This window comes from Haloferula sp. BvORR071 (genome assembly GCF_000739615.1).
GTDB lineage: Bacteria > Verrucomicrobiota > Verrucomicrobiia > Verrucomicrobiales > Akkermansiaceae > Haloferula.
In genome coordinates this window covers 173,014-229,825 of sequence record NZ_BATP01000057.1, presented here as the reverse complement: position 1 = coordinate 229,825, position 56,812 = coordinate 173,014, and the positions used below count along the sequence as shown (strand labels likewise).

The 56,812-nt window shown below is 62.3% G+C and carries 53 protein-coding genes (2 of these 53 running past the window's edge); 20 read left to right on the top strand and 33 right to left on the bottom strand.

The annotated features are described in order from the left end of the window. From BV071_RS28375 to BV071_RS28355, 5 genes are all read left to right on the top strand, one after another. Positions 1-1,158, top strand: partial view of an NPCBM/NEW2 domain-containing protein gene (locus BV071_RS28375; RefSeq protein WP_265595006.1) — the 3' portion only. It extends 663 nt beyond the left edge of the window; 1,158 of the gene's 1,821 nt are visible here — the last part of the coding sequence; the start codon falls outside the window, past its left edge; it ends in the stop codon at positions 1,156-1,158. Positions 1,159-1,236: 78 nt separating this feature from the next. After that, complete coding sequence (locus BV071_RS28370; protein ID WP_035614622.1) at positions 1,237-1,662, top strand: MarR family transcriptional regulator; 426 nt, start codon at positions 1,237-1,239, stop codon at positions 1,660-1,662. Between the two features lie 386 nt (positions 1,663-2,048). Beyond that, positions 2,049-4,400 (top strand): glycoside hydrolase family 2, encoded by a 2,352-nt coding sequence (locus tag BV071_RS28365; protein WP_035614620.1) that lies wholly within the window; start codon positions 2,049-2,051, stop codon positions 4,398-4,400. A 123-nt stretch (positions 4,401-4,523) separates the two neighbouring features. Next, positions 4,524-4,733, top strand: coding sequence for a hypothetical protein (locus tag BV071_RS28360; protein WP_035614618.1), 210 nt, complete (start codon positions 4,524-4,526; stop codon positions 4,731-4,733). Positions 4,734-4,736: 3 nt separating this feature from the next. Beyond that, entirely contained in the window at positions 4,737-5,033 is a 297-nt protein-coding gene (locus BV071_RS28355) for a type II toxin-antitoxin system RelE/ParE family toxin (protein WP_035614616.1), read from the top strand. A gap of 191 nt (positions 5,034-5,224) precedes the next feature. On the opposite strand, the gene BV071_RS28350 is transcribed toward BV071_RS28355, so the two are convergent. Genes BV071_RS28350 through purD form a run of 4 tightly spaced genes read right to left on the bottom strand, consistent with a single transcriptional unit; the run spans position 5,225 to position 8,822 of the window. Continuing rightward, positions 5,225-6,151, bottom strand: coding sequence for an aspartate carbamoyltransferase catalytic subunit (locus BV071_RS28350; RefSeq protein WP_035614612.1), 927 nt, complete (start codon positions 6,149-6,151; stop codon positions 5,225-5,227). Next, complete coding sequence (locus tag BV071_RS28345) at positions 6,141-7,010, bottom strand: hypothetical protein (RefSeq protein ID WP_035614610.1); 870 nt, start codon at positions 7,008-7,010, stop codon at positions 6,141-6,143. The genes BV071_RS28350 and BV071_RS28345 overlap by 11 nt, the downstream gene beginning before the upstream one ends. A gap of 10 nt (positions 7,011-7,020) precedes the next feature. Further along, complete coding sequence (gene pyrR, locus BV071_RS28340) at positions 7,021-7,551, bottom strand: bifunctional pyr operon transcriptional regulator/uracil phosphoribosyltransferase PyrR (RefSeq protein ID WP_035614608.1); 531 nt, start codon at positions 7,549-7,551, stop codon at positions 7,021-7,023. A gap of 14 nt (positions 7,552-7,565) precedes the next feature. Further along, positions 7,566-8,822, bottom strand: a complete 1,257-nt coding sequence (gene purD, locus BV071_RS28335; RefSeq protein WP_035614606.1) for a phosphoribosylamine--glycine ligase — start codon at positions 8,820-8,822, stop codon at positions 7,566-7,568. Between the two features lie 149 nt (positions 8,823-8,971). Between purD and BV071_RS28330 the strand changes: the two genes are divergently transcribed. The 3 genes from BV071_RS28330 to BV071_RS28320 all read left to right on the top strand — a co-directional run bounded on the left by BV071_RS28330 (position 8,972) and on the right by BV071_RS28320 (position 15,651). Continuing rightward, positions 8,972-9,154 carry a hypothetical protein gene (locus tag BV071_RS28330; RefSeq protein ID WP_035614604.1) on the top strand — a complete coding sequence of 61 codons (183 nt, stop codon included), beginning with the start codon at positions 8,972-8,974 and terminating at the stop codon, positions 9,152-9,154. Positions 9,155-9,270: 116 nt separating this feature from the next. Next, positions 9,271-9,693, top strand: a complete 423-nt coding sequence (locus BV071_RS28325) for a hypothetical protein (protein WP_035614602.1) — start codon at positions 9,271-9,273, stop codon at positions 9,691-9,693. 24 nt (positions 9,694-9,717) lie between these two features. After that, positions 9,718-15,651 (top strand): Ig-like domain-containing protein, encoded by a 5,934-nt coding sequence (locus BV071_RS28320; protein ID WP_035614599.1) that lies wholly within the window; start codon positions 9,718-9,720, stop codon positions 15,649-15,651. Positions 15,652-15,749: 98 nt separating this feature from the next. On the opposite strand, the gene BV071_RS28315 is transcribed toward BV071_RS28320, so the two are convergent. Genes BV071_RS28315 through BV071_RS28285 form a run of 7 tightly spaced genes read right to left on the bottom strand, consistent with a single transcriptional unit; the run spans position 15,750 to position 23,385 of the window. Continuing rightward, on the bottom strand, positions 15,750-16,145 hold the full coding sequence (locus tag BV071_RS28315; RefSeq protein ID WP_035614596.1) for a type II toxin-antitoxin system VapC family toxin: 396 nt from the start codon (positions 16,143-16,145) through the stop codon (positions 15,750-15,752). 3 nt (positions 16,146-16,148) lie between these two features. Then, positions 16,149-16,442, bottom strand: a complete 294-nt coding sequence (locus BV071_RS28310) for an Arc family DNA-binding protein (protein ID WP_035614594.1) — start codon at positions 16,440-16,442, stop codon at positions 16,149-16,151. A 27-nt stretch (positions 16,443-16,469) separates the two neighbouring features. Then, positions 16,470-17,480, bottom strand: coding sequence for an oligopeptide/dipeptide ABC transporter ATP-binding protein (locus tag BV071_RS28305; RefSeq protein ID WP_035614592.1), 1,011 nt, complete (start codon positions 17,478-17,480; stop codon positions 16,470-16,472). Continuing rightward, positions 17,477-18,466: an ABC transporter ATP-binding protein gene (locus tag BV071_RS28300; protein ID WP_035614590.1), complete on the bottom strand. Its 990-nt coding sequence runs from the start codon at positions 18,464-18,466 to the stop codon at positions 17,477-17,479. The genes BV071_RS28305 and BV071_RS28300 overlap by 4 nt, the downstream gene beginning before the upstream one ends. Beyond that, the gene (locus tag BV071_RS28295; RefSeq protein ID WP_052573984.1) at positions 18,463-20,532 is read right to left on the bottom strand and encodes an ABC transporter substrate-binding protein; all 2,070 of its coding nucleotides are present in this window, start codon (positions 20,530-20,532) and stop codon (positions 18,463-18,465) included. Before BV071_RS28295 ends, BV071_RS28300 begins: the two co-directional genes overlap by 4 nt. Next, positions 20,529-22,088 (bottom strand): ABC transporter permease subunit, encoded by a 1,560-nt coding sequence (locus tag BV071_RS33875; protein WP_052573983.1) that lies wholly within the window; start codon positions 22,086-22,088, stop codon positions 20,529-20,531. The genes BV071_RS28295 and BV071_RS33875 overlap by 4 nt, the downstream gene beginning before the upstream one ends. A 1-nt stretch (position 22,089) precedes the next feature. After that, positions 22,090-23,385, bottom strand: coding sequence for an ABC transporter permease (locus tag BV071_RS28285; protein ID WP_035614587.1), 1,296 nt, complete (start codon positions 23,383-23,385; stop codon positions 22,090-22,092). A gap of 189 nt (positions 23,386-23,574) precedes the next feature. Here BV071_RS28285 and BV071_RS33870 point away from each other — a divergent pair, with 189 nt between their 5' ends. The 4 genes from BV071_RS33870 to radC all read left to right on the top strand — a co-directional run bounded on the left by BV071_RS33870 (position 23,575) and on the right by radC (position 27,896). Beyond that, positions 23,575-25,173 (top strand): peptide ABC transporter substrate-binding protein, encoded by a 1,599-nt coding sequence (locus tag BV071_RS33870; RefSeq protein ID WP_052573982.1) that lies wholly within the window; start codon positions 23,575-23,577, stop codon positions 25,171-25,173. A gap of 20 nt (positions 25,174-25,193) precedes the next feature. Then, positions 25,194-26,120 (top strand): ABC transporter permease, encoded by a 927-nt coding sequence (locus BV071_RS28280; protein ID WP_035614583.1) that lies wholly within the window; start codon positions 25,194-25,196, stop codon positions 26,118-26,120. Between the two features lie 46 nt (positions 26,121-26,166). After that, complete coding sequence (locus BV071_RS28275; RefSeq protein WP_035614580.1) at positions 26,167-27,138, top strand: ABC transporter permease; 972 nt, start codon at positions 26,167-26,169, stop codon at positions 27,136-27,138. 62 nt (positions 27,139-27,200) lie between these two features. Continuing rightward, a complete protein-coding gene (gene radC, locus BV071_RS28270; protein WP_035614578.1) occupies positions 27,201-27,896 on the top strand; it encodes a DNA repair protein RadC in 696 nt (231 codons plus the stop codon). 66 nt (positions 27,897-27,962) lie between these two features. Here the strand turns inward: radC and ykgO are convergent, their stop codons facing one another. After that, a complete protein-coding gene (ykgO, locus tag BV071_RS34535) occupies positions 27,963-28,127 on the bottom strand; it encodes a type B 50S ribosomal protein L36 (RefSeq protein WP_075091026.1) in 165 nt (54 codons plus the stop codon). A 131-nt stretch (positions 28,128-28,258) separates the two neighbouring features. On the opposite strand from ykgO, the gene ruvB reads away from it, so the two are divergent. From ruvB to BV071_RS28240, 6 genes are all read left to right on the top strand, one after another. After that, positions 28,259-29,284 (top strand): Holliday junction branch migration DNA helicase RuvB, encoded by a 1,026-nt coding sequence (gene ruvB, locus BV071_RS28265; protein ID WP_035614577.1) that lies wholly within the window; start codon positions 28,259-28,261, stop codon positions 29,282-29,284. 90 nt (positions 29,285-29,374) lie between these two features. Continuing rightward, on the top strand, positions 29,375-29,800 hold the full coding sequence (locus tag BV071_RS28260; RefSeq protein WP_035614574.1) for a transcriptional repressor: 426 nt from the start codon (positions 29,375-29,377) through the stop codon (positions 29,798-29,800). 1 nt (position 29,801) lies between these two features. Then, positions 29,802-30,080, top strand: a complete 279-nt coding sequence (locus tag BV071_RS28255; RefSeq protein ID WP_035614573.1) for a hypothetical protein — start codon at positions 29,802-29,804, stop codon at positions 30,078-30,080. Next, the gene (locus BV071_RS28250; RefSeq protein ID WP_035614570.1) at positions 30,073-30,966 is read left to right on the top strand and encodes a tyrosine recombinase XerC; all 894 of its coding nucleotides are present in this window, start codon (positions 30,073-30,075) and stop codon (positions 30,964-30,966) included. The genes BV071_RS28255 and BV071_RS28250 overlap by 8 nt, the downstream gene beginning before the upstream one ends. 67 nt (positions 30,967-31,033) lie before the next feature. Further along, on the top strand, positions 31,034-31,633 hold the full coding sequence (gene rlmB / locus BV071_RS28245; RefSeq protein ID WP_052573981.1) for a 23S rRNA (guanosine(2251)-2'-O)-methyltransferase RlmB: 600 nt from the start codon (positions 31,034-31,036) through the stop codon (positions 31,631-31,633). After that, entirely contained in the window at positions 31,630-32,427 is a 798-nt protein-coding gene (locus BV071_RS28240) for a metallophosphoesterase (protein ID WP_035614568.1), read from the top strand. The genes rlmB and BV071_RS28240 overlap by 4 nt, the downstream gene beginning before the upstream one ends. 48 nt (positions 32,428-32,475) lie before the next feature. On the opposite strand, the gene BV071_RS28235 is transcribed toward BV071_RS28240, so the two are convergent. The 7 genes from BV071_RS28235 to BV071_RS28205 form a co-directional block, all read right to left on the bottom strand. Next, positions 32,476-33,621 carry a homoserine O-acetyltransferase gene (locus BV071_RS28235; RefSeq protein ID WP_035614566.1) on the bottom strand — a complete coding sequence of 382 codons (1,146 nt, stop codon included), beginning with the start codon at positions 33,619-33,621 and terminating at the stop codon, positions 32,476-32,478. An 84-nt stretch (positions 33,622-33,705) separates the two neighbouring features. After that, positions 33,706-34,260 carry a YqgE/AlgH family protein gene (locus BV071_RS33865; RefSeq protein WP_052573980.1) on the bottom strand — a complete coding sequence of 185 codons (555 nt, stop codon included), beginning with the start codon at positions 34,258-34,260 and terminating at the stop codon, positions 33,706-33,708. 133 nt (positions 34,261-34,393) lie between these two features. Next, positions 34,394-35,365, bottom strand: coding sequence for a PDZ domain-containing protein (locus BV071_RS28225; RefSeq protein ID WP_035614563.1), 972 nt, complete (start codon positions 35,363-35,365; stop codon positions 34,394-34,396). A 37-nt stretch (positions 35,366-35,402) separates the two neighbouring features. Further along, entirely contained in the window at positions 35,403-36,395 is a 993-nt protein-coding gene (locus BV071_RS28220) for a trypsin-like peptidase domain-containing protein (RefSeq protein ID WP_265595005.1), read from the bottom strand. A 208-nt stretch (positions 36,396-36,603) separates the two neighbouring features. Then, positions 36,604-37,200, bottom strand: coding sequence for a methyltransferase domain-containing protein (locus BV071_RS28215; protein WP_035614558.1), 597 nt, complete (start codon positions 37,198-37,200; stop codon positions 36,604-36,606). Continuing rightward, positions 37,197-38,171, bottom strand: coding sequence for a hypothetical protein (locus BV071_RS35930; protein ID WP_265595004.1), 975 nt, complete (start codon positions 38,169-38,171; stop codon positions 37,197-37,199). Before BV071_RS35930 ends, BV071_RS28215 begins: the two co-directional genes overlap by 4 nt. A 29-nt stretch (positions 38,172-38,200) precedes the next feature. After that, positions 38,201-38,881, bottom strand: coding sequence for a hypothetical protein (locus tag BV071_RS28205; protein ID WP_035614553.1), 681 nt, complete (start codon positions 38,879-38,881; stop codon positions 38,201-38,203). 338 nt (positions 38,882-39,219) lie between these two features. On the opposite strand from BV071_RS28205, the gene BV071_RS35925 reads away from it, so the two are divergent. After that, positions 39,220-39,426 (top strand): hypothetical protein, encoded by a 207-nt coding sequence (locus BV071_RS35925; RefSeq protein ID WP_265595003.1) that lies wholly within the window; start codon positions 39,220-39,222, stop codon positions 39,424-39,426. Between the two features lie 18 nt (positions 39,427-39,444). Here BV071_RS35925 and BV071_RS28195 read toward each other — a convergent pair whose 3' ends face one another. From BV071_RS28195 to BV071_RS28185, 3 genes are all read right to left on the bottom strand, one after another. After that, positions 39,445-40,746: a hypothetical protein gene (locus BV071_RS28195; RefSeq protein ID WP_035614550.1), complete on the bottom strand. Its 1,302-nt coding sequence runs from the start codon at positions 40,744-40,746 to the stop codon at positions 39,445-39,447. Between the two features lie 171 nt (positions 40,747-40,917). After that, positions 40,918-41,520, bottom strand: coding sequence for a hypothetical protein (locus BV071_RS28190; RefSeq protein ID WP_035614549.1), 603 nt, complete (start codon positions 41,518-41,520; stop codon positions 40,918-40,920). 49 nt (positions 41,521-41,569) lie between these two features. Further along, the gene (locus tag BV071_RS28185; RefSeq protein ID WP_035614547.1) at positions 41,570-42,886 is read right to left on the bottom strand and encodes an NAD(P)/FAD-dependent oxidoreductase; all 1,317 of its coding nucleotides are present in this window, start codon (positions 42,884-42,886) and stop codon (positions 41,570-41,572) included. A 157-nt stretch (positions 42,887-43,043) separates the two neighbouring features. Here BV071_RS28185 and BV071_RS28180 point away from each other — a divergent pair, with 157 nt between their 5' ends. After that, on the top strand, positions 43,044-43,748 hold the full coding sequence (locus BV071_RS28180) for a TetR/AcrR family transcriptional regulator (RefSeq protein WP_035614545.1): 705 nt from the start codon (positions 43,044-43,046) through the stop codon (positions 43,746-43,748). A 56-nt stretch (positions 43,749-43,804) separates the two neighbouring features. Here BV071_RS28180 and atzF read toward each other — a convergent pair whose 3' ends face one another. From atzF to BV071_RS28125, 11 genes are all read right to left on the bottom strand, one after another. Further along, on the bottom strand, positions 43,805-45,523 hold the full coding sequence (gene atzF, locus BV071_RS28175) for an allophanate hydrolase (protein WP_035614543.1): 1,719 nt from the start codon (positions 45,521-45,523) through the stop codon (positions 43,805-43,807). A gap of 13 nt (positions 45,524-45,536) precedes the next feature. Then, on the bottom strand, positions 45,537-49,136 hold the full coding sequence (gene uca, locus BV071_RS28170; RefSeq protein ID WP_035614541.1) for an urea carboxylase: 3,600 nt from the start codon (positions 49,134-49,136) through the stop codon (positions 45,537-45,539). Between the two features lie 322 nt (positions 49,137-49,458). Then, positions 49,459-50,097: an urea amidolyase associated protein UAAP2 gene (locus BV071_RS28165; RefSeq protein WP_035614539.1), complete on the bottom strand. Its 639-nt coding sequence runs from the start codon at positions 50,095-50,097 to the stop codon at positions 49,459-49,461. Beyond that, the gene (locus BV071_RS28160; protein ID WP_035614536.1) at positions 50,094-50,813 is read right to left on the bottom strand and encodes an urea amidolyase associated protein UAAP1; all 720 of its coding nucleotides are present in this window, start codon (positions 50,811-50,813) and stop codon (positions 50,094-50,096) included. Before BV071_RS28160 ends, BV071_RS28165 begins: the two co-directional genes overlap by 4 nt. Then, positions 50,810-51,274 (bottom strand): ribbon-helix-helix protein, CopG family, encoded by a 465-nt coding sequence (locus BV071_RS28155; RefSeq protein WP_035614534.1) that lies wholly within the window; start codon positions 51,272-51,274, stop codon positions 50,810-50,812. The genes BV071_RS28160 and BV071_RS28155 overlap by 4 nt, the downstream gene beginning before the upstream one ends. 123 nt (positions 51,275-51,397) lie before the next feature. Continuing rightward, entirely contained in the window at positions 51,398-51,787 is a 390-nt protein-coding gene (locus BV071_RS28150; protein WP_035614532.1) for a GFA family protein, read from the bottom strand. Between the two features lie 6 nt (positions 51,788-51,793). Further along, positions 51,794-52,690 (bottom strand): ABC transporter ATP-binding protein, encoded by an 897-nt coding sequence (locus BV071_RS28145; protein WP_035614531.1) that lies wholly within the window; start codon positions 52,688-52,690, stop codon positions 51,794-51,796. Further along, a complete protein-coding gene (locus BV071_RS28140; protein WP_075091025.1) occupies positions 52,687-54,093 on the bottom strand; it encodes an ABC transporter permease in 1,407 nt (468 codons plus the stop codon). The genes BV071_RS28145 and BV071_RS28140 overlap by 4 nt, the downstream gene beginning before the upstream one ends. A gap of 41 nt (positions 54,094-54,134) precedes the next feature. After that, positions 54,135-55,115 carry an ABC transporter substrate-binding protein gene (locus BV071_RS28135; protein WP_035614727.1) on the bottom strand — a complete coding sequence of 327 codons (981 nt, stop codon included), beginning with the start codon at positions 55,113-55,115 and terminating at the stop codon, positions 54,135-54,137. A 174-nt stretch (positions 55,116-55,289) separates the two neighbouring features. After that, the gene (locus tag BV071_RS28130; RefSeq protein WP_035614529.1) at positions 55,290-56,096 is read right to left on the bottom strand and encodes a TorF family putative porin; all 807 of its coding nucleotides are present in this window, start codon (positions 56,094-56,096) and stop codon (positions 55,290-55,292) included. Positions 56,097-56,584: 488 nt separating this feature from the next. Then, positions 56,585-56,812, bottom strand: partial view of a hypothetical protein gene (locus BV071_RS28125; protein ID WP_265595002.1) — the final stretch only. 648 nt of this gene lie beyond the right edge of the window; only the last 228 of its 876 coding nucleotides appear in the window; its start codon lies beyond the right edge, outside the window — the gene reads right to left on this strand; it ends in the stop codon at positions 56,585-56,587.

The following is a 56,812-nucleotide window of genomic DNA, read 5'->3' as shown; positions in this document are numbered from 1 at the left end:
GGCATCGCCCACGAGCTCGGCCACGGCCTCGGCCTGCCGCACGATGGCGAGAGCCCGGCGCAGCATGCCACGCTCGGCAGCAGCCTCATGGGCGGCGGCAATCTCACCTACCGCCAGGAACTCTGGAAACCGGGCGCGAAAGGCAGCTGCCTCTCGGAAGCCAGTGCCGTGCGCCTGCTCTCACACCCACTCATCGCCGCATCGAATGCCGGACGCTTCGAAAGCGCGGAGGGCGAGTTGGGCGGCATCGAAGCAGACGGCACCAGCCGCGACTTTTCGATCAAGGGCAAGATCGACGGCAAGATCCCCGCCTATGCCGTCATTGCCTACGTCGACCCCGCGGGCGGCAGCGACTACGATGCTCTTACTTGGGTCTCGCCCGTTCACGAGGGAGCCTTCGCCTTGGAACACATGGAGGTCCCCGGCAAACTGCCGAACCTGCGTCTGGTCGCCTGCCATATGAATGGCGAAACCACGATGCTCGCCGCCAATCTGCCCCTCGATGGGGATAAACTCATCGGCGAAGTACTCCCAAGCATGCTCCTCCACTCGCAGATCGATACCCTGGAGCAGGCCGTGGCCAGCGGCGCACCGGAAGCAGCAGCCATGGTCGCGCGGTCACTCAAGGCCAAACCCGTGGACAAAGATTGGCGGAAGAGCGTCGAGCTGTTAGACCAGTATCTGCGCCCCGACGCCCCGCTTGTCGATCTATCCAAGACCGACCAAAAGTCCTGCTACCTCTCCGATGCCGCCTGGAGCAGTGCAAAGACCGGTTGGGCCGGCACACCCCGCGACCGCTGGGGCGCACCACCGGAGTATCGCCAAGGTCTCTTTCTTCGCATCGCCGGCGAATTGCAAGCGAAGGGCCTGCCCGCTCATTGCCCCGCCAGCCACGTTTTCTCCACCGCCGGTTGCTGGCAACGCTTCAAGTCCACCGTTGGCATCCGCGGCGGTGCTGGCCACGATGCCCGCGCAATCTTCATCGTGAAGGGGGATGGCGAGGAGCTCCATCGCTCCGCCCAGCTGGACCAAGGCATGGCCGAACGCATCGACCTCGATATCCGCGGCGTGAAGGAACTCACCCTCGAGACCGAAAGCGGCCTACCCACCAATCATACTTGTTGGGCGGTGTGGGGTATGCCCTTGTTAGAGCGCTGATCTGCACGCTTCCTGCTCCAGGAAGGTGCGAGCCAGAAACTTGCACCGCATCGCATTACGACATAAACTGGATCCCGGATGGCAGCGCAACAAAGCCGAAAGCTCACCGACGCCGATTTCACCAAGCTCGCCGACTTCCGCTACGCCCTGCGTTGCTTCATGGAGTTCAGCGAATCCGCCGCGGCCAAGGAAGGACTCACCCCGCAGCAGCACCAGGCCCTCTTGGCCATCCGCGGCAGCGAGGCCGCCACCACATCCGTCGGCCGCCTCGCCGAGCGCTTGCGCATCCGCCACAACACCGCGGTCGAACTCGCCCAGCGCCTCGAACTCGCCGGCCTGATCACCCGCGCCCCCAGCCCGGAGGACCGCCGCTCCGTCCTCCTCCGCGTCACCGAGGCCGGCGAGGACAAGCTCGAGCACCTCAGCCTCGTCCACCGCGCCGAACTCCGCGAGCTCAGCCCGCAGATCATCGCCCTCTTCAAGAGCCTCGGGCATCTGGAGTAGCCGGGGGCATCCGCTTGGAACACTTCACCTAGCGTTCCCGTCCACGCCGTCCCCACTGAGAGGCGGCCTGAAAAAAGCAGGACCGTGGCTCCGCGAGGTCCAGCTTATGACGTCCTTCCTTCGACCTCCCGCAATGCCCGCTCTCTAACAGCTCCATCCGGAGGAACCTCCACTCACTTCCGCGCAGCCCCCGGGTCCTTCAACAACCACTGGTGAACGATAGCGATCGATGTCTCCTCATGTGCTGTCGCCAACAAACCTGAATCCGCCAGCATCCCCGCAGCTTCCTCTGGATCCTTTCCTGCGCGCACTTGGATGTATGGCCAGTCCCGGAGGTGAAAAACCGATCCGCGCAGTGCGCGTAATGGCTCAAGGCCCGAACCGACATGAATCCAACGACCGGCACCGCCCTTGCAACTCTTCTCGCCATGGGCATCGCTTCGGGTGCGGAATGGGCTCTTCCCAAGGATGCTCCGCTGCTCACCCCTTGGTCCGGTCAGGTCTCTCCGGAGAATGCCCTGCCCGAATATCCAAGGCCCTCAATGGTGAGGGCTGAATGGAAGAGCCTGAACGGGCTCTGGGATTATCAGATCACCGCCAAGGATGCTGGCAGGCCGGAAAAATTCGACGGCAGTATTCTGGTTCCCTTCCCGGTGGAATCCGCCCTTTCCGGAGTGATGAAACCCCTTTTGCCGGGACAGCGGCTTTGGTATCGCCGCAGCTTTGCGATTCCTGACGCTTGGAAAGGCCGCCGCGTCGCGCTCCATTTCGGAGCTGTGGATTGGCAGTGCGAGCTTTGGCTCAATGGAAAATCCCTCGGCAGCCATCGCGGCGGCTACGATTCCTTTTCCTTCGACCTCACCCAAGGGCTTATCCAGGGCGACCAGGAACTGGTCCTCGCCGTCACCGATCCCACTAGCGAAGGCTGGCAGATGAGAGGGAAGCAATCGCTTCATCCCGGGGGAGCCGCCTACACCGCCACCTCGGGCATCTGGCAGACAGTGTGGATGGAACCCTTGCCGGAAAGCTCCGTCAATTCGCTCAAGATCGAGACCGATGCCCTCACGGGAACCTTGCGGCTCACAGTCGATGGCTATACCCCGCCGGGCAAAACCCGGGTGGAAGCCATCATTCTCGACGGCGGCAAGACGGTCGCGAATGGCGGCGGCATCCTCGGAAAGGAAATCACTCCTGAAATTGCAGCCAACCTGGCTTGGTACAAATCAAGATCCAGCTATGCCGTCGCTTCGATGGATATTCGGATCCCGGACGCGAAACCGTGGACGCCCGACGACCCTCATCTCTACGATCTTGTCGTCCGCCTGAAGGATGAAAGCGGCAAGCAACTCGACGAGGTGCGGGGCTATTTCGGCATGCGCACGATCGGCAGGGGCCGCGATGACAAGGGCAACATGCGCCCGCTTCTCAACGGCAAGCCCTTCCTTTTCATGGGAGCGCTCGACCAAGGTTTCTGGCCGGACGGGATCTACACCGCAGCTTCAGACGAGGCGCTGCGCTTCGACATCGAAGCAGCGAAGAAACTCGGGATCAACTGCATCCGCAAGCACATCAAGATCGAACCCGAGCGTTACTATTACTGGGCCGACAAGCTGGGGCTGATGATCCTGCAGGACCTCCCGAGCGGCGACCAGGGAGACCCTATCACCGACCGGCCCCGGATGCCGGAAGCGGTGGCGCAATGTGAATCCGAAATGCGGACCTTGATCCGGCAGAGATGGAACCATCCCTCCATCGTCATGTGGGAAATGTTCAACGAAGGATGGGGGCAATACGACACGCTGCGTCACGCTTCATGGGCGAAGCAACTCGACCCTTCCCGGCTGGTCTCCGAGGCCAGCGGATTCCCCCACCACGGGGCCGGGGATGTTTACGATGTCCACGGTGGCATTCCTCCAAAGTGTGAGGACATGGTCGGAATCGACTCGGAGACATCGGGCAATGGCCTATCCGTCACGGACCACCAATGGCCCGGCAAGCCATGGGCGACAGGGACCTACGACCCTCTAACCGGCGGCGAGACCACCGGGGCGTTTCCAGAACTGCATCCCTTGGATGAAAACTCGAAACGCTGGTATGGTGAAACGACGAGAAATCTCTACCGGTCTGCGTGGAACGAAGCGGAAGGCAACGGCAACAGCGGGATGTTCAAGGTCCAGTTGTACGATGTGGAAACGGAAAGCAACGGGATGATCAGCTATGACCGCAAGGTGTGGAAGGTCGATCCCGAGCTCGTGTCCCGTGCTGCCCGCGGCGAGAGACTGCGTGAGGATGTCCTTCAGCTCCTCCCTACCTCCGGCCAAGGGGAAGTCACCTGGCGCTACACCTTCTCCGCGCCCGCGCAAGATTGGGCCTCGCCTGCATTTGATGATTCGGCGTGGCGGCAAGGGGCCGGTTCTTTCGGCGGAGCGCCCCAAGGGGGGCGGAGCCGGACGCGGTGGACAAGCTCCGGCATCTGGCTGCGCACCGAGTTTGAACTCGGGTCCGTTCCTGAAAAGCCGATGATCCGCGCCGCGCACGACGAGGACATGGAAGTCTATATCAACGGGCACCCCGCTTGCCGCGACAGCGGGGTGCTGAATGTTTACGACGATTTCCCGATCGCCCCTGACGCCGCCGCTTCCCTACACCGCGGCAAGAATTCGATAGCGGTCTGCTGCAGGCAAACGACCGGCGGCCAGTTCGTGGATGTGGGTCTCGTTGACCACGGGAAGAAGTAGGCCATCACATGGTTTTCATGCCGGCATCTGAACGCGCAGGAAATAGACTACGTTGGCCTTACCCCTGCCTCAGCCCCAAAAATCCGGATGGCAAGGACCGCCTTCTCCAAGTAAGATGCAGCCATGAAGCTGGAAGAGATTTTCCAAGAGGCGTCAAAACTTCCGGAGCATGATCGTGCGGTTCTCGCGGCCGGCCTGCTTGGCACCCTGCCTCCACTTCTTGCGGACGAGGACGAAGGAATCGGCGAAGCCACGCTGCGTTCTCGGGAATTGGACGAAGACCCGGCAAACGGCTGCACTTGGGCGGAGATCAAGCAAGCTCTGGGCCGATAGTGCATGAAGGTGATTTTTCACCGCCGTATCCAGCGGGACTTGCGCACGGCTCTGGACTACTACGAGGCGGAGGCTGGAGCCGCGCTAGGCGACCGGTTTTTCGCGGACGCGGAAGCTGCGGTCAGTTCAGTCCTTGAAAACCCGAGGGGCTTTCACTTTGTGGCTGATGGACTCAGGCGCGCCAGCTTCAAGAACTTTCCTTACCACTTCGTTTTCGAGGAAGAGCTTGGACGGGTAAGGTTTCTCGTTCTGCGCCACGACAAAAGGCATCCAATCTACGGATTGCGCCGCAAATGGTAACATCTCCTCCAGTTCGGACGACGAGGATGTGACGAGTCGCCAAATGTTCAGAGGGGTGGACTCACCCAGAACTTGAATTGCGCCCTGTGGGGACGACTCGCCCAAAAAGCGGCGATTCCCGCGCGCACTCTTAAAGCGGCTGCACCGCCAGCGGGGATACTGTTTGGTGAATCGAGCCTCCCAGCCGCCGCTCACTCCCCTTCCCCGCCCGGCTTCAGCCAGTAAAGCACCGCCATCCTCACCGCGATGCCATTCTCCACCTGCTGGTTGATCAGACTCCGCGAGTAATCCATCGCCGCGTCGCAAAGCTCCACTCCGCGGTTCACCGGGCCGGGGTGCATGAGCCAGAGGCCCTCTCCATCAATCCGCTTGAGGCGTTCCTCGGTGATACCGTAAACCTTGTGATACTCCCGCAAGCTCGGGAAATACTGCACGTCTTGCCGCTCCATCTGCACGCGCAGCAGATAGACGACATCCGGCTTCCACTTCATCGCCTCCTCGTAGTTGGTGAAGCGCCGGGTATTCTCAGGCCCGACCTTCGGCACCAGCGAGCCGGGCCCGAGGTAGGCAACTTCCACGCCGAGGCGCTTGAGGATCGTGCTAGTCGAGCGCGCCACGCGGCTGTGCAGGATATCCCCGATGATGAGGACCCGCTTGCCGGTGAGTTCCGGGAAGACCTCCTTGATTGTGAAAGCATCTAACAGCCCCTGCGTCGGATGTGCATGCGCGCCGTCGCCCGCATTGATCACACTCGCCTTGGTCATCCGCGCGATCATCCCCGGCAAGCCGCTGCGACCGTGGCGCACCACGATGAAGTCGGTGCGCATCGCTTGCAGCGTCTCGATCGTCTCGCGGACCGACTCGCCCTTCACCACCGAGGAATGCGGCACGTCGAAATTCGTCACGTCCGCGGACAAGCGCTTGGCCGCGACCTCGAAGGACGAGTGCGTGCGGGTGCTCGGCTCATAGAACAGCATCAACACCGACTTGCCCTTCAGCGCCGGCACCTTCTTGACCGAACGGGTGAAGAGCTCCTTGAAGGGAACGGCTTGATTGAGCAGGAGGTCGATTTCCTCCCGTTGCAGTGAGCTGATGTCGAGCAGGTCCTTACGCGCCATAGTTGGGTGTAAACTGGTGAATGATGCCGAAGACGAGAATGAGAACGCCGATGATCGTGATGAAGCCGGCATGGTGGCGCGAGCGCGGCTTCTTCCAGGCGATCCAGCCGGCCAGCAGCAGGGCGATCACGCCGAAGCCCGCGAGCAAACCGAAGCCCAGCCTGTCGAGCCCGGGCGTCCGCGAGAACTCGGCCATTGCGATCGTCGGAAATTCGGGACTCGGCACCGTCGGCAGCCAGTGGCTCAGCCAAGCGCAGAGGATCCCAAGGGCGGGCAAGAGGTAACCCAGCGTCAACGCATACCAGCGCGCCGTCTGCTGCCCGATGTGGTTCAGCGCCTGGTCCGGCGAAGCCTGCTGAATCCGCCGCATCGCCATCAACTCGCGCTCGTCGTGGCGGCGCTGTGGCAGAGCCGCTCCATCGACCCGCACCACGGCCACTTCAGGGTCCAGACGCCGCGTTTCAACAATCCCCTGCTCGGACTTGCGCAGGGAACGCACCGTCTTCGGCAGGCGCGCCACCGGCGACAGATCTTCCTCGAGCTCGGACTGCTCCTCCAAAACCGCATCCTCAAGCGCCACCCGCTCGGCGTGGGCCCGCACCTTCGCCGCGTGATCCGTGGCATGCGGCTCCGGCGGACCGGATCTGGTCGCGGGAAGCGCGGCTTTCGCTGCTGGAGCCACCGCAGCCGGGGAAACCGCTTCCTTCGCCACCGGGGGCGGCGGAGGCGGCGGAGGTGGTGCCGGGGGCCTTACCGCGGGAGCGGCAGATTCCCCCCCGTCGGCTGGCGCTCCGGGAACGCCCATCGCCTCGCGGAGTTTCGCGATTTCCTCGGCGGATTTGCGGCGTTGGGGCAGCATGGGGAAGGGCTTATTCGGTCTTGGGCTCGACGACCTCGATCTTGTCTTCTCCGTCCGTCGCTTCCAAGGAAACAAGCACGTGATCGTGCCGGGAAGTTTCGAGCAGGATCCCGGTGTAGTCCGGCTGGATCGGCATCTCGCGGTGCCCGCGGTCGATCAGCGTCGCCAGTTCCACCTTCGCCGGACGGCCGTAATCGGACAGCGCATCCAGCGCCGCCCGGATCGTCCGCCCGGTGAAGAGCACATCGTCCACCAGGATGACGTGGGCCCCATCCACCGTGAAAGGGATGTCGCTCTCCTGCAGCTTCGGGTTCTCCCGCAGGTGCTCGTAATCATCGCGATACAGCGAGATGTCCAGGATCCCCATCGACAGCTCGCGGTCATCCTCGGCCAAACGGTTGCAGACCCGCTCCGCGACTTCATCGCCACGGCTGCGGATCCCGACCAAGGCGATCGGCTCGCCCGCGGTTCGCGCGCGGATCGCAGCGGCTAGGATATCGATGCCCTGCTCGATGTCTTCTGGGCCAAGGGTGCGGTTCATCAATCAGGGGGTGTTCAGTCTTCGAAATGCATGATCCCGATGTCGCGGCGGCGCTGCGAACCATCGAATGAAATCTGATCCGCAGCCGCGTGTGCCGCGGCCACCGCTTCTGCACGCGTAGCGCCACCTGCCACAGCCGCCAGCACCCGGCCACCATTCGTCACCCACTCGCCCGCAGGACTGCGGTGCGTGCCCGCGTGATAGACCCGGAAGGCACCGGGATCATCGAGCCCATGGATCACATCACCATTGCGCGAGCTTTCCGGATAACCGGCGGAGGCGAGCACCACACAGACGCTCCAGCCTTCATCGAAAGAGATCAGCTCGGGCTTCAGCTCACCCTTGGCTCCCGCCAGGCAGAAGCTGGCGAGATCGCCCTTCACTAGCGGCATCACCGCCTGGCACTCCGGGTCGCCGAAGCGGCAGTTGTATTCGATCACCTTCGGCCCCTGCGGCGTGAGCATCAGCCCGAAGTAGAGGAAACCGCGGTAGGGCAGCCCCTCCTTGCGCAGGCCCGCCACGGTCGGAGCCACGACATCCTTCTCAATCGTCGCGAGCAGTTCGGCCGGGATCAGCTGGCGGCTCGCCACCGCGCCCATCCCACCGGTATTCGCACCCGCATCCCCTTCCCCGATCCGCTTGTAATCGCGGGCCGGGGTGAAGATCAGATACCGCTCATCCACGATCGCCGCGAAGATCGAAACCTCCGGGCCAGTCAGGAACTCCTCCACCAGTACCCGCCCCGGACCGAAGCGATTCTGCGTGAAAACTTCATCGAGGAAGGCCTCGCCCTCCTCTTGGTTCAGACAGACCGCCACGCCCTTGCCAGCGGCCAGCCCATCGAACTTCAGGACCGTCGGATACTGCCCGCCTATCGCGGCGCGCGCTTCCTCCAAAGTGCCACAAGCGCTCGCCTTGCCGGTCGGGATGCCCTGGCGCTCCAGAAAGGCCTTCGCGGACTCCTTGCTGGCCTCGAGCTGCGCGGATTGCAGGTGTGGTCCCCAGCAGGGAATCCCCGCCTTCTCGCAGAGATTGGCGAGGCCCTCGCCCTTCACCAGATAGCTTTCCTCGCCAGCCACGCAGAGATCGATCTCGTGGACCTCCATCCACTCCACCAGTGACTCCAAGCCATCCGCGGCGACCGGACGGGCCATCTGCAGGATTGCATCGCTGCCGGGGTAGCAGAAGAGCTCGGGCTCACCCGGGGATTCCGCCAGTGCCCGTACCAGCGCATGCTCGCGCCCCCCTTTGCCCACGACAACGATCTTCATTTCCGGACCGGTTTTGGGGGAGGGCGGCGGCGGACTCAACCCTTGGTTTCGGCGATTTTCACCCCTTGGGGTTCCCCTCTAGCTCCCCTGCTACCCCCTCCCGTCATGACGTAATAGTGCCCATGGCCGCTCCATGAGACTCTCCGGACATGACTAGCGCCACTCGCCATCGCCGTCTGCTCCTCGCCCTCGCCTCCGCCATGCTGGCCACCACCATCTATGGCGGTCTGCCGATCGAGCGCCCCAAGCGCAAGCTACGGATGGTGGAGGCCACCCCGGAGATGACCCTCCCGGCCGCCAAGACCGCCTGCGCCAACGCGCAAGTTGCTTGAAAAGAGCGGAGTTCCTCCGCTTGCCCCACCGGAGGGCCCAGATCTAACATCCACCAAGTCCTCCCGCTTATCTTCCTGGCGAGGGGTCTTGCAGTCCGGCCAATCTCTCCCTCCCCATGAATTCCCCCTCCCTGAAGCGGGCGGCGCTTGCCGTCCTCCTTGGCTTGGCCGTGTGCCTGCCCTTCATTCTCCGCCGTGGAGATGAAAAAGCTGCCGCAACTTTGACCGCGGCACCGCCCCCAGCGCAAAAGCCCGCGGCCCCGGATCCCTCCCTGCCGGCTCCCCTGCCCGCGAAGGCCCGCACCCCGCCGGCCCCGGCTCTCGAGCCTCAGGCTGAGGCGGAAACCTATGTGGCCGGACATTTCCCCGGCGTGAGCGTCCGGCATCTGCCCGGCACCGACCAGCCGACGCCGCCAGAGGGAACTCCGCGGACCCCGGCCAAGGTCAGCGAGGTCGTGCTACCCGACGGGCAGACCCTGATCGGAGCCAGCGTCGATGAGAGCTGGCGCATCCCGCTCAAGGCTGAAGCCAAGCCCTGAGTTTCCTTTCCCTCCCCTTCTCCCATGAAATTCTTCCTCCCCCTCCTGTTGGTAGCGACTGCCTCGGCTGTCCCGATCCAAGTGACTTACACCGACGCGGCGAATACCGGATTCTTCGATCCCGCGCCGCGAGCTGCCACGGGATCCAATCCCGGCACCACCCTGGGCCAGCAACGGCGGATCGCCTTCGAGTATGCCGCTTCGCGATGGTCCTCACAAATCAAGGGCAGTATCCCGATCAAGGTCACAGCCGGCTGGGCGAGCACGGCACCGGGCGGCAATGGGATCATCACCATGGCCAGCGCCAGCCCGCAGAACTTCTTCAAGAATGGCGTGGTCGTGAGCGGGCTGCCGAAGAACAACACCTTCTATCCCTCCGCTCTGGTGGATCAGGTGATGGGGCAGGATCTCGTGCTCAACGGGACCTCCACCGACGTCTCGGTGAACTGCAATTCCTATCCCGACGAGATCACCTCGGACGGTTTCTCCTGGAACTACGACCTGAACAACAGTGGTGCGGGCAGCTCCTTCGCCGGTGCGATCTTGCACGAACTTGCGCATGGCTTCGGCTTCATTGCAACCCTCGACCAGAACGGCAATTACGGGATCGGCTTTCCCACGGCATGGGATAGCCTGATGACCGACGGGGCAGGCACCTTCCTGACGACCATGGCCGCGGGAAGCCGGGTGCCGCTGCGCACCAGCGACGATGTCTTCGCCGACGGTCCGACCCTGCGCCTCTACAACAACGGCAATCCCGCCAAGGTGCATGCCCCTGCCACCTACAGCGGCGGCTCTTCGCTCCATCACTTCGACGAGACAACTTATTCGACTCCGGGCAACATCAACGAGCTGCAGACGCCGCTCTTGAGCTTCCCGACTCAGGCCTTCGGTCCGCTGGTCACGAGCGCGATGCGCGACATGGGCTACACCATGGCCGATGAGCTGCCCCCCGTCGCCGACATCACGAGCCCGGCTCCAGGCAAGATCTATACCAGCACGGCTCTGGCCGCGACCGGCATCTTCGGAACCACCACCGATACTTCCGCTGATGGCAGCGCCAAAGCGGTTGGCCTGCTGCGGACGAAGATCGCGCTCTACAGCTCAAGCCAAGGGAAATGGTACCGCTGGAGCACCCCAGGCTTCGACTCGGGCACCTTCAATTACGCGAACCATACCAAGGAAGCGACGATCGAGAATCTGCTGCCGATTGCGACCGGCTCGCACACCTGGCGCACGGCGCTGCCCGCCGGACTGCCGGACGGCGGCTACGAACTGCATGTCACCTCGGTCGATCAGAACGACCAAGGGAGCAGCTTCATCTCGAACTCCTTCACCATCGACAACACCGCGCCTCCGGTGGTTATCGAGCCGTGGGCGAACAACGGCCCACCGATCTTCAATCTTGATCCATTGAAGATTCTGGCACCGGACGCCAACACACTGAAGGTCGAACTGCGGCGCACGGTCGGCGCCGATCTCTTCTTCTGGAGTGGCACCAACTGGAGCACTACCCCGACCCAATTAGCGGCGACTCAAAACGCCGGGCGCTGGACCTTGAACGTCTCCCCGCCCAACCGGCAGAACTGGCCGCAAGGCCAAGCGATCACGATCCGCGTGATCGCCACCGACGCCGCCTCCAACCAGACCATCTCGAGTATCGGTGTAACGCGCACCGCGGCGGACAGCAGTCTGCCGGTGGTGAGCTTCGATTCTCCTACGAGCGGCAGTGTGCTCACCGTTCCGAATCTCCCGTCGCTGCTGGGCAAGGCATCCGATCCGGAATCCGGGATTGCATCGGTCACCTTGAGCATCGCCCACTTCATCCCGGGCGGCGGGGTGGAATTCTGGAGCGGGACCGACTGGAGTGGATCGTCGGTGAACCTGCCGGTGACCCACGATCCGGACAGCGGCAAGTGGACCGCACCTGCCGGCTGGAATCTTCCCAGTGCCGCGGTCCTCCCGAACGGCAACTACTCGATCCAAGTCAGCGCGACCAACCGCGAGATGCCCGCCGGCACGACCGGCGCCGGCGTGTCTTTCAGCGTGGACCATCACCCGGTTTATACTTGGACCGGTGCCACGCTGCGCGACGACAACTACACCAATGACAGCAGATCCTGGGGAGTGGCGGAGAACTGGAGTCCCTACGGTGTTCCCGATGTGAACGATAAGGTCGTGATCGCGAATGGCGACGAGGTGACCAGCACGATCAGCCGCAGCGTGTATGGGCTGACCTTGGTGAACAGCTATTTGAACTTCGTGAACGGACCCGGTGCCTTTGGCACTGTCACGACCAGCCATCAATCCGAGTGGAGCGGAGGAACACTCAACGGGATCTGGAACAATCAGGGCACGCTGCAATTGACCGGCCCCGCGGACCGCTGGCTCGGCGGTGGCGGGTGCCTGAACAACTCGGGCACCGTAAGCCACAATGCTGGTGTCATCGTCGGCCAGCAAAACGCAACCATCACCAATCTGCCCGGTGCCACTTGGATCCTGGCCACAGCGGGTGACGTGTTCTCAAACTACAACGGCGGCAACCAATTCATCAACCAAGGCATCCTGCGCCACACGGCCGCGAATGACAGCGAGTTGAACGACTGGTCCTACTCACTGGGCGGCGAAGTGCAGAAGCAAGGCGCGGTGCTGGTCCTGCGAGCCAACGCGACGCTGCCGGGCGGCGTGCAGTTCACCGGTGCGGGTGGCTTCCGGATTGCCGACGGCACGGTGTCCACCAGCGGGTCGATCACCAATGCAGCCGGACTTTTCCAACATGCAGGCGGAACTCTGACGACAAGTGCACCGTTGAGCATGAACGGCAACTTCGTGTGGAGCGGAGGAGCCTTCGAAGGCAGCCTCACCCTCGCGAATGGATCGGATCTCTCCATCACGGGCGCCTGCCAACTCAATACCAACTCGGTCTTCAACAATTCCGGCACGGTGCATTGGACCGCTCCCAGTCCCCTGGTGGGCATCCAGAACGCGACCGTAAACAACCAAGCCAGCGGCGTGTGGCGCCTGGAGAACACGGGCGATGCCTTCGCGAACTACAATGGCGGAAATGTTTTCAACAACCAGGGACGGCTGGAGAAAACCGGCAGCGGCCAGACCATGCTGCGAAACTGGACTTACAGCAGTCCGGGGGAGATGAAAGCCAGCACAGGCCAACTCTACATCGCTGCCGACTGGAGCGCGACCGGAGGCTCCGTCCTGAGCGGCACGGGCACGATCGAAATAGCCGGTGGCACCTGGACCTTCAACGGCGCGGTCAGCTCCACGGTGGCGACACTGAAATTCACCGGTGGAACGCTGAGCTGCGGTCCCACCGCGAAGATCCAGGGCAACTGGATTTGGAACGGTGGAGCGCTGAGCGGCTCTCTGGAAGTACCGGCCGCCACCCAACTGAGCTTCGACGGCGGTTCCCAGCTCAACCAAGGTGCAACTCTGGTCAACAAGGGCACCGTGCTCTGGCAAGGAACCAGCCCGATAGTCGGCATCCAAAACGTAGCCGTGACCAATGCCCCCGGGGCGCTGTGGCAAATCGCTGCCACCGGGGCGCCTTTCACCAACTACAACGGCGGCAACAGCTTCACCAATCAGGGGACCTTCCGGCGCACCGCGACCGGCGGTGATGTGACACTGCATTCCTGGACCTACAACCAAGCCGCATCCTTCGAATCGACCGGCGGCGGCGACACCATCATCAACTCCCCGCTCAACCTGCTGGAAGGTTCGTCTTTCAATGGCGCGGGCAAGTTCATCCTGGCGGGTGAAAGCTGGCTGAAGGGCGCTTGCACCCTTGCGGGAACCATCGAGCACACCGGCGCCCTGCACGGTGAGGAGGCCGGACAGATCAAGGGCACCCTGCGCTGGGTGGCCGGCGGCATGGATGGGATCGTGAAGGTGGCGAACCTCGCCTACTTGCGCTTGAGCAGCGACAACCGCCACACTCTCGGGGCCGGCTCCACGATTGATTGTAGCGGCTCGCTCGTCTGGGAGGGTGGCGAACTGCAGGGCATCCAAAACGCGACGCTGCGAATCCGCAATGGGGCTGGAATGACGATCGGGTCCGCAGCCGCCTTCACCAACTACAACGGCGGCAACCACCTGGTGATCGATGATGGCGCGAGCCTCGTGAAGACCAGCGCGGGCGACAGCGCGATCTACTGGGCCTTCGACAACGATGGCAGTGCGGCGGTGAACAACGGCATGCTCTTGTTGTTTGGCGGCGGCAGCGGCGATGGCAGCTTCACCGGCAATGCACCGGGAGTGCTGCGCTTCGCCAATGGCGGGCACGTGCTTGAAGGAGGTGCCACCTTGGCTGGCAACGTCGAGATCACCGATGGATCCTTGCTCGCCAGTGGCCCTGCCAGCGGGCGCCTGGCCCTGAAGGGCGGCACTGCGGGCGGTGGAGACGGCGGGCTCTTCGACTTCGCCACGGGCTCAACTTGGACCGGCGGCAACATCCAGGGACAAATGCGGATTCCCACCGGCCAATCACTGGTCGTCTCCAGCCCCAGCGGCAAGGAACTGACCACCGGCGCGGTGCTGGAGGTGCAGGGGCTATTGCAATGGGACGGAGGCTATCCGATCCAAGGCCACCAGAACTCGACCATCGACGTGAAGAGCAATGGCACCTTCCGCGCGAGCGCGGACGGCGACCTCTTCGCCAACTACAATGGCGGCAACCGCCTGCTGCTGGCCGGCACCTTTGAGAAGAGCGGCGGAACCGCATCCACCTGGCTGGACGAATGGGCGGTCGAAGGCAATGGCACGATCCGCACCCTGCTAGGCAAGACCGACCTCCAAACCGAAGCGGCGTTCAACGCGGGCACGCAATTCCAAGGTGCAGGCCGCACGCGCTTCAATGGCGGCAACGTCTACTTGCGCGGAGCAGCCACGATCCAAAGCAACGTAACGGTGGAATTCTCCGGCGCGAATGTGAACGGTCATGACGATGGCACTGCAGCGCTCAACGGAGGCCTGATCGAATGGAGCGGAGGCACGATCAATGGCGTGTTGACGCAGAACACGAACATGAGCCTCACCGGTCCCGGCGAGAAGTGGCTGGGCTTTTCCGCCCAGCTGCGCAATGCGTCCCAGATGACGCTGGGAGGCACAGGTATCCTGGGAGGCCGGCAGAATGTGCGCCTGATCAACCTGTCCACAGGCACCTTGAATTGCCCGGGCAGCGTTACCTGTGTGAACTACAATGGAGGCAACAAACTGGTGAACCAAGGCGGACTGGTCCTCGGCAATCCCTTGGGCCGACAGACCCTTCATTGGTCCTTCCAACAGACCTCAAGCGGCAGCATGACCGTGGAGCTCGCGGGCGCGAATGCCGCGACCCCTGAGTTCGACTGCCTTCTGAGCCACGAAACGGTGCAACTGGACGGAAGTCTGGTGGTGACGAAAACCGGGGGCTACCAGCCTGCGGATGGCACGACCTTCGATGTAGTCACTGGCTACGGTGGCGTGAGCGGAAAGTTCAGCACCGTGCTGGCTGCGGACCTGAAGGCGGAGTATACCCCCGGCACGCTGACCCTGCGCGCCAGCACACCCGGCATCACCTATGGTGAGTGGGCCCTCGCCGAAGGCTTGAGCGGAGCCAACGCGCTGGCCACGGCGGATCCCGACGGCGACAAGATTCCCAACGTCCTCGAGTATGCCTTCCATACCAATCCGAAGCAAAAATCGCCCGCGCCCGTGACCAGCACGATCGAGACGGTGAACAGCCAGCAATGGATCACGCTTCACTATCGCCGCTGGCAAGACCGCATCGATGCCGGGATGGGCTACTATCCCGAGCGGAGCGCCGACCTGGCCACCTGGAGTGCCAGTGCCGTAGATGAAGTCGATCCTGCCGCGACAATCATTGCCGGCTCTGAAGGACGGCGTGTGCGAATCCTACGAGGCGCGGCGCAGAAGGACTTCGTGCGGGTGCGGGTGGAGTGAGGCTCCCCTCGACGGGCGGGAAGCATCACCCATGAGGACCCGGTTCCGGATATCAGGACCGGGATGAAATGAGAACGAAGGGCTGCGCGGCTGTTAGATCAGCCGCGGATCCAATCCTCGCATTGGATGCCGGGCACTCTTCCCAAGTGCTTGGCATTGCCAGTGACCACCTTGGCCTTCAGGGAGATGGCAATTGAGGCGATCCACAGGTCCGCATCAGGAATGAGCGTGCCGGAGCGCTGCAACAGCGCCTTGAATCCGCCGAAGAATTGCGCTCCCGCAAGCGAGATCGGCACCACTTGCAAGGTGCGGAGAAACTCCAAGACAACCTGGCGATTCGCAGCGGGATCATTCGACTTCGCTGCGCCGTAGAACAACTCGGAAGCAGTGATCTCGGTCGTGACCACGGGTTGATAAATGGCACGCCGACGAGCGATCACCCTGCCATTTCCCCTGAGGATCATGATGCAGGTATCGGTATCGAGAAGATACATGGGCTACCAAGTGAGATCGATCTCCCGACCTCCGGAGCGGGTCTCGTAAAGTGCGGCGATTTCCGCCTCCACGTTCAAGTCCGACTTCCAACGGCCAGCCAAGGATTCCCACGCATCCGCCACCGCATCGGGCGACTCATTCAAACGTGGTGAAGGAAGAGGTGCGGGGGCGTCTGCAGCCAAGGAGCGCGACAGGCGGTGAATGATTTCACCGTTCAAACTCCGATTCGAGGCGGCCGCCAATTCCTTCAAGGCGGCCCCCAACTCTTCGGGAATTCCCTTGATGGTCAGGTTCATGGCGCGACGATAGCGCCCAAGGAACCATTATGCAACCATTTTGGAAATACGTTCCCAATCAGCAGCCTCCAAGCAACAGGGATCGGCGGCGACCCAGTGGCGAGGCTCGATCTCGCGGAGGGAAAGGTCAGCTCCGATCGTCTCCTCGTAGCGCGGATGACTGATGCGGTGGCCGAAGGCACTGCCCTTCGGCGGGTCGATCGGCGAGGGCACATCCCCCTCCAGCAGGATCCGCTTCTTCTCCAGAGTCGGGTCCGGCTCGGGAATCGCGGAGAGGAGGGCCTTGGTATAGGCGTGCTTCGGGCGGTGGTAGATCGCATCGGCGTCCGCCATTTCCACGATCTTGCCGAGGTACATGACCGCCACGCGGTCGGAGATGTGCTTCACCACCGCCAGATTGTGGGCGATGAAAAGGTAGGAAAGCTTCAGGTCACTCTGGAGCTCTAACAGCAGGTTCAGCACCTGGGACTGCACCGAGACATCGAGCGCGGAGACCGCCTCATCGCAGACGATCAGCTTCGGATTCAGCGCGATCGCACGGGCGATCCCGATGCGCTGGCGCTGGCCGCCGGAGAACTCGAAGGGATAGCGGTCCGCGGCGGCGCTTTGCAGGCCGACCTTTTCCAGCAACTCATCCACGCGTTTGCGGCGCTGGCCGCTTGAACTCATGCCGTGGATCAGGAGTGGCTCCTCGATAATTTCGCGGACACTGTGGCGTGCATTCAGAGACTCCACCGGATCCTGGAAGATCATCTGGAGTTCCTTTCGCAGGGGGCGCATCGCGCCGCGGCCCAGCCTGGTGATGTCCCGGTCCTTGAAGTGGATCGAGCCCTCATTGGCGTCGTTGAGGCGGACGATCGCCTTGCCCAAGGTGCTCTTGCCGCAGCCGGACTCCCCTACCAGGCCGAGAGTCTCGCCGGGCGCGATATCGAAGGACACGCCATCGACCGCGCGAACGGAGCCGACCTGACGGTGGAAGATCCCCCCGGAAACCGGGAAGTGCACCTTGAGATCGCGGACGGATAGGATCGGGCTCATACCTCGGTGGATGCGTAGCAGCTCGGGCAGGCCTCGACCCAATGGCCGGGCGACACCTGGATGAAGGGCGGACGCTCGCGGAGGAGCCGGGAAATCTGTCGATCAAGGCGCTGGCAGAAGCGGCAGCCGGGCACGAGATCCTTCAGGCTGGCGACCATGCCCGGGATCACCGGCAGCACCGTCTTGCGCTCCGTTTCCATGCGCGGGATGGAGGCCAGCAAGCCACGGGTGTAGGCGTGCAGCGGGCGGGCAAAGAGTTCCTTCACCGGGGCGCGTTCCACCACCCGGCCAGCATACATCACGACCACCTCATCGCAGGTCTCCGCGATCACCCCGAGGTCGTGGGTAATCAGCATCAGCGACATGCCCATCTCCGCCTGCAGGCGCTTCATCAGATCGAGGATCTGGGCCTGCACCGTGACGTCGAGAGCGGTGGTCGGCTCATCCGCGATCACGAGGTCCGGGCGTAGCGCGAGAGCCATCGCGATGACCACGCGCTGGCGCATGCCACCGGAGAGCTGGTGCGGATAGTCCCCTGCCCTGAGCTCAGGTGCCGGGATCTTCACCAGCTTGAGCATCTCCACGCCCGCGTGCCAAGCGTCGCGCTTGCTCATGTTCTTGTGAATCATGAAACACTCGGCGAGTTGCTTGCCGATGCGATGGACCGGATTGAGCGCGGTCATCGGCTCCTGGAAAATCACTCCAATCTCATTACCGCGGACCTTGCGGATCTGCTCCGGCTTCAGCTTGGTGAGGTCGCGGCCTTTGAAGTTCACCTCGCCTTGCAGGATCTTGCCGGAAGGTTGCGGCAGCAGGCGCACGATCGACATCGCCGTGACACTCTTGCCGCAGCCGGACTCACCGACGATGCCGAGGGTCTTGCCACGGGCGATGTCGAAGTTCACCTGATCGACCGCACGGACCAGCCCGGCATCGGTATCGAACGCCGTGATCAGATCGCGGACTTGAAGGAGCGGCTCGGTCATTCGGCGGTCTTCTTTTCGCGGTGCTGGTCGTAGACCGTGTTCTTCTCCGGGAAGGTCCGGGGCGGGACGGCATGCATCGCATCCAGCGTCTCCTTCTTGATGTCCTGATCGATCCACAGCACGTGGTTCATCTGCGGGTCATTGCCGAGGCGGACATTGAAATCATCCGGCCAGCGGACCCAGCGCCAGAAGGCGCAACGGTAGAAGGGCCGCCGGAGTGCAGGCACCCAGACCGCGCGCTCGTGGAAGATCTCCTCAAGCTGGTGGGTGGTATCGCGCACCACTTCTTCGCTGCGTGCGGCACGGTTCGCCTCAAGGATCGGGTCCACCTTGGGATCGGCGAAAACCGAGATATTGTTGGTCATCGGCTTCGGCTTGTCCGTGCCGGCCTCGTAGGCCTCCTTCGAATGGAAGCCCTGATAGAAGTCCGGGAAGGGCAACTGGCCCTGCCAGCCGAGCAAGGCGATCTCGTGCTCCTTGCGTTGGACCTTGGCGAAGAAGGTGCTGTTGTCCATCCCCTCGAGCTTGAATTCCACGCCAGCCTTCTTCGCCTCTTCCTTGATCCGCAACATCCAGGAATCGTACTGCGGCTGCTTGAGATAGCTGATGGTGAAGGACAGCCGGCGGCCCTGAGAATCCTGCAGGATTCCGTCCTGCCCGGCTTGGGTGAAACCGGCCTTGGCGAAGGCCGCTCGCGCGAGGTTCACGTCGAAGGGTCGTGTGCGGAGGGTCTGGTGGGAGTAATTCGCATAACCCGCCTCCAAGGTATTCAGCCGTTCCGCGTCCCCGCGCATGTCGAAATCGATCACCTTCTGCCAGTTCGAGGCATGTTGCAGGCCGATGCGAATGTCCTGATTGCCCAGCAGCGGCTGGTGGTGGTTGAGATAGAATCCCAGCGAGATCGCCGGGAACTGGTTGTAGTAGGTGGCTTTCTCAATGTAGCCGTTGAAGACCTGCGGGACCTCGGTCTGTTCATACCACTTGATGGGATCGATCGGGAACAGGAGATCCAGATCCCCCATCTTGAACATCTGGAAGGCCTTTTCCGTATCCCTGACCAAGAGGTATTCGAGCCGGTCGGGATTGAAACGATTGCGGTAGTACTTGCGGTCCCTAGCCCACCAGTCCTTCACGCGGGTCAGTGAGATCGAGCGACCCTTGCGGATATCCTCCGGACGGATCACGTAGGCACCGGTGGTCGGACGCGGGCGCCAGTTGTAGCGGGTCTCGAAGTCGGGTCCGAACTCCTTGAAGAAGTCCTCCTGGAAAATCCAACTGCAGGCGACGTACGGAGCCAGCGGCTTCGGGGTGGACATGCGCAGGCACACATAGTCATCTCCGTAGGTAGCGACCCCCCAATACTCCTCACCGTAGTAGTTCCGGTAGAAAGGTTCGCTCAGGTAATCCGAAAGGTAGATGTAGTACGACATCACCCAATCCCGCGAGGTCACCTTCTTGCCATCCGACCAGCGGGCCTCGGAGTCGATGTGATAGTAAACGGTCTGCCCATCCGCAGCGACGGCCCAGCGATCCGCCAAGCCCGGAATCATCTTGCCAGTCTCCGGGTGGAGCATCACGGCATAGAGCTCGATGTCGTCGGTATGGTAGGAGCGGAAGCTATTGTTCGCCTCAGCACCGACGGGCCGGACGGTCGCGGGGAAGGCGTAGCCTTCGAGGTAATAGTGGAGCGTGCCACCCTTCTTCGCCTTGGGTGATCCAATGTCCGGCTGGTCCTCGCCCGAGCTCCACTGGAGGTCCTGCGGCAGATCTTCCGGCTTGAGGAACTCGAAGTAGTCAGGCCGTTCGCTGCGGTGCTTCAGGCTCGCGAGCTGCTCGGTCTTCTCCTTGCGCTCGGCATCGCTTGGCTGGCCGGCCAGCGCGGCTTCGGTCTCTTTGATATCGGCCGCGAGCTTGGCGGCGACCTTGGCATTGTAACTTTTGTAGAAAGCTTCGCGCTCGGCAGTGTTGTCGTAAGCCTTCACGGAGAGATCCTTCTTGCAGGAACTCAGGAAGAAAGTCGCCAGCCCCAGAGCGAAGGCGGCGAGAACAAGAGCCGGGCGCTTCATTGGTAGGTGGTGAATTTCTTGGGATCGAAGGCCTCGCGGATTGCCTCGCCGATGAAAGTGATCAGCAGCAGAACGGAGACCAGGGTCGCGAAAACGGAAGCCACGATCCACGGCGAGGATAGGTTCGAGATACCATCCTCCAGCACCCGGCCCCAGCTCGGATAGCTGTCCGGCAGACCGAAGCCGAGGTAGTCCAACGCGGTCAGCGAGATCGTCAAACCGGAGAAGGTGAAAGGCAACAGCGTCACGATCGTGGAAATCGCATTCGGCAGGATGTGGCGGAAGATCACCCGCAGGGTGCCCGCGCCCTGAACCCGGGCCGCCGCCGCGTAATCGCGCGCCTTTTCCTTGTAAGTCGCGGTACGCAGGTAGGCCGAAATCCCGATCCACGAGAAGGCCGCGAAGATCACGATGATCGTCATCAGGTCGATGTTATCACGACCGATGTTTGCGGTGATGATCATGACCACCAGCAGGAAGGGAATGTTGCTGATGATCTCCACCAGGCGCTCCAGGATCAGGTCAAACTTCCCGCCCAGGTAGCCCTGCAAGCAGCCGATGGTAATGCCCGCGCCATAAACCAGCAGGAAGTAGAAAAAGGCGGCCTTCACGATCACTTGGAAGCCGCCGAAAAGCTGCGCGACAATATCCCAGCCATTGGAATCCGTTCCCAGGAAATGCCGCTCCGCGAAGACCGGAGGCGCGGGCTTGTAGAGCAGTTGCACCCAAGTTTGTTCGACAGCGGGCGGTCCGCTGTCTTCCACCGAGGTCTCCACCAGCTTGCCTTCACTCCAAGTCTGCTTGCCGGCGAAGTCTCCCTTGCCGTCGAACAACGTGGCTGGTCCCTGGAGCTGGCCGCCGCGGAAGCGGGCGTCGCGCAACTTGATGTTCTGAGCCTTGGGCCAGTACTGCAAGGCGTAGCCATTGAAGAGCTCCTTGCCACCGGGGTAGTAGACCTTGCCATCCCGTTCCACCAAGGGGCGCTTCTGGAGTTCGTCGGAGTCGAGGACCGGATCCCAGGGAATCGGCGGCATGATTGCCGTGTCGCCCTTGTTCTCGTCCTTGAGGCGCTTGGCCAAGGCGCGGTAGTCTGCCTCTTGATCCTCTTTGCCGCCGAAGAACTCCTCGGTGTAGGTCCGCTGCTGGAAGGCAGGGAAGAGCCATTGGCCATTGTATTTCACCGCCAGGGCCCGGCGGCCGACCAAGGTTTGGTCGAGCGCTGCCAAGAGGAGGAGGAAGGCGAAGATCCGGAACGCCAACCAGCCCCGGCCCATCGACCGGAAACGAGTCAGACGCCGCAGGGTGAGCGGGTTCCAATGGAAAGAACCTCCAAGAGCGATCATCAAAAGCCCGATCAGACCGATCACGCCGGCGAAGGCATGGCCAATGTAGCGCTCCTGGGTGTAATGCCAGTCACCGGGCTGATAGGCCCCGGGCTCGGCATGGAAGGAATAGAACCAGCGCAGCGAGGGCAAGGAGAGCCCGGACTCGTAGGACCAAGCCGCGGCAACTGCCACGAGGATCAGAATCAGGCCGATTTTCCGCGGAAAGGTCATCTCACTTGTAGCTCACCCGTGGATCGACCAGCACCACCGCCAGGTCCGAAATGATTTTGCCGAAGGCGGTCAGCACCGCCGCGATGAAGAGGACCCCCAGCATCACCGCCTCATCTCTCTCCAGCACCGCGCTGTATTGCAGCAGGCCGAATCCATCGATATCGAAGATCTTCTCGATCAGGACCGACCCGGCGATGAGGTAGGCCAGATTGTCGCCGAATGTGGTGGCGATCGGGATGATGGAATTGCGGAAGGCGTGGCCGAAGACCGCCCGCGGATACGACACGCCCTTGGCGGTCGCAGTCCGCACATAATCCGCCGCCAGATTGTCCATCAGGTTGTTCTTCACCAGCATGGTCATCATCGCAAAGCTGCCGACGAGATAGCAGAGCAGCGGCATGAAGGTGTGTGAAGCGAGGTCCTTGATCTTGCCAGCCAGCGAAAGGGTGTCGAAGTCATCGCCAGTGAAGCCTCGGATCGGGAACCAACCGAGCTGCGCGCCAAGCACCACTACCATCAGCGAGCCCAACGCGTATCCGGGAATCGAGTAGCCAGTGAAGATCGCCACAGAGCTGACATTGTCCACCCAGGTGCGATGCTTGATCGCCTTGAGAATGCCGAGCGGCAGGCAAATTCCGTAGATGAGCAGGATCTCGATCACGCCGAAATAGAGCGAGACCGGCATGCGCTGGAGGATCATCGACGCGACTGGCTCCTGATATTTCTCGGACATGCCGAGGCTACCTTGGAACAGTCCATCGTAGGCCGGCTTGTAGAGGACCGCCCGGTATTCCGGCATGGCAGGCAGGGCAATGCCCATCCATTTGTCCCAGCGCTTCGCCTGCTCCTCCGGACTGCGCAGACGGACTTGCCAATCGGAAAGTTCGACCCCTTCCGGCCCCTTGAAGCTGGCCTGATCGCCATTCCGGGTCACCGTGACAGTGTAGATGGTGCCGGGCACCGCCATCTCGACTTCCGTGGCACCTTTGGGAAATTCCTGCCCCTTCTTCTCGATGTCGCGGGGCACCACCCCCAGCCATTCCCCGTAGGCTCGCAGGATGCTCTTGTCGCGGTTTTTGCCCGCGACCTTTTCTTCGATATCCAGCACTTGGGCCGGGGTGATCGAGGAACTGCCGGCCTGAGCCCGGGACCGCTTGCCCTCCCCGCCGACAAGCGAGGCAAGCGACCTTTCCACCGGACCGCCCTTGGCGGTGCGGTTAATGGAGAAGACCAGCGCCGTGATCCCCAACAGCGTCAGCGGGATCAGGAGGAGGCGGCGCAGGAAGTAGGCTTTCAAATGGCAGTGTGGAACTAAAGTATCCGGCGGTTCTAGCGATCCTCCTCACCCTTGCAAGTCCCCGCCATTGTTTCATGCGGGTTTTGCCGAAATTGGCGGGGAAGCTGCAAAACTTCGACTAAAAGCGACACCGAGAGCAAAATTTTCCCTGCAATCTAGGCCCAGTACCCGCTAGTGCTGCGGCACGACATGACACGTTGCACCCTTCTCCTGCTCCCCGCCCTCCTCTGCCTGGCAAGCTGCCAGCGGGAAACGCAGGTCGAGAAGGCCAACCGGGAGAAAATCTTCATCGTCGGCAATGCCAATGATCCGAAGGCCCTGGACCCGCATCTGGTGACCGGGGTGATCGAGCACAATATCATCCGGGCTCTGCTAGAGGGCCTGGTGGCAGAGGACCCGGAATCCGATACCGGCTACCCGCCGGGGGCCGCCACCTCCTGGGAGCACAATGCGGACTTCACCGAGTGGACCTTCCACCTGCGCCCGGACGGCAAGTGGTCCGACGGCGCGCCGCTGACTTCCGCCGATTTCGATTTCGCCTACCACCGGCTGCTGCACCCGGACCTAGCCGGGCCGTATGCAGAGATGCTCTATTTCATCAAGAACGCGGAAGCCTTCAACAAGGGTGAGATCACCGACTGGAGCCAGGTGGGTGTCGCCACCCCGGACGATTACACGCTGAAGATCACCATGCGCGAGCCGGTGCCCTTCCTGCTGGGGATGACGCGCCACTACACTTGGTTCCCGGTGCCGCGGCATGTGATCCTGCGCTTCGGCAAGATGACCGACCGTTTCACCAAGTGGAGCGAGGCGGGCAACTACGTGGGCAATGGTCCCTTCGTCCTCAAGGAATGGCGCTTCAACGACAAGGTGGAGACCGTCAAGAATCCGCTCTACTGGAATGCCGCCCACGTGAAGCTCAATGGGGTGCGCTTTGTGCCGGTGGAGAACTTCTACACGGAAACCCGCGGCTTCCTGGCCGGGCAGCTCCACACCACCTATCAGCTCCCCCCGCCGCTGGTGGAGAAGATCCGCGCGGAGCATCCTGAATTCCTGCGCCAGGAGCCCTATCTCGCGACCGACTTCATCCGCACCAACATCACCCGTCCAGTACTGGACAATCCGAAGGTGCGGATGGCGATGTCACTGGCGATCGACCGCAAGCAACTCTGCGACAACATCCTGCAGGGCAACACCCCCTGCGGCACAATCACGCCGGACTTGGGCGACTATCACCCGGATCAGATCGTGAGCTTCGATCCCGAGCGCGCGAAGGCATTGCTGGCGGAAGCCGGATATCCGGGCGGCAAAGGCGTGCCGCGCTTCAAAATCCTGATGAGCAGCACCGGCTCCCGCGCCACGATCGAGGCGCTGCAGGCGATGTGGAAGGACACGCTGGGCATTCTAGTCGATCCACAGCCGAAGGATTGGGGCTCCTACGTGACGGCCCAACAGAAGCTCGACTACGACATCGCTCTGGCAGCATGGACCGGTGACTACCTCGACCCCTCCACCTTCCTGCTGATGTGGACCAAGGGGAACGGCAACAACAACACCGGCTGGTCAAACGAAGAGTTCGAGCGCTTGCTCTCCGAAGCCGCCCACCAGTCCGACGAGAAGCAGCGCCTGGAGTTTTTCAAGAAAGCCGAGCGCATCTTGATCGAAGAGCAGCCGATCCTGCCGATCTCCTATCGCGGCCGGAACTACCTGCTGAGGCCGGAGGTCAAGGGCTGGCACAAGCTCCTGCTCGACAACCATCCCTGGGCGGAAATCTCCCTCGAACCCTGAACTGAAACACGCACGGGCCCATGTTCAAGATCCTGCTCAGCCGGCTGCTCCAAAGCATCCTCGTGCTGTATCTGCTCTTCACGATCACCTTCTTCCTCACCCGCGCCATGCCCGGCAACTTGCTCGCCTCCGAGCGTGCGATGCCCGAGCATATCCGCGCCAAGGTCGAGGCCTACTACGGCCTGAACAAGCCGCTGACGACGCAGTATGCGATGCAGCTCGGCAACTTCGTGCAGGGTGATCCCGGCTACTCTTACCGCCTTGAAGGCCGGCCGGTGATCGAGGTGATCCAACAGGCTTTGCCGGTTTCCTTCCAGCTCGGCATTACCGCCATGATCGTGGCGTTGAGCATCGGTATTCCTGCGGGCTGCATCGCGGCCGCGCGCAAGAACAGCTTGATCGATACCGGATCGATGATGCTGGCGATGTTGGGTATTTGTCTTCCTGCCTTCGTGATTGGCCCTATCCTGGCGGAATACTTCGGCCGCAAGCTCGGGGCACTCCCTGCCTACGGTTGGGAGGCTGGAACGCCGAATACTTGGATCCTGCCAGCGATCACGCTGGGGCTGGCCTATGCGGCCTATCTTTCGCGCCTGACGCGTGCCGGCATGCTGGAGACACTCTCACAGGACTTCGTGCGCACCGCCCGCGCCAAGGGGGTGCCCGGCTCGCAAATCCTGATCCGCCACTGCCTGCGCGGCGGCTTGATCCCGGCCGTGGCCTACATCGGGCCAGCCTTCGCGGGGATCGTCTCCGGCTCACTGGTGGTGGAGACCGTCTTCCAAGTCCCCGGCTTGGGCCGGCAGTTCATCAAAGCGATCGAGACTCTGGACGTCCCGATGATCCTCTGCGTGACGATGATCTACGGCACGCTGGTGATTCTCGCGAACTTCGTGACCGACCTCGCCGGGGCATGGCTGAATCCGCGCCTGCGCAAGTCAGCCTGATCCCGCCGCTCCCGATCCCTCTCATCCCGCTTTTTCCAACGATTCCATGACCTCTGCCGAGAAAGGTTCCTCGCTATGGCTCGATGCCTGGTTGCGCCTGCGCCGCAACCGCGCCTCCATGGTCGGCTTGGTATTCTTGTTCCTGATTGGCGCGATCTGCGTGATCCTGCCATCGATCCCCGACTTCCTTCAGGACCCTAACAAGACCGACTTGCTGCACCGCAATTTGGGATCAAGTGGCGAGCATTGGTTCGGGACGGACCACTTGGGTCGCGATCTCTTCTCCCGGGTGATGTTCGGCGGCCGCGTCTCCATCGCGGTGGGCCTGATCACAACCTTCGTGGCGGTGACCATCGGCGTGGTCTGGGGCGCGGTGGCCGGCTATGTCGGCGGACGCATGGACGCCTTCATGATGCGGGTGGTGGATATCCTCTACGCACTGCCCTTCCTGGTAATCATCATCCTGCTCAGCAAGATCCTCGAACCGTATACGGATGAACTCACGGTTTGGGCGGTCGACCTGATCGCAGGGAAAAGCGCCACTGCCAAGCAGCTCAATGACACCCGCACTTGGGTGGAGCCGCTCAGCACGCTGGTGCCGGTGTTTGTCGCGATCGGAGCGCTGTCGTGGCTCACGGTATCTCGCATCGTCCGTGCGCAGGTCCAGAGCGTGGCGAGCCTCGACTTCGTGGAAGCGGCGCGCTCGCTGGGTCTGGGACACCTACGGATTCTTTTCCGCCACATCCTGCCTAACAGCCTCGGCCCGATCATCGTCTACACGACGCTGACGATTCCGGGGGTGATGATGTTTGAGGCTACCCTGTCCTTCCTTGGACTTGGCGTGAAGGCACCGAACAGCTCCTGGGGGGTGCTGATCCAAGAGGGCGCGAACTTCATGCTGACGAATCCGATGCAGCTGCTGTTCCCTTCGATCTTCTTCTCGGTGACCCTGTTCTCCCTGAACTTCCTGGGAGATGGTCTGCGCGACGCGCTGGATCCGAAGGCGGCAAAGGATTAGAAAGTTCAATTGAACACAAGATCCTGCTTGCCAAAACCGCAAGCAGAAGTGTTCATGCGATCATGTCAAACCTGATCGCCGATCTGCCCCTCGACGAACGGCCGCGGGAAAAGATGGCCAAGTTCGGACCGGGGGCCTTGGACAATGCGGAGCTGCTGGCTCTCTTCCTGCGCACCGGAATGGTGGGCCGCAGCGCGATCCAGATCGGGCGCGACCTGATGCAGCATTTCGGGTCGATCGGAGCATTGGGCAGCGCCGGGGTGGCGGAACTGTCAAAACAACCGGGCCTCGGCCTAGCCAAGGCCTGCCAACTGGTGGCGGCCTTCGAGCTGGGCGCACGGGCGGTGCGCGAGCAAATCGGCCGACAACCACTGGACGCGCCGGAAATCATTTACCGCACCTTCGCCCCGCAGCTCGCTTGGCTAAGGCATGAGAAGCTGATCGTGGCGCTACTGGACACCCGCCTGCGCCACGAGGGGACGGTGGAAATCAGCTCGGGGAATCTGAATGAGACGGTCGCCCACCCACGGGACGTGCTGAAGCCGGTGATTACCCGCGGTGCCTACGGCTTCGTGCTGATCCACAATCACCCCTCCGGTGATCCATCCCCCAGCAAGGCTGATGAGATTTTTACCCGCCGGATCATCGACGCCGCGGACCTGATGCAGGTGAAATTCCTCGACCACCTCATCGTTGGTCGCCCGGACGCGGGCCGTGAGCCCTACTTTTCCTTCCGGGAAGTCGGGATCGTCGTGTGAAAAGGGAAATGAAAAAGGCGACCCGCAGGTCGCCTTCTCCAAAATCTGTAACTGCTTGAGACAGTATTACTTGACGCCCTGCTTCGAAAGGCGGGTTCCCTTGGTGGCACCTTGGCGGGCCTTGAACTTCGGGTTGGTCTTGCAGATCACGTACAGCGTGCCCTTGCGCTTCACGACCTGGCAGTCGGCATGGCGGCGCTTGGCGGACGAGAGGGAAGAAAGAACTTTCATGGGAAAATTGGCGGTGCGGTGCGGGCCGCGGAAATTACGGAACCGCGCCAGCTTGTAAAGCCCATTCTTCCGCGAAAAATCGTGTTCATCCGGCCAGCGCCATGGTCTGTTGAGCCGCAGCCGCGCCCCGGATGAGCGAGAATTTCTACCAGAAGACTACTGCCGCCCCGACCACGTCCTTCGACGTCTCGCTTCGCCCGCCGGTTTTCTCCGAGTTCATCGGCCAGGAGAAGGTCAAAGAGCGCTTGCTGCTGATGGTGGAGGCGGCCCGCCAGCGCGGGGATGTGCTCGACCACGTGCTGCTCTCCGGCCCGCCTGGACTGGGAAAAACGACGCTGGCCAACATCATCGCCCGCGCCACCGGCTCCCAGCTCCACGTGACCTCGGGACCGCAGATTGAGAAGGCCGGGGACTTGGCTGGCGTGCTTACGAATTTGCAGAAGGGCGACGTCCTCTTCATCGACGAAATCCACCGCCTTCACCCGGCGATCGAGGAATACCTCTACCCGGCGATGGAGGACTTCCGGCTGGATATCATCATCGATTCCGGCCCCTCCGCGCGATCGATCCAGCTCAACCTGCCCCGCTTCACTCTGGTAGGAGCAACCACTCGCTCCGGGATGCTGACCGCGCCGCTGCGCTCGCGCTTCGGGCTGGTGAACCGGTTGGACTATTACACCCAAAATGAGCTGGCGCAGATCATCGAGCGCTCGGCCGGCTTGCTGGATATCCCGATCGTCCACGACGGGGCGATGGAGATCGCAGCCCGCTCCCGCGGGACCCCGCGCGTAGCGAATGCCCTGCTCCGCTGGGTCCGCGATTACGCGCAGGTAAAAGCCAGTGGCACCATCACCGGTCCCGCCGCGGATGCCGCCCTCGCCATGATCGAAATCGACGCCCAAGGCCTCGACGAAATGGACAAACGGATCCTCGAGGCGATGATCTACAAGTTCAACGGCGGGCCGGTGGGTGTCGGTTCGCTGGCCGTGGCGGTGGGAGAAGATGCCGCGACGATCGAGGAAGTGCATGAGCCCTTCCTGATCCTGCAAGGCTTCCTGCAGCGGACTCCTCGCGGTCGGGTGGCCTTACCTGCGGCCTACGCCAAGATCGGAGCGAAAATGCCGCCGCCGACCGACGCGCAGCAGAGTTTGTTCTGAGACACTCCATCGGGCTTCGGCCGCATAGAGGGCTGTGCGCCTCCTTTTCCCACTTTCAAATCCCCCACCCCACCCTACCTTCGCCCCGGGATGTCCGAAATCGTCGCCCAAACCATTGACCGCTGCCGGAATGCCGGGCTGCGCCGCACCAAGGCGCTGGAGGAGCTCATCGTCACGCTGCTGGATTCGCCGCGGCCGATGACCTTGTCCGAGCTGGCCGCCTCGCCGCGGCTGCGGGACCAGTGTGACAAGGCGACGGTCTTCCGCCTGCTCCAGCGGCTGGCGGAGAAGGGCGTGGTGCGCCGGCTGGGGCTGCACGAGCGGGCGGCTTATTTCACCCTGCTGGTGCCGGGGCGGCATCAGGATTACCTGATCTGCACGGAATGCGGCAGCATCGAGGCGGTGAAGGCCCCCTGCCCTGTCCATGAGCTGGAGGACGAGATCCGCCGCAAGACCGGCTTCCGCAATTTGTATCACGAACTCGAATTCTTCGGCACCTGTCCGGCCTGCGCATAAAATGAACCGTCTCGTCCGCATTGCCCTCACGATGTTCGTGAGCGCGACCATCCTGTTCTTACTGGTGGCAAATCGCGCGAAAAAGGCCCGTGACTTGCAACTGGGTCCCTCGCGTGTCAATCCCGCGACCATGGCCATCGTGGAGAAGGAACTCCAGATGGCTTGGCTTGGAGTCGTGATCGGAACTGGATTGGTCGGCGGCGGGGTTGTGCTCCTGATCACCGTCCTGATCCGCAATCGGAAGAAGCCCGAGCCCACCCCGCCCAACATCGATGGATGAAGAGCTGGAGAGTGCCTTCCTGAAGTTCATGGAGGTCGAGCGCAGCGCCTCGCCGCGCACGCTCGCAAACTATCAGCTCGCACTCGGAAGCTGCCGCACTTGGTTCGGCGCGAAGTTCCCCGGCTGGCGGGAAGTGACGGCCGATGAGTTCCGGCGCTGGCTCTACGACATGATGAAGCAGGAGCTAGCCAAGGCGACCATCCGCCTGCGCTTCGCCGCGCTGCGTTCCTTCTACAAGTTCCTGGTCCACCGCCGTGGTCTCGCACGCAGCCCGGTCGCGGAAGTGCAACTTCCCAAGCCGGAGAAGAAACTGCCGGTGGTACTCAACATCGCGCAGGTCGACGAACTGCTCGCCCTCCCCCTAACCGCTCCCATCCACAAGCAGACCCAGCCGTGGATGCCGATGCGGGATGCCGCGATCCTCGAGCTCTTCTACTCCTGCGGTCTGCGCATCTCGGAACTGCGGGGGCTCGACGTGAAGGACATCGATTTCCACGGTGAAAATGTCCGGGTGACCGGCAAGGGATCCAAGGAGCGCATCGTCCCGATCGGCGGACCGGCCCTCGCCGCCCTCCAGCGCTACCTGCGCGAGGCGGTGGTGACCAATGGCCCGATCTTCCTCGGGAAGCGCCGCACCCGCATCACCCAGCAGGCGATCGACCTGCTGCTGAAAAAATACCTCAAGCTCAGCTCGATCCCCTTCAAGATCTCCCCGCACAAGCTGCGCCACAGCTTCGCCACCCACCTGCTAGACGCGGGCGCGGACCTGCGCTCGGTCCAGAGCCTGCTGGGCCACGCCTCGCTCTCTACCACCCAGATCTACACGCATGTGACCAAGGAGCGGCTGCGCCAAGCCTACGACGACGCACACCCGCGGGCAAAATGAACCGCCAAGGGTCTTTCCTGCTCACTGATCACTTGGCACTCGTTCTCCATTTCCCCATCCTCCCGCCATGAAGCCCCGCCGCCGCGAGCATGAAGCCCGGGACAACCGCCACGCCCGCAAGGACCGACCGGATGCCCCGGCGCCCCAGTCGGCCCCCGCTCCCGCCTTGGACGAGGACGACCTGATGCGCCTGGTGGCGGAACAGAAGAGCCCCTTTATCCTGATCCTCGATTGCGTGCAGGATCCTCACAATCTCGGCGCGATCCTCCGCAGCGCGGATGGTGCCGGTGTGCATGCCGTGGTCACACCAAAGGACAAGGCCGTGGGCATCACGGAGACCGTGCGCCGCATCTCGGTGGGAGCGGCGGACCACGTACCCTTCGTGCAGGTCACCAATCTGGCGCGGACCATGGAGCACCTCAAGAAGGCTGGCGTCTGGATTGTCGGTACCTCCGACCATGCGGAGAAGCTGCTCTATCAGCTCGACCTGAAAGGGCCTCTTGCCCTGGTGATCGGTGCTGAGGAAAAAGGCATGCGCCGTCTGACCGAAGAGAATTGCGATTTCCTCGGCAAGCTGCCGATGGCTGGCAAGGTCGAGTGCCTGAACGCTTCCGTGACCGCCGGGATCTGCCTCTACGAAGCTGTCCGGCAGCGGATTCCGGCATGAAGTTCCCGGTCCGCATCCTCGGCGACCTTCATCTCGGTCACCGCGTTTCGCGGATCGATGCGGTGGCGAAGTTCCGCCCGCTGATCGCAGGTGCGGGCACGGTCATCTTCAATGGCGATACCTGGCAGGAACTCGCCCGGCCCTTCCGCGAGAAGTCCTCGGCCATGCTAGAGGAGCTGAAGGAGCTCTGCGCGGAAGAAGACGTGGAGGCCATTTTCCTTTCCGGGAACCATGACCCCGGCTGGCCGGGACCCGGCTGGGTCGAACTCGCTGGCGGCCGCATCGTCATCACCCATGGCGATGCTTTCTTTGCCGAAGGTTCTCCATGGAGCCGTGAAGCCTTCGCGCGACATGAGCAAGTTGCCGAGTTGTGGGAGCGCCACGCGGCGGCGATTGATGATCCCGCGGCGCGCATCGTTGTCGCGCGTGAGATGGCACTGGTGCTCCGCGCAATCGAGTATCCGAAGGGCCAGAAGATCTGGAACCGGGTCTTCGAAGCGCTACGCCCCCCGCGGCGCGCGTATGAGATCCTGCGGGTGTGGACCCAGCAGGCGAATGTCGCGGCGGACTTCGCCGAACATTATTTTCCGAAGGCGCAGATCCTGGTGAAGGGACATTTCCACCGCACCGGGATCTGGCGGAAGCGCGGCAAACTGATCGTCAATCTCGGGGCTTTCATGCCACCCTGCCCCGCTTGGTGGGCGGAGTATGATGAGGGTTACTTCCGCTGCGGGAAGATCGAGGAAGGAGAGGACTACCGGATGGGGAAGGTCTTCGGGACTTGGCGGGTTTGAGCTGACACGGGAGCATCCTTTCCCGGGAAGACTCCGAGGGAACAACGCTCACCCCCGCCCCAGCACCCAGGAAATATGGGGTGTATAGTAGTCAGGCTCGAGCAGGAAGGAATCGTGCCCCTTGCTGGAGTGCACGGTGACGTGCATCACATTGACCTTCGCATCCTCAAGATGCTTGGTCAGCTCGGTCTGCTCTTCCGGGTAGAAGCAGAAGTCAGAGTCGATCGAGAACACCAGCCAGCGCTGGCCGGCATCCGCGCAGCGCGAGAACAAGTCCACGGGCGTCTCCGCGTCGCCTTCGCTCGCGCCTTCGAAGCGCGACCACATGTCGTTGATGCGGAGATAGGTGTTCGCGTCGAAGCGCTTGGTGAACTTCTTGCCCTGATGGAGCATGTAGCTCTGGAACTGGTCGCGCACGCGATACCAAGCCAGGATATCGTCCGGCTGGACCACATCTTGCCGTGCACGGCGCTCGATCGCATCGAGGTGGACGAAGGTCTTGTGGGAGATCATCCGCGCCAGTGCGAGGCCGTAGAGCGGCCCGGCGTTGTCGTAGTAGTCGCCGCCGTTGAAGTGCGGGTCATTCTCGATCGCCAGGATCTGCTCGAACAGGATCAGGCGGTTCAAGACGGTGGTCTTGTAGCCGGATGCGATTGAGATCACGTTCTTCACCCGCTCCGGGAAGCGGGTCGCAAAGGTCAGAGCAATGAGGCCGCCGACCGAGGGGCCGATCGCCGCGTGCAACTTGCCGATACCGAGGTGATCCAGCAGCTTGCCCTGGAGCTCCGCCTGGTCCGCAGTAGTGACATTCGGGAAGGACGAGCCGTAGGGCTTGCCAGTCGCCGGATTGATCGAGGCCGGGCCAGTCGAGCCGTAGCAGCCGCCGAGGAAATTCGCGCAGACGATAAAGAACTTCGAGGTATCCAGCGCCTTGCCCGCCCCGATCATGTCGTTCCACCAGCCTTCCTGCATCTCCGGCTGCCACAGCGTGCCGGTGTCGGGAATAGCGGGATTGGTGCCGCAAGCGTGGTGCGAACCGGAGAGCGCATGGAAGAGCAGGATCGCATTGGTCCCCTCGGCATTCAGCTTGCCCCAAGTCTCGTAGGCCAACCTCGCACTGGCGAGTTCACCTCCTTCGCGCAGGCGGATTGGTCCCTCGATGTTGAAAAAGTGAGTCTCGGTGCTCTCCGACACGGCGCAGGCGGTCTAAGGCGGGGTTTCCCCTTTGGCTAGTCCAATCCGATGGCAGCCAATGCCGAATTACGGATTCACCGAGCTTCAGTTCGCCTTCGGGTCCTCCGGGGCCTCGGCCAGTACCCGGTGATAGGGCGACATCGAGCGCAGGATGCCGGCCCAGAGGTCGCGGTCGTGGGTCTGGCCCAGCAGGTCAGCAGTCGGCCGGGTGGTGATCCAAGTATTGCGCCGGATCTCCCCTTCCAGTTGCCCGGCGGTCCAGCCCGAGTAGCCGACGAAGGCCCGGACCAAGGTCCCCGGCTGTCGGCTGCGGCGGATCGCCTGCTCCACGGGAATGCGCACGTGCCACTTCAGGCGATCGTCCTCCGTCCACCAGAAGGCGGAAAAGGTAAGGTGCTCCCGGGACACCGGGCCGCCCAAATGGACCGGGATGTTTCTCAGCGGTTCAAAGGCCTCCTCCTTCAGGAAATCGCCCACGTTGTGTCCGGTGGGATGGTTGAGGATCAGACCAAAAGCACCCTCGTCCGCCGAGTGGTCGGCCAGCAGGATCACCGAGCGGTCGAAGATCCCATCATGCAGTGAAGGATCCGCCAGGAGGATCTTGCCTTGCAGTTGGATCGGGGCATCAGACTCGCTCATTTTCTTCTGTTGGAGAATACGCCCGGACCGCTGTTTCGCCAATGGGAATACTAGCGGTTTTTGGAAGCGGGGCCGCTAGCTACATAGGTCCAATAAGTCCCATGCGACCTATCGGGCTTAGCGGCGCACACCCTCACTTCACCTGCGCCTGCGTCATCAACCTATCCGCCAAGCTCTTCAGATCCCCGGCGGGAATCGCGAAGGTCTCACAGCGGTTGGCCCGCGCGATGTTCATGCCCAGGCAGCGGCCATCGAGGTCGAGCAAAGGCCCGCCGATGGTGCTGGCATTGGCAATGATGTCGTGCTGGATGACCCGCGGGAAGTTGCTGCGCCGCGAGGAGAAATTGCCGCTCATCATGTCGTTGCGGCTCTTATCCTCTTCCGCTTCGGGGAAGAGATCCATGCGTGCGGCCAGCTTGACCTGCATGGTGATCTTCTTGCCCTCACGCTCCACGGCGATTTCCATTTCTTCACCGGCGTGGCGGTTTTCAAAAAGCTTCGCCAGTGACTCGTGGTCGGTGACATCCTGACCGCCGGCAGCAACGATCACATCGCCCGGCTTGATCCCGGCGGCTTCAGCACCACTGCCTCCGCGGACCTCCTCGACCACCAGCTTCTTCTCTTCCTTTTCCTTGAAAGTGATGCCGAGCACCACGCCACCGGCAGGCAAAATTTCACGCGCATTCGCAGCGATGATCCCCACCTGCGGCCGCCGCTTCAGTCGACTGGAGGCACCATTGGCCACCACCCAAGTCCCGCGCTCAGGATCAGGCAGGTCAGTCGCCAGCTTTACCGGAACCAACCCGGTCGCCTCAATCTTGAGCAAGGCGACGTCCCAGGTCTTGTCCACCGCCAACAGGGCCGGGTTCTTGTAAACCTGGGTACCGATCGTGACAGTCAGACCCTCGCCCTCGGCGACTTCGCTGGCCTTGGTGAGGATCACGCCATTGGCGGACATCACGGTGCCGTAGGCGAGTTCCTTGTTGCCGCGCTGGATCACCGCGCTGCTATTCTGCAAAACCTCTCGCACCGACTCAAAGGCAGACTGCACCGTCTGGCCATTGGTGCGGTAGGTGGTTTCCAGCGTCTGGGCTGCGCCGGCCATGCCCGAGAAAAGCAATAGCGCGGCGGAAATGGAGAATTTAGCGCTCACCAAGTCGCAGGGTTAAAGTTTCAGGTTTGCCATTGCGGAGCAGTTCGAGGGCCACCTTGTCCGTTGGGGCCTTCTCCTTCAGCAAGTCCTGGAATTGTCCCTTCGACTTCAGCTCGGTGCCATCCATCTTCAGAAGAATATCGCCCGGCTTGAGGCCGGCCTTTTCCGCGGGGGATTCACGGCCCACTTTGTCCACATCAAGCCCCCCGCCGGCACGTTCCTTGGTGCCCAGTCCGAGGAAGCCCTTGCCCTTCTCGGGCTTCTTGGCGAAGGGACCATCGCCGACGAATTCCTCCTTCTGCATCTTGTCCCAGTTCTTCACGAATTCGCGCACTGGCACGTGCATGTTCTCGGGGGTGCGTGCGCCCACCCGCGAGTGGATGCCGATCAAGTGGCCACTGAGATCGAAGAGCGGACCACCGGAGTCACCGCCGATCAGCGAGCAGTCCGACTGGATGGTGGAGTCCTTCACCTGCACCAGGCGGCCGATGCGGGAAACCACGCCGCGTTCCTTGTCAAAGCCGCCGGAGTGGCCGAGGGCGAAAACCCAGTCGCCGAGCTTGGCGCTGTCATCGCGGTCGATCTCAACGAAGGGATAAGTGCCCGGCTCGGTGATTCTAGCCATCGCACAGTCGACACTCGAGTTAAGGCCGAGCGACTCAGCCTTCACCTTCTTGCCGTCTTCGAAAATCACGGTGAACTCCTTGCCTACGCCGCCGGTCACGTGGGCGGCGGTCAGGATCAAGCCTTCCGGGGAAACGATCACGCCGCTGCCGGAACCATCGCCGAGGTCGATGCAGATTGTGGCGCGCCGCGCCGCAGGCAGGCTGTCCTTCACCTGCTGCTGGATGACATCCAGATCGTGGCGGTTCTCCGGAGCCTTCTTGTCGTTGATATAGGAGCGCTTCCCTTGCGCCATGGCCGGCGACAACAGAAGGGCGGTAAGAAGACCGGGCAGGGCAGCGCGTCGGAAAGCCATCATGCTGTGAAACACCGTGTATTCTAAACAAACGATCGCCATGCTGCAACCCCTCGATTGGGGCGCTTTGCTAACAGTGCCGGAGCAAGCAGGCGGAATGCCTGCGGGCCCGGAGAAGCGTTCGTTCCACGTATTGATACGTAGGCCGAATAGCGGGTTTCGCACAGGATTGGATGAAGAATTGGCGAAGAAAAAATGCAGGCCGGGCGCCTCATTTCCGCTCGAACACCGCCAGCCACTCCTTGCCCTCACGCCCCGGGTAGGCCTTGGAGGGGACCCAATCTTCCCGCAGGACGAACCATGGCTCAAACAAGTCGATGATTTCCTCCCGCGAGGCCTCGAACGGCGGCCCTGTGGAATCTTCGCCGGGATCCCACGGCGTGAGGTAAAATGCGCCGCTTAGCCAGCCGCCTGGCGGGAGGATTTCGGACATCGCGCGGGCGTAGGCCGGTCGCAGTTCTGGATCGATCGCACAGAAGCAGGTGTGCTCCCAAACAGCATCGAAGCTCCTGCCTTTCCGCCACCCCTCCGCGAAGAGATCGCCGCAGAGATAATCCTCATCTCCCACCGCCGTCTGAGCCCGCGCTTGGACGACGGCCGTTTCCGAGAGATCGAGGCCGGTCGTGCCGATTCCGTGCCGCTGTAGCTCCCGCACGTCGTGGCCGCTGCCGCAGCCGGGGACCAGCACTCGCTTCGCGCGGTGCAGCACGGTGTCTCCTCGCTTCAGATACTCGCTCAGCGGAGGCGCCGCGTAACCCTTATCCCACGGGGTCTCCCCCGTCTGCCAAAGCTCTTCCCAGCGGTTCACAGCCCGAGGTAATCCGGCACCTCGTTGCGTTGCGAGGACGGAGATTGGGTAGTGCTGCCGAAGGAGATCACCGCACCGATGCCCGCCGCGTGCGCCCCCCCCATGCGGGGCGGCACTTCGAATACCGGGAAGCGATAGCGCGTGCGGCGGCGGGCGAGCGACAGGCCGGCTCCCACGATGGTGAGAGCCCCGCCCATGATCCCCGCCATCGGACCCCATTCCGCGGCGATTGCTTCGGCCTTCACGACCAGCGCCGATTTTTCCTTCTCCTTTTTGGGTGCCTTCGCCAGCGGCCGCAACTGCGGGGTGGCGGGATCCTCGTCGGTGACCAGTCCGGTCGCCCGCTCCATCCAGTAAATGCGGATCGCGACTTGGACGCAGAAGGCCTCGAACTGGGCCACTTTGTCCGGCTTCTCCATGGCTTCCTCCACCGAGCTCGCGAGTGCGCGCCGCTGTTCGGCCGCAGAGACCGAATCACTGATCAGCGGACTCACGTAGATGTTGGAGCGCTCCGGCGCGCCGAGGTAGTAGTAAACTACCACCGCTGGCTTGCCGCTGGAAAAGTGCCGCTCGACGATTTCCTCTTCGCGGACCTCGGAAGGGATCTCCTGATGCGCATCGAAGAGATAGACGAAGAGATCGATCGCCGAATCGCTGGAGTGGTAATTCAGGAAGTTCTCGCGGTCGCGCGCATCCTTGGTGCTTAGCAGACCCTGTGGATCGACCAGGAAATGCTGCGGCCGCTCGCCGAAATAAGCATCCAGATACTGGTCCCCGACTACCGGCGTCGGCGTGGCGGACTGGGCGATCTCCTCGGGCTTGGGTGGCTCCGCCACCGCTTTCGGAAGCGGGTCAGCCATCGACTCTTCCGTCAGCAGCGACAAACCCGGTACCAGTTGGCCCTTCTTGACGGCTTCCTTGTCCTCCGGGGTCCAAGTGGGCAGAGGCACGCTGCTGGCAGCAACAGCCACTCCCGCGGAAAGCATCCACAATGCAACCTTCACCCCGCCACCTCCCGGCTCTGGCTTTCTGCAGGCACAACGGTGTGTGCCGCAGCGTGTTGCTTGTGACCTTCGCGGATACGGCGGGCGATCTCACCGGTGCGCGGCGGCGCGGCCACCTTGCGCTCGAACTTTTCCGGGTCGCGGCGCGCTTGAGCGGCGCGCTTGCGCAGCACCTTTTCAAGCTGGTCGATCATCCGCACGATGCCTTCCGCAAAGCGTCCTTCCAGCCAGTAGGCATGGGCACGGCTCAAGCAGAAAAAGGTATCCTCCTCAGTGAGGAAGGGATCGAGCTGATAGCCCCAAGTGACCGCCGCCGACTTCGAGTCGGCATCGATCACCAGCAGGATGCCTGCTTCATTCGGACGGTCCACCGGCACATCCTCAAAGGCCGCGCGGTTCAGGAGCCAGAAGCCGAACTGCCGCAGGTTTCCCCCACCCTGCCCAGAGCCGGTGTAGACGGCGAAGAACAGCTGCGGGAAGCGCTTGCAAAACTTGTCGAGCGCCGCCGAAACCTTCGGGCGATCCTTGGCGCGGATCAGTCCGGCCACATCGCCCAAGCGGCGGAGCACCACGTCATCATGACCGTAGCGCTGGTCCACCTCGCCAATCCCGAAGCCGCAGTGCGGGCACAGATTCGCCCCGCGATGGATCACCTGCACGCAACGGGGACACTTCATAGGGGGCGCGAGCACGCTACGAAAGTTGCAGTATTTCGTCAAAACGAAATATCAACGAAACGGGAGTAGCGCGAGGAAATGTCCCGCAGGAAGCGGTGGCGCGAGGCTAACTGTTAGGTAGCGCCAAAGCTTCACCGGCAATTGGCGGCCGCCACGGCATTCCTCATTCGAGATTCGACCCCGTGGAATGTGATCCCTACCAGCCGCCCGGACCCCAAAGGGCGGCACCCGCAAATCCGGAGCTTCTCCGGCAGCAATTCTTGGACCTGAGGGCAGCAATTAACACAGCACGGCAGAGGCAACTCGCCTGCTACTTCGTAACGATCATCTGCTTCGCCATGGCTCCGACCTTCTTCTGCGGATGCAGCGCCGGCAACTGGCTGGATACGATCCGGGACGACGCCCTCACCTACTCTCTTTTCCTCCTTTCTGCCCTCGCATTCGCCTTTGCGGTGCGTTTCAGACTGAGATTCACCAACCAACAACGCCGGTTGAAGCTTTTGGGAAAACAGATCTCAGCCCTTCCCAAGGAGCGAGCCTGGTAGCAGCAGGTCAACTCCAGCTCACTGCTGGCGCTGCTGCTGCTCCTGCATGCGCTTTTGCAGACGGTCCATCACCGGCTGCGGCAGGGAATTGCCGTTAATCCACTTGGAGGCGGAATCGAAATCCCGGCGCAGCCAGCCATCCAGCATCCGGCCATACATCCGCTCTTGCTCGCGGGGGTCGGTCATCTTGCCGATGTAGTTCGCGGCGAGGTCCGGAGCTTGGCCGAAGGAATGCCAGGCGAACTGCTGATAGACGCCGTCGTTGGCATCCACGGCATTCGCATCGAGGAAATCCGCTGCGGCGCGGGGATCCTGCATCGCCATGCTATTGGCGACGCCACGCAGTGCGCTGGTCCGCATATCACCGGAAGGCAGACCCTTGTAGTAGGCCACCGCAGCGTCCTTGTCCTTCTCCATCCAAGTGGAGATCACGTTGTCCATCGAGCGGTCGGAGGCTTCACCCGGATTGCGAGCCAACCACGCGGCGGTGCCTTCAGGGTCCTTCTCCGCGAGCGCCTCGGCAACGCGGCCGATCGCACCCTGCTTGAGCTGTTCGTCGGTGATGCTTTCCGCCCACTTGTGGGCGGCATCTGCACCTTGTGCCAGCAAGTGCGGCATCAGGGCGCCGAGCGCTTCGCCGCGCTCCTCGGAGAAAGGCATTCCGACCAGAAGCTGGGAAGCACGCACCGGATCGCTGGCCGCGATCCCCTGGATCACGCCGATCAACCACGGGTTGCCTTCACCTTCCTGGTCCTTGTGGTGTTCCTTGGCCCACTGCAGCGCCGCATCCGGATCGCTGGCGGCCCAACTGGTGAGAATCGTATTCCGCGCAAAGCGGTTGCCGGTGTGCTCCTCGGCATAGGCCAGAGCCTGCAGCGGGTCACGCTTGGCCCAAGCGGTCAACAGCATCGAGTATTCCGACATCCGCGTGTCGGTCATGCCGGAGCCGCGGAAATCGGCGACTACCGATTCAAACTCGCTGGGGTCCACCGTATTCAGGAAATCCAACCACGCCTTGCTGCGCGCCATCGGATCGGTGACCAGCATCAGATCGTGCATCTTGGCGATTGCCTTCTCGCCGCGATTGCTGGCACCACCGTCTTTCCGCGAGGCGTCCCGGCCTGCGGCACCCTCACGGCGACCGGCGGCTCCATCCTGCTCCCCGCCTGCGCTACGGCTAGCGGCCTTGCCGGAAAGCGCACCATTCTGGCCTCCGCCAGAGGCTGCGGCTCCCGCCGGAGCAGTCATGCGGCCAGCAAAGAAGGCTCCGGCACTGGCCACTGCGACCGCGCCGATAAGAGTGAGATTTCGGGATGCCATGGATTGAGGAGCAATGGTTAAACGCCGCGAAAGCCGCAACCTGTCTGCATGGGAGCAAGAAAGGTCTGAAAGATTCCCATTTCAAGCAGATGCGTGCGGCTCAAATGGGTTGGTCCCCGCCACCATCGTATATGGCCGACCCTCTACTTGAGATGGTTGCTCATTCGGCTCTTATTTTTCGATCCGTTCTCCCCATTTTCCCAATGCCTGCTTTCCATCAATGACCTTAAACGAGTTCCCATCAATCGAGATGATGACCCAATCGTGGTTAACATTAAAAACGCCATTCCCCTCATCAATCATCTTTGCACACTTCGCCAGTATCCTCTGCCCGTCGTTTGCTACTGCACCAAGCTCGACGACCCATTTATAAACGGACGATAGCTGCTGTGGCCGATAGTCGACCCTTAAGGTCTTGCCATCGGCCTTACAAACCACAATGGACTGCAATGGGTCCTTTTTATCTGGCCTATCCAGGATGACGGCAGCAGTGCCACCGTCGTCACTCACCACCGCATCAGAGAAAAATGTGTCTCTTTGCTGAATGGTAAACTTAGCATTCTTAGCTTTGGAGCTAAAGACAAACTTGTCTTCTACATATTCCACATCAAAGCTCGGGGAGCGGAACTTGTTACCATCCACAATTCCTCTAAAAGCTATATTCCCGTCAAAAACTTGCTGGGCTGTGGCGGAAGAGGCGATCAACAAAGGGATCCCGCCAAGCAAACAAAGCATCCGAACCCCTTGTTTTATCGGTTTAATTAGGTCGGGCATCTAAGAATCTTCTTCGATAACGGCGTTTCCCGCGAGGAAAATTTGAGCCCTACCACCCCGGCTTGGACCCGGGCTGATTGACGATGATCCGGGCCTCCGGGTTGTCGCGGATGTAAGCGAAGGCCCAGCCGAGGAGCACCGAGAGGCGGTTCCGGAAGCCAATCAAGAAGGCGATGTGGATGAAGAGCCAGGCGCACCACGCCACAAAACCGCGCATCTTCATTTTCCCGGCCTTCACCACGGCGTGGTTCTTGCCGATGATCGCCATGAAGCCCTTGTCGAGGTAGCGGAACTGCGGCCGCAGATCGTGCTTGGTGGCAGCGAACCGGGTCGTCTCAAGGCGCCGCTCCTCCTTGAGCAGCTTCGCGATGTGGCGGCCCATCTGAGTGGCAGCAGGAGCGAGCCCGGGCACCGGTTTTTCGTCCGCGTCCTTCATGCGGACGATGTCGCCAGCGACAAAGATGTCCGGCAGGCCGGACAGCGATAAATCACCATTCGGCGTGACCCGTCCAGCGCGGTCGGCCAGCGGCACGCCAAGTTGCGCGGTCAGCGGATTCGCCTCCACCCCAGCGGCCCAGATAATGGCCTCGGCCTCCAGCACTGTGCCATCGGTGAAGTGCAGCTTGTGCTCCTGCACATCGTCCACCCGCATGCCGGTCCAAACCTCAACTCCGATGTCCTTGAGGCGCTGCCGGGTGTATTCGCTCTGGTCCTCGTCGAAGGCTTCGAGGATCCGTTGCGAGCCCTCGATCAGCACGAGCTTGAGCTTCGAGGTGTCGATGCGGCGGAAATTCGTCCGCAGCGAGCGGTGAACTAGATCCGCAAAGGCTCCCGAGAGCTCCACGCCGGTCGGGCCGCCGCCGACGATGGCGATGGTCATGAGGCGGCGGCGCTCGGCCTGGCTTTCGGTCAGTTCGGCGCGCTCCAAGTTCGAGAGCACGGTGCGGCGGACCATCTGGGCGTCGGCGAGCGACTTCAGGCCAAGCGTGTGCTGGGCCCACTCGGTCTTGCCGAAATAAGAGGTCCGTGCGCCGGCGGCCAGCAGCAGGTAGTCGAAATCGTAGTGTGTTCCCGAAACCCCCACGGCGGTCTTCGCAACCGGGTCCAGGGTGCTTATCTCGTCCATCAGCACCGTGACGTTCGGAGCGTCCTCCAAGATCTGGCGGATCGAGCGGGCGATGTCCGGTGCCGCCAGCGAGGCGGTGGCCACTTGATAGAGCAGCGGCTGGAAGAGGTGGTGATTCGTCCGGTCCACCAGAGTCACGGAGAAGCGCGAATCACCGGCCAGAGTTCTCGCACATTCGAGGCCCGCGAAACCTCCGCCGATGATCAAAACGCGGCTCACTCTGCTGTCCGTGGCTGCCATGCGCCAACCCTCGCAGAAATACGAAATAACACAAACCGAGCTTGTGAAAATTTTCACAAGCTCGCAATGAACTGATCTAGAGACCCCTGCGTAATTGCCCGAGTTTTGGGTTGAATCGTTCGTTTGACACCCGGAGCGCTTGAATCATGGTTTTCGCATGAGCGCGGTAGCTGGAGACTCGAAGGTGGCCACGAAGCAGCGGCTGATTGAAGCAGCGGAGGCCCTGTTTGCGGACGAGGGATTTGACCGGGTGTCGGTTCGGGACATCACCAACAAGGCGGCGGCCAACGTCGCGGCGGTGAACTACCACTTCGGCAGCCGTGAGGGGCTGGTGGCGGTGGTGATGGCCCGCTACACCAATCCGGTCACCGAGGAACGGATGGCCCGTCTGGAGGCCTTGGAGCGCAAGGCCGGGGGCAAGCCGGTGCCAGTCGAGGAGATCCTCGAAGCCTTCATCCGTCCTTTCGCCACGCAGGTGCGCCGCTCGGAGCTTTCTGAGAAGCTGTTCTTCAAGCTGATGGGCCGGATGTTCGGCCAGCAGGGCTGCGAGCTGCCACCGATGGTGGAGTCACTCTTCATCACCATGGTCCAGCGCTACCACAAGGCTCTCTCGAAGGCCTTGCCGGGCCTGCCGGCGGATGAGATCTGGTGGCGAATGCACCTCATGTCCGGATCGATGATCCACACCATGGCACACGCCGAGATCGTACACCGGGCGTCCGCTGGCGAGTCCGGCAATCCGACCATGGAGCAGAACCTTTCGCGCTTCATCCGCTTCGCCACGGCGGGGATGAAGCAAGGACTGGCCGAGGGCGACGAAGAGGCCAAGCCGCAGGGACCGCAGGTCGAGTTCCCCTTCTAAGGTCTTGGATGGGGTGCTGAAGCAGTCCGCACACGCCGTGTGCGGACTTTTTTTGGCTATCGTTGCAGCCAGGCCTTCCAGCCGCCGTAGGCTGTGATTTCCTCTGCACCGTCGGCGGCGCGGGGCTCGGCGATGAAGCCCGGGAGTTCCTCGCCGTTTTCCAGCAGGACCTTGCCGATGCCCAGTGGTGCTGGGATCTTGGAGACGAAGTCGCCGAAGGCCGCAGGGTCGAGATCCCAGACTTCCACCTCGATCGCCGCGCCGCCCTCGCTGCGGATCAGGGCAGGGCGCGGCGGCAGGCTGCCGGCGGGCGGGATCACATACATCCGGTAGGCGGGCGCGGTCTTGGTGCGCGAACGCAGGGTCGCGCCGCGGTCGGCAAGCTGCCAGTGCAGGGGCAGTCCTTCGAGGTGGGCACCACAGACGACCACGGGAATCTTCGCGGAGGCCGCTTGAACGGGTAGAGCCTCACCTTGGGACCTGGCGGCCAGTTCGAGCAAGGCGCGGTCCCATCCAGCGGGAGCCGCAAGGGTCACGCCCCAGCGGGCACGGCCTCCCCTCGCCTGCCCGGCAGGCACAGCCACCGCGCTGAGGTCGAGGAGGTTCATGAAGTTCGTGTAGCGTCCCAGCGTGGCATTCGTCTGGTACGGTTCATCCAGTACTTCCGCCACGGTGTAGATCCGCGGAGTGGTAGGCAGGAGCAGGACCTCCACGGTGTCCCACACCTTCGCTGCCTTCTTCGCCAGTTCCGCGAGGCGGTATTGCGCGCGGAAGGCGGAGGCGGCATCCCAAGATTTGGAAGCCTCCAAGATCTTGCGGGTGACCGGGAAGACGGCTCCGGGATTCTCCTCCACGAAGCCTCCGACAGCGGCCCAGCGCTCCGCGACCCAAGGGCCTTCGTAGAGCAGCTTGGCAGCCTCGACGAAGGGCGTGAGATCAATCGTCACGGCTTCCCCGCCGAGCGACTCCATGCGCTTGACCGCAGCGGTGAAGAGCCCCGGGGTGTCGGGATCCCCGGAGAAATCGAGCACCGCGGGCACCCCGAAGCGGAACTTCGGCCCGATGGCACCACAGGGCTTCAGCTCGCGCGAATAGGGATCGGCTTCGTCGTAGCCAGCGGCAATCGGGACCACCGTGGCGACGTCCGCCACGCTATTTGCAAAGACGGTGACGCAGTCGAGCGAGCGACAGGCGGGGACGACGCCACGCGTACTCAGCAGCCCCTTGCTCGGCTTCCAGCCAATCAGGCCTTGGAAAGCCGCAGGCACCCGGCCGGAGCCCGCGGTATCAGTCCCGAGTGAGAAGCAACAGAGACCGGCCGCTACCGCCGAGGCGCTGCCGGAACTCGATCCACCGGGCAGGAACTCGGCATCGATCGCATTCCGCGCCGCGCCATAGGGCGAGCGAGTGCCCACCAGACCGGTGGCAAACTGGTCGAGATTGGCCTTTGCAATCGGAATCGCGCCAGCCTCCCGCAAGCGGCGCACCACCTCGGCATCCTCGCGCGGCACGTAGGAAAAGGCCGGGCAGGCCGCGGTGGTCGGCCACCCGGCGACATCGATGTTGTCCTTCACGACGAAGGGAATTCCCCACAGCGGCAGATCGCGGGGACGGGCTTGGAGTTCCGCCGCCAAGACAGCCAGCTCATCCAGCGCAGGCAGATGAATGAACAGCGCGGGATCATTCCAAGCTGTGATCTTGCGATAAATCTCCGCGATCAGCTCTGGTGGGGTGAGACCGGTCTCGTAGCGCCTTCTGACTTCCGCGATCTTCATGGGATGTCGTCGCTTAGTTTTTTGCCCGCGCGACCATCAGGGCCTGCCCTGCCTTCACGCTCATGCCCTCGCTGACCAGCACCTCGACCACTTCAAGAGCTTCATCGGCCTCCAGAGGAACTTCCATCTTCATCGCTTCCAAGATCATCGCCGTGGCGGACGGTGAAAGCAGATCCCCTGCCTTCGCGGCGATCTTCCAGACGCTGCCGGTCACCGGGCTATCCAGGCTGAAGCAACCATCCGGAATGCTGATCTCGATTTCCGCGGGCTGCTCCTCTTGGGCATTGTCCATCGAGAGGCCGGCCTCTTCCCAGCGCTGGCGTTCGGCCGCAAAGGCGGCGCGTTGCTTGGATTGGAACTCCGTGATCTCCGTGGCGTGAGCCTCGAGGAAGGCCTCGTAGTCGGCGAAGCGGAATATCGTTTCCTCGATCTCCAGCTGATGGCGGCCACGCGGCACTTCTTCGCGCAGACGGAGAAGCTCCTCCGCGCTCACGGGATAGAAGCGCAGTTGGTCGAAGAAGCGGAGCAGCCAGGGCTTGTCGAAATCGCGGGTGGTCCGCCAGCGATTCCATACCGGGATCGTGCGGCCTGTGAATTGATAGCCGCCCGGACCCTCCATGCCGTAGATGCAGAGGTAGGCGCCGCCGATGCCCACGGCATTCTCCGGCGTCCAGGTCCGCGCGGGATTGTATTTGGTGGTCACCATCCGGTGCCGGGGGTCGAGCGGCGTGGCAACGGGTGCGCCAAGGTAGACGTCGCCCAAGCCCATCACCAGGTAGGAGGCATCGAAGAAGATGCGATAGACTTCATCGATCGAGTCCAGCCCGTTGATGCGGCGGATGAATTCCAGATTGCTCGGGCACCACGGCGCGTCCGGGCGCACGCTCTGCATATAGCGGCGGATCGCCTCCTGTGTGCTCGGATCGTCCCAACTCAGTGGCAGGTGCACGATGCGCGTCGGCACTTCGATCTGCTCCAAGGGCGGCAGCGCGAGGATGCCATCGCGGATCTTGGCCCATAGCAGCTCACGCGTGACCTTGGCGGGATCGAAATGGACCTGCAGCGAACGGATGCCGGGCGTAAGGTCGATAATTCCCGCGATCCCCTGCTCCTTGAGCCACTCGTAGACGACGTGGACCTTGAAGCGGAGCTTGAGGTCGAGGTGATGCGGGCCGAACTCAATGAGGATGTAGCGGTCGCCGGCACGGCGCAGCACCACGGCGTCGTCGCCCTCGCCGAAGGCATCGATGATGCAAGCCCCACGCGCTTGTGGCTCGGGTTCGGGCAAGGCCTCCATCTCGCCGGCAAGGAAGCGTTCGAGGCTTTCCGCACGGGCCGCGGCCCAGGTTTCGTCCACCGGGATGAAGCGCACGGTATCGCCAGGGCGGAGTTGACCGAGCTTCCATAGCTCGGCATCGATCACCACCACCGGGCAAACGAATCCGCCGAGGCTGGGGCCGTCGGGTCCGAGGATCACCGGCATGTCGCCGGTGAAGTCGACCGCGCCGATCGCATAGGCATTGTCGTGGAGATTGGAGGGATGCAGACCGGCCTCGCCGCCATCCGTGCGGGCCCACTTCGGCTTCGGGCCGATCAGGCGCACACCGGTGCGGGCGGAATTGTAGTGAACCTCCCACGCGGTCGCAAAGAAGGTCTCAATGTCCTCATCGAGGAAGAAGTCCGGAGCGCCGTGGGGCCCGTAGAGGACCGCGATGTTCCATTCCGAGCGGATGGGCAGCGCCATATAAGGAGCGGCGACATTCCTGTCGCCGTTGCCACTGCTATCGGCGACAAGAATGTCGCCGCTCCTTATTCCCAATACATCCCCCGGCAGCAGGGCACGACCGAAGGGCCCGCCGAAGCGTCCCAGGGTGAAGGTCGAGGCGCTGCCGAGATAGTCCGGCGATTCAAGTCCGCCCGCCACAGCGAGGTAGCAACGCATGCCGGGCCCCTCGATACGACCGATCTTGAGGACTTCTCCCTCCGCCATCTCGATGGGACGGTCAGTAGCAACGGCTTCGCCATTCTTCATGACCAGCACCGCTGCGCCGACCAGAGCCACCGTGGCGGCGGCATTGAAGCGCAGGGTGGGACCACTCATCGTGATCTCAAGCGCGGGCGCAGCTTCGAGATTCCCCACCATGCGGTTGGCCACGCGATGGGACAGGCTATCGAAGGGTCCGCAGGGCGGCACGCCCACTTCCCACAGGCCGATACGACCCGGCCAATCCTGCACGGTGGTCATCGTCCCGGCAGAGATCACATCGATGGTCTGCGGCCGGTAGCTGAAGCTCGCCATGTCGCGCATCGCCACACCGCCCGCGAGATACGGTGACCAGCGTACTACCTGGCGCAGGTAGCGGAGGTTCGTCTCGATGCCTGAGATCCGGGTCTCATCGAGGGCGCGGGCCAGCAATCGCACAGCGTCCCCGCGATCCTTGCCATGGACCATCACCTTGCTGAGCAAGGGATCATAGAAAGGGCTGACCTCCGTGCCGGCGGCGATCCAACCATCGCAGCGAGTCCACTCCGGGAAACTCGCCTCGGTCAGCAAGCCGGCGCTCGGGCGGAAATTGTGGTTCGGATCCTCCGCATACACGCGGGCCTGGATGGCGTGGCCACGCGAGGGCGGCGCCTCTTGGGGCATCTGCCAGTCAGGATCGAGGGCGAGCCGGATCATCCACTCAACGAGATCGATGCCCGTGACCAGCTCAGTCACGCCGTGCTCAACCTGCAGTCGGGTATTCACTTCCAGGAAGAAGAAGTCACCACGATCCGCATCGTAGATGAACTCGACCGTCCCGGCCGAGCGATAGGAGACGCTCTCGCCAAGCTTCACCGCGGCAGCATGGAGCGCCTGACGCACTGCATCGGACAAGCCCGGCGCGGGAGTCTCCTCGAAGACCTTCTGGTTGCGGCGCTGCACCGAACAATCGCGCTCGCCGATCGCCAGCACGCGGCCCTTGCCGTCGCCGAAGATTTGCACCTCCACGTGTCGTCCGCGCTGGATGAAGCGCTCGATAAAGACTCCACCGGAGCCAAAGCTGCGCTCGCTGATCCGGACTACGCTCTCGAATTCCTTGGCAAGCTCCTCTGCATCCCGGCAAACCTTCATGCCGATGCCACCGCCACCGGCGGTGCTCTTGAGCATGACCGGGTAGCCGATTCCCTCCGCGGCTTCCAATGCGGCAGCCGCATTTTCCAACAAGTCCGTGCCGGGCACCAATGGCACGCCCGCATCTCCCGCCAAACGGCGGGCCTCATGCTTCAAGCCGAAGGCAATGATCTGTTCGGGAGTGGGGCCGAGCCAGCGCACGCCGGCGTCCTCGCACATCCGCGCGAAATCGGTATTCTCACTGAGCAAGCCGTAGCCCGGGAAGGCGGCCGCTGCGCCGCTTTCCTTTGCGATGCGGATCAATTCGTCCTTCCGCAAATAGCTTTCCGCCACCGGTCCCGGCCCGAGACGACGGGCTTCATCCGCGAGATCGACGTGCGGTGCACCAGCATCCGGATCGGAGTAAACGGCTACGGCCTTGAGGCCCAGCCGATGAATCGTGCGGATGGCCCGCGCGGCGATTTCGCCGCGATTTGCAATGAGGATGGAACCGTTCATGGGTGGGAAGGTGAAGTCGTTTCCACAAGGTTGGAGCACGCAGGGGAATGGCACTTGCTTGGGAGGAATTCCCGGGATCGAAAGCCGCTCCCGCGTTCGGGGGACCGAGGTGACCTGAGTTGCGGCATCGCCCTGAGGCTTTTGGGTGTGGGTCCGCTGCTAGAACTGCTTCGTCCGCCTAAAGGCGGGACTACATACGCTTGTGGGCGGGATTTGGTGGTGGGTTCGCCCGACCGTCCAAGCCGGCTAAAGCCCGGCGCACCCAGTGGGCCGTCCGCGAGGCGGGATTTGCTGGTGGATTCGGACCCTAGCGACTTGCAGTTCAGTCCCATATCAGCACCTCCACCGGTGTAGGGTTCCAACCGTTGCAAGGGTTGTTGAGCTGAGGGCAGTTCGAGATCAAGCAGACCACATCCATGGCGGCGCGCATCTCGACGTAGCGCCCGGGTGCGGAGATGCCGTCGGCGAAGGTCAGGCCGCCTTCAGGACTCACCGGCACATTCATGAAGAAGTTGATGTTGCAGGCGATGTCGCGCTTGGTGAGTTCCACCTGCCACTCCTGGGCTCCCCGGATGAAAGAGTCACGGCAAGCGTGCATGCACTCCTTGTCGTGGGCGTAGCGCATGGTGTTGCTCTCGCGCGAGCAGGCGCCGCCCAGGGTGTCGTGCCGGCCACAGGTATCCGCAGTGATCTCTAACAGCACATGCCCCTCGGTGCTCATCAGCTTGGTCCCCGTGCTCAGATAGAGTGCCTGCTGGGCCTGGATGGTACCATCGGCCGAGTAGCGGTCGGTCGGATCGGCGGCGCTGTAGAAAAGCGTGTCCGCGGCCTGATTGCCTTCCAGATCGGTGATGCGGAAGGTCTGCCCCTTCTTGATCTCATGGACCCACCAATCCCCTGCCGGGATCACTTGGCGGAAGGCCGCCGTAGCGGGATCGTAGCAGCTTTCAATCAAGCTCATGGCAGACGCAGGGCGTGATAGGTTTCGTTGTTTTCCCAGGCGCGGAGGTTCTCCGGCCGCACCGTGAAGGATGGATCATCGAGCAAGAGCTCCGGTCCCGAGAGCACCTCGAGCTTCACCGGCCGCGGGTGATACCCCGGCGCGGGATCGAATGGATGCTGGCAGAGATTCAGCACGACCAGGGTATCCAGCTCGAAACGCAGTTCGACGACATCCCCCGCCTTCGAGTTGCCCGGCACATAGGACAGACGTCCGGCTTCGTCCGCCATCACCTTGCTGAACCAGTTGAGGTTTGGCACGAGGTCCTTTTTCCCGAGTCCCCACTTCGCCAGTTCGATGAGGAAGCAGTCACGGCCATTGCGATACCACTCGTTGCGGGCCTCCTGGTAATTGTGCTCGCCATACTTCGCCAGCACCCGCGCGGCATCGGAGTGGCCGCAGACGGTATCGTGCCAGCCGCAGTCGTCGCGGGTGATTGAGGCAAGCAAGCGCCCCATGTCCGAGTGCAGGCAGTAGGGCGTGCGCAGGTAGAAGATGTGTTGGCCCTTCAGGGTGTCGGGCATGTTGTAGCGCTCCTGGCGCTCCTGCGCGTTGTAGAGCAGCATGCCGACATTGGCGCCGCCTTCCAGGTCGGTCAGGTGCAGCCGCTTGCCACGGGAGATCACGCCGGACCACATGCCGGCGCCAGTGAGGGTTCGTTCCAAGATCGTTTTCATCGGCGTCCGGCGTTGGCCTTCGCGTGAATGGGCGGCATGAGGTGGGGCGTCAGGGTCAAGTTGGCGGTCTTCACCCCCTTGCAGGTTACCAGCTTGTTGGCGATTTCGCGCAGGGTCTTGGCCGGCCCCTGCATCAAGATCACCTCCAGCACATGCTCCTCCTCCAAGAGGACATGCTGCGAGGAGATCACCTCCGCGATATGCTCGCGGAAGATGCGCGAGAGATCCCGTAGCAACGCACTCTTCGATTCGTCGTAGATCAGCGTGAGGGTCCCGGCCATGACCTCCTTGCCAATCTTGCCCAGATGCTCTGCCGAGTGCTGGTGGATCATCTCCGCCACTGCTTGCGAGCGGCTGTCGAATCCGCGCTCAGCGACCATCCGCTCGAAGGCCTGGAAGGTTTCTTCAGGCATCGAGACGGTGATCCGCCGCAGGCCATCGTTGTTCGGGTCAATGGGCACGCGGAGGAGAAAGCAGCGGGAATGCCCGATGTGAAGTTTTTTTCATTTCTTCATACTGCGGTGAGACGTTTTTTCCGCTCGGTGCATGGCCCAGGCGCATAGGTCTTATGGAACTTATAGGACCTATTCGGTCCACTGGCGGTGGCGCGGCAGGGAATCGGCCACTTCGAACCAGGGGAGCTGGTCCTCGGTCCACGTATGGTCTTGTGGCGGCATCAGGTTCGGGTCGTCGAGACTGCAGCTGGTGACTTCGTATTCCTCCGGGATGCCGGGATCGAAAAAGCTCAGCGGTGTGCCACACTCCGGACAGAAGGTGCGCTCGCGTCCAGCATGACGCAGGAGCTTTGGCTCACCCGTAGTCCAGCGCAGGCTACCACCGGGAAAGAAGGTCCAAGGCAGCACCGGTGCGCCGCTCGCTTTCCGGCAATCCACGCAATGGCAGTAAGACGTGAAGCGCGGCTCCGCATCAATCGCATAGCGGGTCGCCCCGCAAAGACATCCACCTTCGATCATAGCCGCTTAAACCACATCCGGATCAGAAACCGCCAGCCTCATCACCGGCGTCTCCTTTTGCTCCTGACCCGGCGGGTGCATCATGTGGTCGATGTGCTTGCGCGTGGCCACGAAGGTCGGATCGAAGATCTGCGACTCCGAGCGCGGCCGCGGCACCGGCACCTCCACCACTTCCCTCACCCGCCCCGGATTCGCATCCAGCACAAGGATCCGGTCGGAGAGGAAGATCGATTCATCCAAATCGTGGGTGATGAAGACAATGGTGATGTCCACGTTCTTCCAGATCTCCAGCAGATAAGACTGCATCTTGCAGCGGGTCTGGGCATCCAGAGCGCCGAAGGGTTCATCCATGAAGAGCACCCGTGGTTGATTGGCCAGCGCCCGCGCAATCGCCACGCGCTGCTTCATGCCACCGGAGAGCTGGTGCGGGTAGGCATTCTCGAACTTCGAGAGGCCCACCAGATCGATCCACTCGCGCGCTTCCTTCTCCGCGATATAGTCGGACTTCCCGGCCATGCGCGGACCGAACATCACGTTCTGCTTCACCGACATCCAGGGGAAGAGCGTGTAGCCTTGGAAGACCATCCCGCGATCCGGGCCCGGGCCCGAGACCGGCTCGCCATAGACCATCACCTCGCCGGAACTCGGCGTCTCCAGACCAGCAAGGATTCTTACCAGCGTCGACTTCCCGCAACCGGAAGGCCCGATCACGCACATCAGCTCGCGCTTGTGGACTGAGAAGGACACATCATCGAGCGCGGTCACGATGCCACGCGGCGTCTCGAAGCGCTTGGTGAGCCCCTTGACCTCCAATGCCACCGGCCGCTCCTGCAAGCGAGCAAAGCGTGCCGCCACGTCAGGAGTCTGGTCCTTGTAACTGGGAAGCTCTAGCACGGTGCTCATGGCGTTTGCGTTTGGTTGCGGACAGCGGCCATCCGCTCGGCATGCTCGGCGAGCGCCTTGCCACGCGAGGCTGCGATGGCACGGAAGGGCCAGGTGAATACCCGCGCGATACCCCGAGAGAGCGCTCCAGAGCGCCCCGCCCACGGGAACATCAGGCCATGCAGCCAGGACAGGAACTGGTCCGTGACGAAGCCGGTGACCCCGATCAGGATGATCACCGGGAACACCCGCTCGAAATTCCGGAAGCGGCCCTGGGTCTCGATAAACTCCGTGAGCCCGCTCTTCACCCCGATCAGCTCTGCGATCACCAGCCAAGTCCAAGCCCAGCCTAATAGGATGCGCAGATCATTGTAGAGATTGGGCATGATCCCCGGGATCACCACCTGAGTGATCATTTGCTTCGGCTTCGCGCCAAGGGTCTGCGCCGCTTCCAACAATGCCGGATCCAGCAGGCGGGTGGTCTTGGAAACCACTAGCACCATCTGGAAGACCGTGCCCACGAAGACCAGCGCCACCTTCGGCGCATCGCCCGCCAGCAGCACCGCCACCAGCAAAGTGCTGAAGGTGGGCGCCGGCATGTAGCGGAAGAAATCGACGAAGGGCTCACAGAGCTTCGAGAAGAAGTCGAAGACGCCGCAAAGAATCCCGAGGGGAATGCCGATCAGGCAGGCCCAGAAGAAGCCCCACAGGATGATCTTCAGCGAGGCCACGTAGCGATCACCCATCGTCTGCTCTCCCGTGCTTGCTTGCGCAGTGAAGTCGCGCAAGCCGGCCTCGATCACCTCATGCGGCGCAGGGAGATACACGGGGTTCGACGGTGCCCCCTGCGGGATCAATTTCAGCAGTGGATCCTCGGGCAATTGCTTGAAGACAAACTCCGGCGAAAGCGCCCCGAGCCGCTCCCAGTTCTGCCGGACTATTGCGAGATTCTCCTCGCTCAAGTGCGGCTTCACCGCTGTCTTCGCACCGGTAGCCAGATCGCGCCACACAGGATAGAGAGCAGCGTCGTTCTGCCCGTCCTCTTGGCCGATCCAGCCTTGCGCCATCGCCAGCGGCGCGAGTTGGCGCAGCAACTTCTGGTTCATGCGCCGCGCCCCGGTCTCCGGATTGCCCGCCTCCCGGGCTGCGATTACCGCGGCATTTTCGTCCCGCACTTCCTTCTGGAACTCGGGGAAGTAGGCCTTGCTGACGCGATCGCCGGCCGTGAAGACAGTGGTCACCCCCTCGCGTTCCGCGGAGAGTTCGATCTTCACGTCCGGATGCCAGACCCAGGGCACGTAGGACACCACGCACCACAGCAGCAGCGGCAACACGAAGGACACCACTGTCAGCGTGGCCCGGCGCGCCTGTGGCAGATCCTTGCGGATCACGAACCAGTCTTTGAAAATACCCGGGCGCGCCATGCGGTTTCCTTTGCTTCGCGTTTCGCTGCTGTTCCGCCTGATTACTTCTTCAGCGCCTTGGTGAAGGAGGGATCCAGATACTTGGCCGGATCCTGGGTCTTCGCGTAGACCTTGAACTTGAGATTGAAGTCATCCACCACCTTCGTAGAGCCATAGACACTGCCGAGGCCGTCCTTCTTCTCCCAGCGCTTGAGCGCTTCATCGCGGGTGAGGATGTAGGTCCCCTTCAAGAAGGGCTCATACTCCTCCGGCTTCACCTTCACGCGGGCGGAGAGGATCTTGAGAACATCATCCGTGTTCTCCTCGTCGTGCATGTAGTCCGCGATCTTGTACCAGACCTTCACCACTTTGCCCCAGTCCTCCTTGTTCTTCTCCAGACTCTCCGGCGAGACATAGAGCAGGTCGTAGATGATCCCAGGCGCATCCTTGGAGGTGAAGATCGGCTTCGAGCCGGGCGTCGCCTTCAGCGCCTCACCCGAGTTCGGCTGCCAGGCGGAAATCGCGTCCACCGCTTTCGAAGCAAGCACCTGCGGGGTCTCGTTGGTCTTGGTGTTGACGATGGTGACATCGCCCGGCTTCAGGCCCGCCTTTTCCAATCCGGTGAGGAAGAGCAGGTGCGGCACGAAACCTTCCTCCAGACCGACCTTCTTGCCCTTCAGCTCCTTCATCGACTTGATGCCGGGCGCAGCCACCACCATGTCGTTGCCGTTCGAGAAGTCGTTGATCAGGATCCCCACGGAGGGCTTTCCGGTCGCGCCGGTCACCAGCGCATCGCCATTGGTCATGCAGACCGCGTCCACCTTGCCCGCCACATAGGCATCCATCGAGGGCACGTAGTCGAACCACTGGAACTCCACGTCCACGCCCGCCTCCTTGAACCAGCCCTTCTGAATCCCGATCTCCCACGCGATCCAACCCGGCCAGTCGGAATAGGCGATCTTGAGCGGCGCGGCCTGAGTCAAACCACTCAGCGCGAGCAGCCCGGCAGCAAGGAGGAAACGGAAGCGATTCGGGGATTTCATAGTGGTGTCGGACAAGATTGAGGACAAACCAGTATGAAACTTTTCCGGTTTGTTCACACCGGAGGAAGCAGCGGCCATACCAACACACCGACACATGTACACAAAAAATGGGCGACTGCGTTTCCGCAGCCGCCCGAAGTTTTGGATCAGGTATGAAACCTGCGCCGGCTTGGATTAGAAGCCAACGGTCAGCTTCACGCCGCCGATCAGGTGGTCTTGGCCACCTTCGATGCTGTTGATGTCGCCAGCAAGGTTGCTGTCAGCATCGGCGTACTTGAGGTAAGGGGCGATGGTGACGTGCTCGCGGAACTCCCAAGGAAGCTCAGCCTTGATGTACCAGCCTTGGAAACCGTCAGCGGACGAGAACGGGTTGATGCGGCCAGCCTGGGCTTGGCTCTGCATGCCGTCAGCGAAACCAACGCCGGTGGACAGGTTAAGGGCAAGGCAATCGTTGAACTTGAAGCTCTTGCTCAGCTCCGGCTGGAGGTACCAACCGTTGTTCTCATCGAAGTCGTAGTAGAAGGTACCGCTGAGGACCAGATCCCAAGGGAGGTGGTAGCTCGCGCCCACGTACCACTCCTGAGTGTCGGAGGAGGTGAGGCTGTCCGGATAGGCGTAGTAGATGTAACCCAGCTCAAGGGTCACCGGACCGAGCTCCTTGGAGACCGCTGCGTAGAGGTCCAGCTCGTTGAAGTCGTGGTTACCCAGGACCGCACCGGAAGGAGTGGCGATGAACGCGTTGCCGGAGTCGTTGACGGAGCCGTACCAGGCACCAGCGCTGAGGTTCAGGCCGATGTCGGACCAGTCGTAGGAGATATCAGCACCGGCTTCGATCAGGTCGCTGCCGAGGTCCACGAAGCGGAATTCGTAGGAGCTGCTGTAGCCCACGTGAACTTCCCCTTCAATTTCCGCCGAGGCGTAGCCGGCCACGAGGGCGGAGGCAGCGGCCAGGGCGCCGACGATTTTGGTGTGTTTGCGCATCTTGGTATTCGGTTGTTCGGTTGCTGCAACCCTCCGACGACGGCCTTGCGGCACTCCCCGGAAAGTTTTTTGGCAAATTGCGATCACCAGCCTTTCAGCGGGCGGACGCTGCCTGTCGGGCAATTAGTTAAGAAACCCAAAAGGTAATGTCCAGCTAAAAGAATGGCTCTCGGCGCCTTGCCGGGCGTCTAACTAATGACCCCGGAGGGGGCTGGCAAGGCCGAAAACCGCGGCAGCGAGATACGAGGCTTCCCGTGGAAGTGCTTGAAATCGTGGCTCCGGCGTCGCCTCAACCTGCTAGAGCGGCGGAACCAATAATATTTTCCAGGCGCGCGAAACCGACAGCCTACTCCCAGCAAGATCGGTGTGCCCGCGAGCTCCGGACTTTCCAAAAACATTCCATCCTAGCTCCCGGAACTTTTTACATCCCTTGAAGCTCTGACTTGCTCCACTTCTCCGCTCCGGGCCGTCGATTCCGCGTTCGCGGCTCACTTTTTCTCGACCACGGGCTCGGCACCGGGCTTCCCGATATCGAAGCTCACTTGGTAGTTGCCCGAGGAAGCGAGCTCCGGATTGTGGCCGTTCGCCCAGACTAGGAAGCGGAGTTCCGAGCCGGTGTGCCACTCGATCTTCTCCACGTGCACGCGGAAGCCTGGATGATCCTTTTCCCCGATGGAACGCCGGTAGGCTGCTTCGAGGGGCGCGATGACCCCGAG

What these genes read in the sequence shown, in the direction of transcription:
- BV071_RS28370 (WP_035614622.1), top strand. Translation starts at nt 1,237, where the DNA reads ATGGCAGCGCAACAAAGCCGAAAGCTCACCGACGCCGATTTCACCAAG.
- BV071_RS28365 (WP_035614620.1), top strand. Translation starts at nt 2,049, where the DNA reads ATGAATCCAACGACCGGCACCGCCCTTGCAACTCTTCTCGCCATGGGC.
- BV071_RS28360 (WP_035614618.1), top strand. Translation starts at nt 4,524, where the DNA reads ATGAAGCTGGAAGAGATTTTCCAAGAGGCGTCAAAACTTCCGGAGCAT.
- BV071_RS28355 (WP_035614616.1), top strand. Translation starts at nt 4,737, where the DNA reads ATGAAGGTGATTTTTCACCGCCGTATCCAGCGGGACTTGCGCACGGCT.
- BV071_RS28350 (WP_035614612.1), bottom strand. Translation starts at nt 6,151, where the DNA reads ATGGCGCGTAAGGACCTGCTCGACATCAGCTCACTGCAACGGGAGGAA.
- BV071_RS28345 (WP_035614610.1), bottom strand. Translation starts at nt 7,010, where the DNA reads ATGCTGCCCCAACGCCGCAAATCCGCCGAGGAAATCGCGAAACTCCGC.
- pyrR (WP_035614608.1), bottom strand. Translation starts at nt 7,551, where the DNA reads ATGAACCGCACCCTTGGCCCAGAAGACATCGAGCAGGGCATCGATATC.
- purD (WP_035614606.1), bottom strand. Translation starts at nt 8,822, where the DNA reads ATGAAGATCGTTGTCGTGGGCAAAGGGGGGCGCGAGCATGCGCTGGTA.
- BV071_RS28330 (WP_035614604.1), top strand. Translation starts at nt 8,972, where the DNA reads ATGACTAGCGCCACTCGCCATCGCCGTCTGCTCCTCGCCCTCGCCTCC.
- BV071_RS28325 (WP_035614602.1), top strand. Translation starts at nt 9,271, where the DNA reads ATGAATTCCCCCTCCCTGAAGCGGGCGGCGCTTGCCGTCCTCCTTGGC.
- BV071_RS28320 (WP_035614599.1), top strand. Translation starts at nt 9,718, where the DNA reads ATGAAATTCTTCCTCCCCCTCCTGTTGGTAGCGACTGCCTCGGCTGTC.
- BV071_RS28315 (WP_035614596.1), bottom strand. Translation starts at nt 16,145, where the DNA reads ATGTATCTTCTCGATACCGATACCTGCATCATGATCCTCAGGGGAAAT.
- BV071_RS28310 (WP_035614594.1), bottom strand. Translation starts at nt 16,442, where the DNA reads ATGAACCTGACCATCAAGGGAATTCCCGAAGAGTTGGGGGCCGCCTTG.
- BV071_RS28305 (WP_035614592.1), bottom strand. Translation starts at nt 17,480, where the DNA reads ATGAGCCCGATCCTATCCGTCCGCGATCTCAAGGTGCACTTCCCGGTT.
- BV071_RS28300 (WP_035614590.1), bottom strand. Translation starts at nt 18,466, where the DNA reads ATGACCGAGCCGCTCCTTCAAGTCCGCGATCTGATCACGGCGTTCGAT.
- BV071_RS28295 (WP_052573984.1), bottom strand. Translation starts at nt 20,532, where the DNA reads ATGAAGCGCCCGGCTCTTGTTCTCGCCGCCTTCGCTCTGGGGCTGGCG.
- BV071_RS33875 (WP_052573983.1), bottom strand. Translation starts at nt 22,088, where the DNA reads ATGACCTTTCCGCGGAAAATCGGCCTGATTCTGATCCTCGTGGCAGTT.
- BV071_RS33870 (WP_052573982.1), top strand. Translation starts at nt 23,575, where the DNA reads ATGACACGTTGCACCCTTCTCCTGCTCCCCGCCCTCCTCTGCCTGGCA.
- BV071_RS28280 (WP_035614583.1), top strand. Translation starts at nt 25,194, where the DNA reads ATGTTCAAGATCCTGCTCAGCCGGCTGCTCCAAAGCATCCTCGTGCTG.
- BV071_RS28275 (WP_035614580.1), top strand. Translation starts at nt 26,167, where the DNA reads ATGACCTCTGCCGAGAAAGGTTCCTCGCTATGGCTCGATGCCTGGTTG.
- radC (WP_035614578.1), top strand. Translation starts at nt 27,201, where the DNA reads ATGTCAAACCTGATCGCCGATCTGCCCCTCGACGAACGGCCGCGGGAA.
- ykgO (WP_075091026.1), bottom strand. Translation starts at nt 28,127, where the DNA reads ATGAAAGTTCTTTCTTCCCTCTCGTCCGCCAAGCGCCGCCATGCCGAC.
- ruvB (WP_035614577.1), top strand. Translation starts at nt 28,259, where the DNA reads ATGAGCGAGAATTTCTACCAGAAGACTACTGCCGCCCCGACCACGTCC.
- BV071_RS28260 (WP_035614574.1), top strand. Translation starts at nt 29,375, where the DNA reads ATGTCCGAAATCGTCGCCCAAACCATTGACCGCTGCCGGAATGCCGGG.
- BV071_RS28255 (WP_035614573.1), top strand. Translation starts at nt 29,802, where the DNA reads ATGAACCGTCTCGTCCGCATTGCCCTCACGATGTTCGTGAGCGCGACC.
- BV071_RS28250 (WP_035614570.1), top strand. Translation starts at nt 30,073, where the DNA reads ATGGATGAAGAGCTGGAGAGTGCCTTCCTGAAGTTCATGGAGGTCGAG.
- rlmB (WP_052573981.1), top strand. Translation starts at nt 31,034, where the DNA reads ATGAAGCCCCGCCGCCGCGAGCATGAAGCCCGGGACAACCGCCACGCC.
- BV071_RS28240 (WP_035614568.1), top strand. Translation starts at nt 31,630, where the DNA reads ATGAAGTTCCCGGTCCGCATCCTCGGCGACCTTCATCTCGGTCACCGC.
- BV071_RS33865 (WP_052573980.1), bottom strand. Translation starts at nt 34,260, where the DNA reads ATGAGCGAGTCTGATGCCCCGATCCAACTGCAAGGCAAGATCCTCCTG.
- BV071_RS28225 (WP_035614563.1), bottom strand. Translation starts at nt 35,365, where the DNA reads ATGGCCGGCGCAGCCCAGACGCTGGAAACCACCTACCGCACCAATGGC.
- BV071_RS28220 (WP_265595005.1), bottom strand. Translation starts at nt 36,395, where the DNA reads ATGATGGCTTTCCGACGCGCTGCCCTGCCCGGTCTTCTTACCGCCCTT.
- BV071_RS28205 (WP_035614553.1), bottom strand. Translation starts at nt 38,881, where the DNA reads ATGAAGTGTCCCCGTTGCGTGCAGGTGATCCATCGCGGGGCGAATCTG.
- BV071_RS35925 (WP_265595003.1), top strand. Translation starts at nt 39,220, where the DNA reads ATGGCTCCGACCTTCTTCTGCGGATGCAGCGCCGGCAACTGGCTGGAT.
- BV071_RS28195 (WP_035614550.1), bottom strand. Translation starts at nt 40,746, where the DNA reads ATGGCATCCCGAAATCTCACTCTTATCGGCGCGGTCGCAGTGGCCAGT.
- BV071_RS28190 (WP_035614549.1), bottom strand. Translation starts at nt 41,520, where the DNA reads ATGCCCGACCTAATTAAACCGATAAAACAAGGGGTTCGGATGCTTTGT.
- BV071_RS28185 (WP_035614547.1), bottom strand. Translation starts at nt 42,886, where the DNA reads ATGGCAGCCACGGACAGCAGAGTGAGCCGCGTTTTGATCATCGGCGGA.
- BV071_RS28180 (WP_035614545.1), top strand. Translation starts at nt 43,044, where the DNA reads ATGAGCGCGGTAGCTGGAGACTCGAAGGTGGCCACGAAGCAGCGGCTG.
- atzF (WP_035614543.1), bottom strand. Translation starts at nt 45,523, where the DNA reads ATGAAGATCGCGGAAGTCAGAAGGCGCTACGAGACCGGTCTCACCCCA.
- uca (WP_035614541.1), bottom strand. Translation starts at nt 49,136, where the DNA reads ATGAACGGTTCCATCCTCATTGCAAATCGCGGCGAAATCGCCGCGCGG.
- BV071_RS28165 (WP_035614539.1), bottom strand. Translation starts at nt 50,097, where the DNA reads ATGAGCTTGATTGAAAGCTGCTACGATCCCGCTACGGCGGCCTTCCGC.
- BV071_RS28160 (WP_035614536.1), bottom strand. Translation starts at nt 50,813, where the DNA reads ATGAAAACGATCTTGGAACGAACCCTCACTGGCGCCGGCATGTGGTCC.
- BV071_RS28150 (WP_035614532.1), bottom strand. Translation starts at nt 51,787, where the DNA reads ATGATCGAAGGTGGATGTCTTTGCGGGGCGACCCGCTATGCGATTGAT.
- BV071_RS28145 (WP_035614531.1), bottom strand. Translation starts at nt 52,690, where the DNA reads ATGAGCACCGTGCTAGAGCTTCCCAGTTACAAGGACCAGACTCCTGAC.
- BV071_RS28140 (WP_075091025.1), bottom strand. Translation starts at nt 54,093, where the DNA reads ATGGCGCGCCCGGGTATTTTCAAAGACTGGTTCGTGATCCGCAAGGAT.
- BV071_RS28135 (WP_035614727.1), bottom strand. Translation starts at nt 55,115, where the DNA reads ATGAAATCCCCGAATCGCTTCCGTTTCCTCCTTGCTGCCGGGCTGCTC.
- BV071_RS28130 (WP_035614529.1), bottom strand. Translation starts at nt 56,096, where the DNA reads ATGCGCAAACACACCAAAATCGTCGGCGCCCTGGCCGCTGCCTCCGCC.